Source organism: Bosea sp. (in: a-proteobacteria), assembly GCF_023953965.1.
Classification (GTDB): Bacteria; Pseudomonadota; Alphaproteobacteria; order Rhizobiales; family Beijerinckiaceae; genus Allobosea.
This window is the reverse complement of record NZ_JAMLIX010000001.1, coordinates 1,532,406-1,590,076: the sequence shown is the minus strand read 5'-3', so window position 1 is coordinate 1,590,076 and position 57,671 is coordinate 1,532,406. Positions and strand designations below refer to the sequence as shown.

Here is a 57,671-nt window from a genome sequence, read left to right as displayed (position 1 = left end):
CGGCGGAGGGTTGGACGCCGGTTACTTGACGAGCGCGCAGCCGGTCTCGGCCAGCGGCTGGAAGGCCTGCTCGGCCGGCAGGACAGAGATCTGCCTGTAGTAGTCCCACGGCCCCTTCGACTCGGAGGGCTTCTTGACCTCGTAGAGATACATGTCGTGCATCTTGCGGCCGTTGGGGCGGATCGAGCCCTTGCCGAACAGCGGATCGTCGGTCGGCATCTCCTTCATCTTGGCGACGACGGCGCCCGCATCCTTGCTCTTGGCCGCCTCGACCGCCTTCAGGTAATGCAGCAGCCCGGAATAGACGCCGGCATGGACCATGGTCGGCTTCTTGCCCCCGTTGAGCTTGGCGAAGCGCTCCGACCAGGCCCGCGTCTGGTCGTCCTTGTCCCAGTAGAACGATTCGGTCAGGACGAGCCCCTGCGCCGCCTGCAGGCCGAGCGCATGGACGTCGCTGATGAAGACGAGCAGCCCCGCGAGCTTCTGCCCGCCGGCGACGATGCCGAACTCGCCCGCCTGCTTGATCGCGTTGGTGGTGTCCGTGCCCGCATTGGCGAGCCCGATGACCTTGGCCTTGGAGGCCTGCGCCTGCAGCAGGAAGGAGGAGAAGTCGGTGCCGGGGAACGGCGTGCGCACCGCGCCCAGGACCTTGCCGCCCGCCTTGGTGACGGTGGCGCTGGCGTCGCGCTCCAGCGCATGGCCGAAGGCGTAGTCGGCGGTCAGGAAGAACCAGCTGTCGCCGCCGGCCTTCACCATGGCCCCGCCCGTGCCCTGCGCCAGCGCGTAGGTGTCGTAGGTCCAGTGGATGGTGTTGGCGTTGCAGGCCTTGCCGGTCAGGTCCGAGGAGCCGGCCCCGGAATTGATGTGGACCTTGTTCTTTTCCTTGCTGATCTGGCTGACGGCGAGCGCGACCGAGGAGGTCGGCACGTCGAGGATCAGGTCGACGCCGTCCTGGTCGTACCATTGCCGGGCGATGGTCGAGCCGACATCGGGCTTGTTCTGGTGGTCGGCCGAGACGATATCGACCTTGATGCCCTTTTCCGCCGCCTTGAAATCTTCCACCGCCAGGCGCGCGGCGATGACCGAGCCCTCGCCGGAAAGATCGGCATAGAGGCCCGAGCGGTCGTTGAGCACGCCGGCCTTGACCGAGATCTGCTGCGCCAGGGCGGGGCTCGCCATCAGGGCCGCGAGCGCGGTCGTCGCGAGGATGGTCTTCAGCTTCATGGTCGTTCTCCCTCTGTTGGATGCGGGCCGGGCCGGTGTTCTTCTCAGGATCTGCACGGCTTCAGACCCCGAGATAGCGCTGCAGCTTGTCGATATTGGCGTCGAGCTCGGCATTGGGGATCATGTCGACGACCTTGCCCTGCTCGACGACGTAGTGCCGGTCGGCGACCGTCTGGGCGAAGCGGAAGTTCTGCTCGACCAGGATGACGGTGAAGCCGTCCTGCTTCAGCTTCGCGATGGTCGCGCCGATCTGCTCGATGATGACGGGGGCGAGCCCCTCGGTCGGCTCGTCGAGCAGGAGCAGATGCGCGCCGGTGCGCAGGATGCGCGCGATCGCCAGCATCTGCTGCTCGCCGCCGGAGAGTTTCGTGCCCTGGCTCCTGAGCCGCTCCCGGATGTTGGGGAAGAGCGTGAAGATCGCCTCGAGCGAAAGTCCGCCGGGGCGCACCTGCGGCGGCAGCATCAAATTCTCCTCGACCGAGAGCGAGGAATAGATGCCGCGCTCCTCCGGCACGAAGCCGATGCCGAGCCGGGCGATCGCGCGCGAGGGCAGCTGAATCGTCTCCCTGCCCTCCATCACGACCGAGCCCTTGCGCTTGGCGATCACGCCCATGATCGATTTCAGCGTCGTGGTCTTGCCGGCGCCGTTGCGCCCGAGCAGCGTCACCACCTCGCCCGCGGGCACGTCGAAATCGATGCCGTGCAGCACATGGGATTCGCCGTACCAGGCTTCGAGCCCGCGCACCTCGAGCAGCGGGGCGGCGCCGGCGGCGGCGGCCGGCGTCCTCGGGGCCTCAGTGATGGCCATGGCCGCCTCCCGAGCCGATATAGGCTTCGACCACGCGCGGATCCTTCGAGACGGTGGCGTAGTCGCCCTCCGCCAGCACCTGGCCGCGCGCCAGTACGGTGATGCGGTCGCACAGCGACGCGACGACCGAGAGGTTGTGCTCGACCATCAGGATCGTGCGGTCCTTCGAGATCCTGCGGATCAGCGCCGCGATGCGATCGACGTCCTCGCGGCCCATCCCGGCCATCGGCTCGTCGAGCAGCAGCATCTCCGGATCGAGCGCCAGCGTCGTCGCGATCTCGAGCGCGCGCTTGCGCCCATAGGAGAGCTCGCCCGCGGTCAGGCCGAGGAAGGGGGTGAGGCCGACCGCCTCGACCAGGCTCTCGGCCTCGGCGTCGAGCGCCTTCAGCACCCGTTCGGAGCGCCAGAAATCGAAGGAGTCGCCGCGCTTGCGCCGTTGCAGGGCGATGCGGACATTGGTCTTGACCGGCAGCTGCGGGAACACCGCAGAGATCTGGAACGAGCGCACCAGCCCCAGCCTTGCGATCTCCGCCGGCTTCTCGCGGGTGATGTCGCGCCCGTTATAGACGATGGAACCCCGGGTCGGCGCCAGGAATTTCGTCAACAGGTTGAAGCAAGTCGTCTTGCCTGCGCCGTTCGGCCCGATCAGGGCATGAATAGTCCCGCGGCGCACGCTGAGATCGACGCCGCTCACAGCTGTAAAGCCGGCAAATTCCTTGGTCAAACCTGATGTTGAAAGAATAATATCCTCAGGCATTCCGGTTACCGGCTTTCATCAGCTTTATCGTTCTTGCTTGAACGGCTTCCCTTGCATGGCATGCTGCACCGCGCTTCGGACATAAGTCAACGCTCGACATGTTGAAAGCGGTCTTGGGCTACGCGCCATCATCCCTTCGTCTTATGTCTTTCGTTTCATGCTATTTTGGAGGATGCGCGTCCCGGCGCGGTCGCGCGAGGCTGCCGGAGGGCCTGCGACAGGCGGGTTTGAACCGGCGCCGCGGCTCGCGCGACCAAGAGATGTCCCAGTTTACCAGCGGGACATGTTGCGGTAAAAACAGGGGCTTGCTTTCGTCCCGTATGACCGCCTGTTTTTTTGATCTCGCGCTGCGCCGACCGTTGCGGGGTGCGGCCGATTGCTGAATTGGGGAGGTTGTCGTGAACTTCGCGTCTCTGGTTCCGGGGTTCCGTGCCCGACTGGCCGCCGCCTTTGCGCTGGTTCTCGGCGCCGTGGCGCTGGCGGCGCCGGGCTTGGCGGCCGTGCCCGCCGAGCGGCGGGTCGCGCTTGTCATCGGCAACAGCGCCTATACGGCTGTGCCGCCGCTCGCCAACCCGCGGCGTGACGCCGGCGGCGTCTCGGCCGCGCTGAAGCGGCTGGGCTTCGACGTCGTCGAGGGCTACGACCTCAAGATGGACGAGATGACGGGCATCGTGCGCGAATTCGCGCAGAAGCTCGACGGCGCCAAGGCGGGTCTGGTCTATTATGCCGGCCACGGCATCGCCGTCGGCGACGAGAACTATCTCATTCCCGTCGACGCCTCGCTGCGCTCGGAAGCCGATCTCGACTTCAGGGCGGTGAACGTCCAGCTCGTGCTGCGCCAGATGCAGCGCGACGAGCGCGTCAACATCGTCATCCTCGACGCCTGCCGCGACAATCCCTTCGCCAACCAGCTCGCGGCGAAGTCGCGCGCCGTCACCCGCGGCCTGACCGCGATCGAGACGCAGTCGGCCTCAGGCATCCTGATCGCCTTCGCCACCGATCCGCGCGCGACCGCGCTCGACGGCGAGCGCGACGGCAACAGCCCCTTCACCAGCGCGCTGCTCAAGCATATCGAGACGCCGGAGGTGTCGATCACCACCGTGATGGACCGCGTGCGCGCCGATGTCTGGGAAGCGACCGGCAAGAAGCAGAAGCCCTGGACCAACTCCTCGATCATCGGCGAGTTCAAGCTCAACCCGACGCTGAAGCTCGCCGCCGTCGATCCGAGCGCGACCGCGACCAAGGCCATCGACGCCGCCGTGCCCATGCCGGCGATGCCGGTCGTGCCCTCGGTCGACCGCACCGGGCTCGACGTGAAGACCTGGGAAGTGGCCGAGCGCGGCAATTCGGCCGCCGATTACCGCGCCTATCTCGACGCCTTCCCCTCGGGCCAGTTCGCCACCTTCGCCCGCAACCGTCTCGCCAGCCTCGAGGCGGCCAAGCCCGAGGCCGGCTTCCTGACGACGCCGCCCGGCGTCACCGAGGAGGCGCTGAAGAAGGAGATCGGCACGGCGCAGACGGAAACGGCGATGAAGCTTTCGGCCAATGACCGGCGCGAGCTCCAGACGCGCCTGCGCCTCAGCGGCTTCCAGCCGGGCAAGGCGGCGGCCAATTTCGGGCCGAGCCAGCGCAAGGCGATCCAGGACTGGCAGAAGTCGCGCGCCATCCCGGAGACGGGCTTCCTGACCGCGATGCAGGTGAGCGCGCTGCGTGCCCAGAGCGAGGCGGCCTATCAGGCGGTGCTTACCGCGGAGAAGGCCGCGGCCGAGAAGAAGGGCAAGACGGCCGAGCGCAAGGGCAACACCCGCAACGTCACCAGCTATGAAGGCGACGAGATGTACCGGCGCGACCTCGCCCGCGAGCGCGGCGAGACCTATCAGGGCTCGACCACGCCGCGCCGCGGCACCACCGCCAGCGGCTATCAGGGTCGGGTCCGGACGCAGGGCGGCGACGCCGGCAACAGCGCGGGCGCCGCGATCTTCGGCACCATCGTCGGCGGCGCGATCGGCGGCGTGATCGGCGGCGGCTTCCGCCGCTGAGCCGGACGGAGCTTGATCGCAGCGGCTTTGCGCCCACCGCCGTCATTCCGGGTTCTCCGGCTCACGCGAAGCCCCGGAATGACGGCGACGATGCTGTCCGGGGCACGCCCCCTACAAGGGAGCGGGCCGCGCGGTTCACGCGACGTCGTGACAATGGTTCGTGGCGCGCAGCTCGACATAGCGCCGGCGTGTCTCGGCCGTGTTCGGCAGCCCGGTCTCCTTGAGCCAGGCCAGAAATTCCGCCGGCTTGATCGTGACGATCTCCAGCGCCCGCCCCCGCGCGAGCCAGGCGTTCATCACCGCCACGGCATTGCTATGCCAGGTCTCGTAATCCGAGGGCATCTGCTCGCGGTCGTGTGCGAGCTCCCACAGCACGGTGAAATCATCGCGCTCGTACCACGGCATCGCAACCGTGTACGCTTCGACTGTCGGTTTCACCTTGAGCACCGATCATCCGCGCGCGGCGCGGAAATTGAGAACGCCACCCGCTCGAATGCGGCATAGTCGGATATCGAAGAGATAAGCCGTCGAGCCCGAAAGTCAATCGCAGGCGGCCGGCCCGCCGCGATCGCGGGCTGCCGGGGCAGCGCTCAGTCGAACGTCCCCTCCCGGTACAGGACCCTCAGGACGAGGTTGGCGACGAGCCGCCAGGGGCGCACCGGCTTGCCCGCGACGATGGCCGTCCCGATCACCGGATGCGTCTCGCGTGGCTCGGAAAGCGTGGCGATCTCGACGCGGTAGACCGGGATCTCGGGGATGATCTGCCGGTTCTCGTCCTGGCGGGCGGCGATCGCGCCGCCATGCGGCGAGGCGAGCTCCCGGTCGGGCAGGTTGCGCGTCGCCATCTCGTCGATCGCGGCGACGCGGATCGGCATCCGTTCCAGCGCAAGATCGGCCGGAACGAAGCTGCCCTCGGCTCCGGGCACGATCCGGCTCAGATGCGCTTCCTCGACATAGGCGTCGACCTTCACCGTCGCGGCATCGACGAGATAGGCCACGGCCTCCCCCGCCTTGAGCCATTCGCCGATGCTCAGCGGCTCGGCGAGCTCCATCACGGTGCCGGCGAAGGGCGCCCGGATCACCAGCCGCTCCGTTTCCTGGCGCAGCGCCGCGATCTCCGCGCGGGCGGCGGCGAGCCGCTGCACCAGGACCGCCGCCCGCGCCGGATCGCCCGCCCCCGGCTCCGCCGCCTGGAGCTGGGCTGCGAGGCTTGCCGCGTTGCGCCCGGCCTGGGCGAGCCTGAAGGCGAGATCCGGCGATTCGAAGCTGACGACCGGCTGCCCAGCCGCGACATCCTCGCCGACGCGGACATGGACGGCCTGCACCCGCGCCGCCGCCGGCAGATAGAGCTGCGTGCGCTCCCGCGCCGCGAGCACCGCCGGCAGGTGCAGCGAGGTCGGCCAGGGCAGGAACAGGGAGATGCCGAGCGCGGCGAGGACGGCGCAGGTGAAAAGCCCGCGCCGCGTCGGCTTCTCCCGGGTGAGGCGCCGGGCCCATTCCCCGAGTTCGAGCACGACCGGGCGCATGATGAAATACCAGATCTCGACGGCGAACAGCACGAGGCCGAGCGCCTTGAAGAACATGTGATAGACGAGAAGCGCGATGCCGAGGAACAGGACGAAGCGATAGGTCCAGGTTCCGATCGCATAGGCCACCAGGAAGACGCGCGTGCGCGGCGGCCAGTATTCGGGCGGCTCCTCGTCGAAGGCGAAGAGCAGGCGGCGGATCAGATAGCGCGTCAGGGCGAAGGCGCGTTCCTGCAGATTGGGGATCTCGACCAGATCGCAGAGCAGGTAATAGCCGTCGAAGCGCATGAAGGGCGAGATGTTGATGACGAGCGTGAGCAGCCAGGTCGTCGTCGCCCAGACATAGACGGCGCTGCGCAGCGCGCCGTCCGGCAGCACGGTCCAGAGCAGCAGCGCATAGGCGGCGAGAGCCAGCTCGAAGGCGACGCCGGCGGCCCCGATCGCCAACCGCCGCCGGCGCTCGCGCAGCGTCCAGGCCGCGCTGGTGTCGGTATAGAGCACCGGCGCCAGCACCAGGAAGGCGATGCCCATCGTCGGGACGCGGCAGCCATGGCGCACCGCGGTCAGCCCATGGCCGAGCTCGTGCAGCGCCTTGGAGCAGAACAGGGCAAGCCCCGCCAGCGCCGCCCCCTCCAGCGAGAAGAACCAGGGCAGCGCCGAGACGAAGCCGTCCCATTGCCGCATGACCAGGACGAGCCCCGTGACGCCCGCCGCCAGGGTGACGGCGAGGAAGGTCCAGCCATAAAGGAAGGATAAAGCCGGCAGCAGCGCCCTGAGCATGGGTTCGGGCCGCAGCAGCGGAATGCGCATGAACAGGTAGTGATGCAGGAGCCAGTTGAGCGGGCCCCGGCGCCCGGCTACGCGGCGGGCCGCGAGCTTGCCGGTGTCGGCCGGGCCGCTGCGGCGCAGAAGCTCGGCCCGGTCGAGGAAGGTCAGGAACGCCTCGACATCCTCCGGACTAATCGTCAGCGCCGTCTCGGCATTGACCCTGCGGACGATCTCCTGCGGGCGGCCGAGGCGCCAGCGGCAGAGGATCTCGAATTCCGTCCAGCCGATCCGGAAGAAGCGGTTGCGGGCCGGGTCGGAGAGCGTCCAGCTCGGCGCGCCGCCACTGAGCGTCGGGCCGGGGATGAGCTCGATCTCCTCGCGCAGCGGCGGCAGCGGCGTCTCCGGCGCGGGTGATCCGGGGACCGCCGGCGCCACCCCGGAGCCGAGCGGCAGCGGCAGGGCGGCCGCGCTCACAGCCCGGTCCATTGCCTGAGCGCGGCGAAGGGGCGGCGGAACAGCGCATAGGCCAGCGGCACATGCTCGCCATAGACCCGCGCCGTTCCCTTCAGGCCGATGCGCGGCACCTCGCCGCCGTCGAGCCGGGCTTTCAGGCGGTAGCTCAGGATGCCGTCCGGCCCCTGCGTCGCCTGATAGGAGGATTGGGTCAGCACCGCGTCGAGCGGCCGCTCGGGCGCGATGTTCAGGAAGAGCCGCAGCGGCGCGGAAGGCGCAAGCCGGATGGCGTCGGCGACCGAGAGCCTGGCCTGGACCTCGACATGGGCCGGGTCGGCGACGAGCATCACCTTCTCGCCGATGGCGACGGGACGCCCGAGCCACTCGTTGGGATCGTCGAGGACGACGACGCCGGCCCGCGGCGCGCGCACCTGGATGCGGGCGAGCTGCTGGCGCAGATAGGCGATCTCGGCCGCCTGCTGATCGTACTTGCCCTGGAGCAGCGGCAGGGTCGAGCGCACCTTCTGGTCGACGACGGCGAGCTGGCGCGCCTGCCTGAGCTCGAGCTCGGCCGCCTGGAGCGTGCCGCCGGCGACGTCGAGCTGGCTCCTCAGCCGGCGATCGTCGAGATTGAACAGGAGATCGCCCTCGGCGACCTGCTGGTTGGGCTTCACCGCGATCCGGTCGACCACCCCTTCGAGCGGGGCACGGACGAGAACGGGATCGCGCGGCACGATCTCCGCCGGCGCCAGCGCCGTCTGCGGGACCGGCAGGAAGGCGAGGAGCACGGCAAGCCCCGCAAGCCCGAGGCCGATCAGGCGCCGCCGGCCGAGCGCGAAGCGCAGCGCGCGGGCTCCCGCGCCGCGCCGCTCCTGCGCCGCCAGGGCATGCCCATAGGCATCGCAGAGGAAGCCGAGCAATTGCCGCTCGCCCTCTTCGATATCGTGCTCCCGCGCGAGGACGAGGACATCGCCGCCATGGCCGAGCGGCAGCCAGATCAGCCGCGCGGGCAGCCAGTCCGCCCAGCTTTCGCGAAGCGAAGCCGGAGCGTCCGCCACATCCAGCGTCCGGGCGCCGGCCTCGGCCGCGCGCGCGAAACCGGAAAACAGCGCATTGAGCCAGGTGATCATCGGCGCGTTGCGGTCGATCGCGGAGAGGCCGGAGACGGCCGTCACGCGCCGATGGGGAGCGCCGCGCCAGAGTAACGCCTGCCGGTAGGGCACGAGCGAAAAGGTCTCGTTGGCGATCAGGAAGGCGAGCTCGTCGCGCGTCGCCGCCCGCGCCCGCTTTTCGAGCTGGAGCAGCAGGGAGAGCCGAAGCAGCGGCGGGGGAGAGACCGGGGCGTTCATGGCGCGGCGGCGGGCGCCGCCAGACGGGCGACCCCGCTCATGCCTGCGACCAGCTCGGGATGCTCGCCGAGCGGGACGCCATAGAGCTTCACGGTCTGGCTGACCGGATCGATGCGCGGCACGATCCGGGTCACCCTGGCCGGATAATCGCGCTGAAGCTCCTCGATGCGCATGGTGAAGGGCGTCCCGGCGCTCAGCCAGGACACCCAGCGCGACGGCACCAGAAGCTCGACCTCCAGCTCGCGCTCGTCGAGGATATCGAGCAGCGGCTCGCCGGTGGTGACGTATTGATGGCGCTTCACCCGCAATTCGGCGATGCGCCCGCCAAACGGCGCGCGCAAGCTGCAGCGGCTGACGTCCTTGGCCGCGAGGTCCCGCTCGGCCTGGGAGGCGTCGAGCTCGATCGTCGCGAGGTCGAGATCGATCTTTCCCACCGCCTTGCGCTGGTCGAGCAGGCGCACGGCCTCCAGCTTGCGCTCGGCGGCGCTGGCCTTGGCGTCGGCGAGCCTGAGGCGGGCCTGATAGGAATCGCAGTCGAGCGCCACGATCTCCTGCCCCTCGACGAAAGCCTCGCCCTCGCGCAGCGGCAAGGCGGCGACCCTGCCGGCGATCTCGCTCGACAGGATGGTGGCGCGGCGCGCCGTGAGCTGGACGCGCACCTCCGGCGCGGCCTCGGTCGCGGCGGCTTCCGCGGCCAGCAGCAGGAGCGCGGCGCACGCCTGCGCGAGGAGGAGCGATGCCCGGCCTGTCCGTCCTCCCATGCCCGCTCCTTCCGTTTCCTGCGTGAAGGCTCCGCTCAAGGCGTGTTGGCCGCGACCTTCGTCGTCGCCGGGCGCGGCGTCTCGTCGAGGCGCGGGATCGCGACCCGGCCGGTGCGCCATTCCTCGTTGCGGCGGCTGATCTCGGCGGTCAGCGCGCCGAGATCCTGGCCGTAGGCCTCGGCGGGAACCGGATCGAGGCCGAGGCTGACGAGGATGCCGGCATGGGCGTTCTGCAGATCGGCATAGGCCCGCTGCCGGCGCAGCTCGGTCAGCGCGGCGGCGGCCTTCTCGCGGATGGCGTCGAGCTCGGGCGTGGTCTGCGCCTCCTGGCCGTCATGCGACAATTGCGCGATGCGCCGGTTGATCAGCGAGATCGAGCCCAGCCGCTCGTAGTTCTTGCGGGCGATCTGGTATTGCTGCGCCGAGACCTGCACCTGCGCCAGCACGGCCATGGTCGTGGCCAGGCGGCGCGTCTCCGAGATCTCGGACTGGACCTCGTTCAGCGCGGCGATCTTGGGATAGTTGGTGACGATGCGGATCAGGTTCGCCGCGATCCGCACGCCGCCTTCCTGCCAGTTGTTGTAGAGCAGGTAGCTGTTCGAATCGTAGTTCAGCGAGCCGAGCAGCGTCACGCCCGGCACCAGCCTGAGCAGGGCGCGGTGGCCTTCGGTCTGGACGATGCGGGCGTTGTACCCGTCCTCGCGCAGCTCCGAGCGGTTGACCAGCGCGACGCGCTCCATCTGGTCGAGGCTCAGCCCGAGATTGCCGAGCCGGGGCGGCGTCGCCGGGACGGCGAGCCTGAAGGGCGTGCCGGGCCTCAGGCCCATGAGCTGGGCAAGCTGCACCCTGGCGATGGCGAGCTGGTCGTCGACCGATTCCAGTTCCTGGATCAGCTCGAGCAGGTCGCGCTGATAGCGCAGCGCCTGCTCGGGCTTCTGCTCGCGCTCGGCCTCCATCTGGCGGGACGCCGCCTGGGCACGGCGCGCCTCGGCCATGACCCGGCGCAGCTCCGGCCGCATCCGGTCGGCGGCGACCGCGCTCCAATAGGCGTTGCGGACCTGCTGGAAGACGTTGGCGACGACGCGGCGGCGCTGTTCCTCGGCGATGTTGACCCGGTCGGCCTGCTGCTTGGCCTGGAGATAGCTCAAGCCGAAATCGATGACGTTCCAGGACAGGGTCAGGTCGGCGAAGCGGCGCTCGCGGTCGACCGAGGTTGTCTCGAAATTCGACGGCTGCACGATGCCGTTGCGGTAGCTCGCGCTCGAGGAGACGAGGCTCTTGTCGCGCCCGGCATAGCCGGCATTGGCGGTCAGGTTCGGCAGCATGTCGAGCTTGGTCAGGTCGAGCTGCTCGCGCTGCAGGGCCGAGTTGAACATCTGCAGCCGCGTATCGAGATTGTAGCTGATCGCCCGCGCCTGCGCCTCGGCCAGCGTGATCGGGCGGTTCGGCGGCAGGCCGTTCACATCGATGGCGGCGAGATCGGCGGCGGCGCGCGCCTCGTTCTCGGCCTGGGTGAAGGGCTCCGGCTGGATCGTGCAGGCCATGAGCCCGAGGCAGATGAGGACGCAGGCGAGGATCGGGCGCATTGGGGTCTCTGGTGCACGTTGGGTGCGGGGCAATCGGGTCATCGTCATGGTTTCGGCGCAGGCTCGGGCGTCAGGGCTTCCAGAAGCTTCGCCGCCTCGAGAAGCTGGCCGACGGCGCCGGCCTGGATCAGGGCCTGGGTGAGCGATTTCGCCGGGCGCGGCGCCTCCGGCGCGGAAGGCGCGGTGCCGCCGCCATCCGGCTCGGGCGCAACCTCGTCGGCGGGTGCCTCGCGCTGCGGCGGCGGATCGGCGGGAGGCAGCTCGATCGGCGCGGGGCCCATATCGGGCGAGGCGATGGCGGGAACGCTGCTGCGCAGCAGCCGCAGGCTTTCGGCGATATCGCGCAGCACCCGGAAGGACACCGACGATTCGGCGTAATTGCCGTTGGCGTCGCGGGCGATCACGCGCACGACATAGATTCCCGGCGGGACATCCGGCGTCGGACGGGCGGTGACGGTCTGCGTCGTCGGCTCGAAGCTGATCCAGGACGGCAGCGGCTGGCCGATGCCCAGCGTCGCCTCGTAGAGCAGGGGACCGGTCGTGCCGGCCCAGCTGCGGAACACCACCTGCTGCGAGACGGTTTGCAGGAAGGTGACGTAACGGTCGTAGGGCTGCCCTTCGAGATGGGAGATCACCCCGGTCTCGACATAGGCCGCGCTCGCCGGCCAGCCGCGCGGCCAGCCGGGCACGCCGGGAAAGATCTCCGTCTTGCCGGCGATGGTGATGGTCAGCGTCGCGGTCGATTGGTTGCCGTCCGCATCGGTGATCCGGTAGCTGAACACCTCCGTCAGCGTTTCCCCGTCCAGCAGGGCCTCGACCCGCGGATTGGCGTTGTCGAGGCGGTAGCTGTAGCTGCCGTCCGCGTTCAGCGTCAGCTCGCCGTAGCGGCCTGCGAGCGGGCTGCCCACCGTGCCCGTCTTCGTATCGAAGGCGACCCGCGTCACGCTCACGCCGTCCGCGCCGGGGCGGTCGGCGCCGGGGCCGGTGGTGACGACGTTGCCCGTCACCGTATCGGCGGGGCCGCCCCGGGTGATCGCGGCGGCATCGTCGCGCGCCTGCGGCGCGTCGTCGGCGATGAGGATGGTCAGCGTGCCCGTGCCCGTGCCGCCGCCCGCATCCGTCACCGTGAGCAGAATGGATTCGCTGACCTCGCCGCCGCCATGGTCCTGGGCGCCGGTCAGCGTGTAGCGGTATGCCAGCGTGCCGGAGGTCGGCACCCCGCCCACGATCGTGCCCGGCGTGAAGCCGGTGATCGTGAGCACGCCCATCGGCGTCTTCACCGTGACCGGTGTCGTATCCAGCTCCCGCAGCGAGTCCAGCGTGATCGTCGTGCCGCCGACCGTCACCGAGACGAGCCCGTCCGGCGCCGTCACCGTCACCGTCCCCGTCGTGGTCTCGCTGCCGTCGCCGGGATCGCCGAGGCCGCGTTCGCCCACCGTGTTCTCGCCGGTCGCCGAACCGTTCGCATCCACCGGCACGATCGTCGCCGCGCCGTCGGTCGTGCCGCGGATCGTGATCGTCAGCGTCGCTTCGGCGGTGCTGCCGTCGCTGTCGGTCACCTCGTAGCGGAAGACATCCGCCAGCGTCTGGGTGTCGTTCAGGGCGTTGACGGCGGCGTTGCCGTTGTCGAGCCGGTAGTCGTAGCTGCCGTCCGCATTCAGCTTCAGCGTGCCGTAGGCGCCGGCGAGCGTGCTCCCGACCGTCCCGACCCCGGGCGCGGTCTGCGACCAGACGCCCGTCACCGGTCCGCCGGCCGCCGGCCCGTCATTGCCGATATTGTCCGCGACGTCGCCGGCGCCCCCATTGGCGAAGACGTTGCCGCTCACCGTGTCGAGGGCCGCATCCTCCGTGATCGTCGCGGCATCATTGAGCGGGCGCGGCGCATCGTCGGTGATCAGGATGGTCAGCGTGCCCGCGCTGGTATCGCCCCCGGCATCCGTTACCCCGAGCAGGAAGGCGTCGCTGACCTCGCCGCCACTGTGATCCTGCGCCGTGGTCAGCGTGTAGCTGTAGCTCAGCGTGCCGGACGTCGGCACCCCGCCCACCGTCGTCCCCGGCGCGAAGGCGGTGAGCGTCAGCACGCCCTTCGGCGTCGTCACCGTGACCGGCGCGCCGCCGAGCGCGCCGAGCTGCGTCAGGTTCAGCGTCGTGCCGCCGACCGAGATCGAGGCGAGCCCGTCCGGCGCCGTCAGCGTGACCGTCCCGGCCGTGGTCTCGCTGGGATCGCCCGCGTCGTTCAGGCCGCGCTCGCTCACCGTGTTCTGGCCGGTCGCGCCGCCGTTCAGGTCCACCGGCCCGATCGCCGGCAAGCCGTCCTTGCGGCCCTCGATCGTGATCGTCAGCGTCGCCTCGGCTGTGCTGCCGTCCTTGTCGGCGATCCGGTAGGTGAACACCTCCGTCAGCGTCTGGCCGGTGCGCAGGGCGTTGACCCGGGGGTCGGCGTTGTCGAGCGCGTAGCTGTAGCTGCCGTTCGCGTTCAGCGTCAGCGCGCCGTAGGTTCCGTCGAGCGCGCTGCCGACCGTCCCGGCCGTCCCGCCGAATCTGACGCCGGTCACGGGCCCGCCGGCCGCCGGCCCGTCGCTGCCGATATCGTCGGCGGCATCGCCGGCCCCCCCGCCGCCGAAGACATTGCCGGTCGCAGCCGGCCCGTCCTCCTGGACGGAGGTCGCGTCGTTGCGCGCCTGCGGCGCGTCGTCGGCGATGAGGATGGTCAGCGTGCCCGTGCTCGTGCCGCCACCCGCATCCGTGACCCTGAGCGCGAAGGGATCGCTGACCTCGCCGCCACTGTGATCCTGCGCCGTGGTCAGCGTGTAGCTGTAGCTCAGCGTGCCGGTGGTCGGCACCCCGCCCACCGTCGTGCCGGGCGTGAAGCCGGTGAGCGTCAGCACGCCCTTCGGCGTCGTCACCGTGACCGGCGCGCCGCCGAGCGCGCCGAGCTGCGTCAGGTTGAGCGTCGTGCCGCCGACCGCGATCGAGGCGAGCCCGTCCAGCGCCGTCACCGTCACCGTCCCGCTGGTGGTCTCGCTGGCGTCGCCGGGATCGCCGAGACCGGCCTCGCTCACCGTGTTCTGGCCGGTCGCGCCGCCGTTCAGGTCCACCGGCCCGATCGCCGGCACGCCGTCCGTCCGGCCCTGGATGGTGATCCGCAGCGTGGCGTCGTCGGTCTTGTCGCCATCGCTCAGCGTGTAGGTGAACAGCTCGACGAGCTCGTCCCCGGCGCGCAGGGCATTGACCCGCGGATCGGTATTGTCGAGCAGGTAGACATAGCTGCCGTTCGCGTTCAGCGTCAGCCTGCCATAGGTTCCGTCGAGCGCGCTGCCGACCGCCCCGGCCGTGCCCCCGAAGGCGACGGCGCTGATGCGGAGATCCGCGACCCGCGTATCGGGGTCGCGGTCGAGCGCATTGGCCGGCGACGGCGACGGATCGGTGATGACGTTGCCCGCGACGGAGGCGGTGTCCTCGACGATCGTCCTTTCGTTGTTCTCCGCGATCGGCGGGTCGTTCGTCGCGACGATCGTGATCGCCCCCTGCAGCGGCGCCGAGGCCAGAGAGCCCGGACCGCCGGCGGTGTCGCCCTGCGCGTCGCGGTTGTCGCCGTCGCGGACGACGAGCGTGTAGCTGCGCGTCGTCCTGGCGCCGAAATCGGTCGGGTTGTCGCTGCTGCTGGCATAGGTGAGGTGCTCGATCACCGCGGTGACATCGGCGAGCGTCGTGCCGGCGGCGAGCCGGATCACCAGGGTCCCAGCGGAGCCGTTCCTGGCGGGATCGGGATCGATGGCGATGCCGGGGGGCAGGGTGAAGCCTGCGGCGATGCCGAGCCGGTCGCCCGTGAGATAAGTCGCGCCCAACGACAATTCGATCTCGCCGGCGCCGAAGACGCCGGCGCTCAGCCCGGGTGTCGTGGTCAGGTCGAGATCGGAGAGGGTGACCGTTCCAGTCTCGAACAGCAAGGTCGGCGGCAGGCTGCTGCCGGTGCCGGTTTCATTGTTCTCGGTAATGATCGGATCGGCCGCCGTGCCGGTGAGCACCGGCGCGTCGTTGCGCGGGAGGACCCGGGTATCCAGCGTCGTCGCGTCCGACCATTGCCCGGTCTGCCCCAAGGCGCCGGAGAGATCGACGCCGCCGGCGAAGCCCACCGTCGCGTCCGAGCCGCGCACCGTCAAACCGCCCGGCACGCCGTTGTAATCGGCGACCGGGACGAAGCGCAGCATCGCGCTCGTGGGCAGGAGCAGGGCGTTGCCGTCGCCGACATCGGTCGCGACATAGCTCCAGACCGTGCCATCCAGCGAATATTGCCAGCGTCCCTCAGTGGCGGGATTCGCCGCGTTCCCGGTGATGGCGATGCCTCCGAACGGCGTCTTGGCGTCGCCGCCGCCCGCAATGCCGCTGCGGTCGTCGGTCGCGTCCGAATAGAGCGCGCCGAACAGGACGGAGACGGTCTCGCCGGCCGGGTTGGCCTCATCCTCGTTGACCGCGGTGAGGTCGCCCGGGCCGAGGCCCGGCTTGTCGTTGACGTTGGCGACCGTCGTCTCGAGGACGACCGCGCCGGCGCTGTAGTGCGACGTCCCGCCCGTGGCGTTCGCCGCCGACAGGTTTCGCACGGCGCCCGTCGCCGGCGGGCTGGCCTGGGTTTCCGCCAGGCGGACGGTCAGCCTCTCCGGCGTGCCGTGGAAATCGGCGGCGGGCGCGAAACGGATCTGCGCGCCGGCGTCGAGATAAAGCGCGTTCGTCAGCGCGCGCGCGCCGATATCGACCCAGCTCGCGCCGTTATAATACTGCCAGCTCCCCTGGGCGGGGTTCGGGCTGAGCCCGACCACCATCACGCCGGCGAAGCTGTCGGCGCTCGATCCGCCGGGGATCGCGTCGCGCGAATCGTCGAAATAGGCCCCGAACAGGGTGGCGACGGTGCGCGCCGTGCCGCTGGTGTCCTCGGTCTCGCTCAGGCTGACGATGGTCGAGCCGCCGACGGGCACGACCACCGGCGCGTCGTTGACCGGAGCCACCGTGATGGTGAAGGTCCGGGTCGTGACCAGCTCGGCGCTGACCCCGTCGGCATAGGCGAAATCGCCCGGGTCGGCGGCGGGATCGTTGGTATCGTCCGTCAGGGATGGCGGCCTGCCGCCATGCTTGCCTTCGTCGGAAACGGTGACGGTGACGGTGAAGGAGCCGTTCCAGTCCGCACTATCCGGCGTTCCCGCGGTATCGGGGTACTGAACGATGATGCTGTTCGCGAAGGCGTTGATCTGGGCGAGCGTGCCGCTGATCGTCCTGGACGTGGCGTCGGTACCGACGAGGGTGCTGCCGGCGGGAAGCGTGTGGCCGGAGATGGCGACGTTCGGCGAAACCTCGATGCGGGCGGTGAGGAAATCCGCAGGCAGGGCGTCGGGATCGCTGATCGCGATCCCGCTCAGCCGCACTGTCGCGGCGCCCTCGGAAGGCATCGGCGCCGGCAGGGTGACGTGGATCTCGGGCGGGTCGTTGAGCGAGGTGGGGAAGATCGTCCTGGTCGCGCTGGCGACGTTCCGCGGCAGCCCGCCGGGAACCGCGAGATAGGGATCGACCTCGGCGCCCGGCACGGCCGTGACCCCGCCGGTGGCCTCGGCGTTGCCGCCGCCATTCGCAGCGGTGCCGACAAGCACGCCCGACCCCACGTCGCGCTGCCGGTCGTCAGCGACGATCTCGATGCGCAGGCCCTGATCCTGGTTCGCCAGAGCGCCTGACAGACCGACCCTCAGCCCGGCGAGATAGGCGTTGACCTCGGCGAGCGTGCCGCGGATGACCAGGGCCCTGTTCGTGCCGTCATAGGTATTGTCCACCTCGAAATCCGGGCCTTCCAGTGGGGCGGAGGACGAGGAGAAGACGACGTCGACATGGGCGGCCGCGCTCAGCGGCGTGGCGGTGTCGAGCGCGATCAGGCGGATCGTCACCTGGATGAAGTCGGCCTCGCCATCGGCGATCCCGCCGCCGTCGCCAGCGATGTCCCTGTCCGCGACGGAGATGCCGGTGACCGGGGTCTCCACGCTGACGACGAGGGTATCCGCAGGGGCGGAAACCGTCGGCGCATCGTTGACCGGGACGATGGTCAAGGCGATCGCGAGCGGGGGCGGATTGGCGGAGGCGCCGCCGCTGCCGATATTGGAGCCCGTATCGTCGAAGCTGACCGTCAGCGTCACGTCGCCGGGGTCTGCGCCGTTCATGTCGTGATTCTGGTCGCTCGCCGACTGGTAGCGCAGGGCCGCGTTGAGGCCGGCCCGGATATCGGCCGCGGTGCCGGTGACGACCATCGTGCCGGTGCCGGCGCCGGTCACGGTGAGGTTCAGCCCGTCCGGGACGGGATCGAGCGAAAGGGTGCCGAAGGGCACGCTCAACGTCACCGAGACCGGGGTCCCGAATGCCGCCGATTCGGCATCGGTGATGGTGAAGGCGATCTGCGGACCGATCAGGGTCGCCTGATCTTCATAGGTGGTGGCGGCGCCGGCGCCGGTCAGCACCGCCGGGTCGTTGACGCGCGAGGCGCGGATCAAGACATCCGCCGCGCCGATGTTGCCGACGAGCGCCGCGATCGCCGGGTTGACGTGCGAGGCGGTCGGGACGGGATGCAGATACCAGTCGAAGCCGTCGTAATCCGAGACGGATTGCGGCAGGCCGATATAGGGCACCGCCGGCTGGTTGAAGGTCCCGCCGCCATTGCCACCGACATTGTCGCCCGCCGCGACCGGATCGACATCGAGAAGGGCGCCCGCCTGATCGCGCAGGCGGTCGTCGGCGATCACCTGCACCCGGTAGATCTCGTTGCGGTCGGTGGCGAAGCCGACGGTCAGCGTCGCCAGCGCTGCGTTGAGCTGCGCCTGCGTGCCGCGCAGCACCAGGATGCGGCCGGCGCCGTGCGCGGTATCGTCGACGATGGCGCCGCTCGTCGTGACGTCGATCGTGCCGTCCAGGTCGAGGTCGTCGCCCGCGACGGCGATCGTGATGCCCATGTCGGTGTAGTTGGCGGCCGTCAGCGGCACGCCGTTTCTGTCGAGCAGCCGGACGGTGACCTGGAGGAAATCCGTCTCCTTGGCGCCCACCCCATCCGCGAGATCGGGATCGTGCAGGCTGAAGCCGGGAAGCGCGATCACCGTGTCGGTCGAATTGACCGGCCCCGCAGGCGCCGTGACGACCGGCGCGTCGTTGGTCGGCTGGACATAGATCCAGAACTCGCGCCCCCTCACCTCGGCGGAGCCGTCCGAGAGGGTGAAGACGAATTTGTCGTCCGGCGTGTCGGGATAGCTCGCGCCGCCCGGCTCGTCGCCGCCGTGCTGGTAGTAGATGAAGCCGGCGGCCACATCGGCTTGGGTGAAGGAGGAGCCCGACCCCAGCGAGGTGAAATGGATGCCGTCGGTCGAATAGGCGATGCGCCCGTGCTGCGGCGCCTGGGTGATCGAATACTGGACCTGCGTCGCCGAGCTGTCGGGATCGACCGCCTGGAGGAGAGCGGGCGTGATCTTCTGCCAGGAGCCCTCGTAGATCACCGTCAGCGGCTCGTTGACCGCCCCGTTCCCGCCGCCGCCCGGCCAGGGGCCGGGGGGATCGGGCTGCCTCGGATCGGGCGCGATATCCGGCGGATCGTTGACCGGCGTGATGACGAAGCCGACGCTGACGGCACCCGAAACCGCTCCCCGGCGGTCGACCGCATGGGCGCTGAAGACGTCCGCCAGGGTTTCGCTGCCGTCATGGACATAGCGCAGCCGCGACGTACCCGCGGAGGCCGTGAGCCAGTCCGCCTGGAGCAGCGTGGTCTCGTCGACGGTTTTCCAGCCGTTCGTCGCGGTGTCGAACCATTCGAGCCTGCCATGGAGCGGCAGGGTGTCGATGTAGAAGGCCAGCGGGTTCGCGGCGTCGTGGTTCAGCGCGTAGTTGGCGCCGCCCGCCAGCGTCGGGCTGGTCTCGTAATGCGTCTCGCTCACGGCATCGTCGGGATCGCTGAAATGCAGCATGCCGCTGGTGATCGCGACCGTATCGCCTTCCTTGATGACGTTTTCGGCGGAGCCGCCGCCCTCCGGCGCGTCGTTCACCGGCGTCGCATAGAAGTGGAAATCGCTGGTCCAGGCGTCCAATGTCAGCCCGCCGAGGCCGTCGCTGACGTAAAGCCCGGCGGAGGCGCGCAGCGTCACGCTGGAATCGAAGCCCTCCTCGCCGTCATGGACGAAGCGGATCAGCCCGGCGTCGAGATCGGCCTGGGTGAAGCTTCCCAAAAGGTCGATCGCGGTCCAGACGCCGCCGACGGACTTCTCCAGCGTGCCGTGCCAGCCCGCATCGGCGCTGCCGAACCCCATCACCGTGTAGATGATCTGCGCGGGCGCGACGCCGGGCACCTCGTAGGACAGGCCGGGGCGGCCCAGATCGTCGTCATAAAGCAGCACGGCGCCGCCCTCGGACAGGCTGCCCACGCTGACGCCGGCCGCGTTGGTGCCGGCATAGGTGCTGCTGTGGGAGGCCGGCACGGGCAGCGGATCATCCAGCATGCTTCCGCCATTGCCGGCCGGGGTGTCGCGCAGATTGATTGTGAAGGTGAAGTCGCGCAGCGCGCTGTCCTGGTCGCCCGGCGCCTCATAGATGCCGCTCGGGCGCTGATAGGGCTCGCCATCGGCGGTCCAATGCAGCGAGACGCCGTTGTCGACGACCCGGAAACCGAAGCTGTCGGTCTCGTTCGGCCCGGCGGCGCGTTGCTGGACGTAGGAGACCCGGCCGGCGATGACGTCCGCAAGCGTGAAGGTGCTGCCGACCGGCAGGGCGGCCGCAGGCCCGACATTGCCGGGAGGCGCCAGATAGAGCCGGCCCTGATCCATGTACTGCGCGGTGGTGATGACGAAGGACAGGCTGTCGTTCGCCGAATCCGGATCGGTCACGTTCAGCATGGCGGGCGTGAGAACGACCTGGTAGCCGGTATCGGGGACCGTCGCCGTGAGGGTGCTGAGCGGGTCGAATGCCGGCTCGTCGTTGACCGGCAGGACCCTGAGCGTGATCGTGGCGGATGTCTTCAGCGCCTTGTCGGCGCCGGCCCCGCCGCCGCCATCGGTCACCTCGACGCCGAAGCTGTCGAACGGATTCGGGCGCCCGTCCGGCTGGTCGTCGCCGTTATGGGAATAGGTCAGGTCGCGTCGATCGGCATAGGCGAAGCTGAAGCCGGCCAGGATGTCGGCGGCGGTGATCGCGCGGTCGATATCCTCCGCGACGTCGCCGATCATGGCCGTGCCCTTGAACCAGAGCTTCCCGTCCGCCGGCAGGGAGGTGAGACGGACGGTGAGGAGCGCATCGTCGCCCGGGTCCCCGCCGCCATTGGCGACGATGTAGTCGCCGACCCGCGCTGGATCGGTTCCCGGCCCCGAGGCATTCTGCGGCTGCCCCTCGTATACGGGGCCCGTTCCGGAGACGACCGGCGCCTGGTTGACCGGCCGAATGTTCAGCGTGACCGTCGTGACGGCGGATTTGGTGAGCGGGGTGGCGCCGTCATTGACGTGGACGACGAAGGAATCCGGCGTGTTCTGGTCCGCCCCCGTGACGGTATGGACGTAAGTGAGCCGCCCGGCCGCGACATCCGCCTGGGTGAAGGTCGAGCCCGTCCCGATGCGGACCCCGCCGAGGGCGAGATAGCCGTAGCTTGCCGTCGTATGGAGCGTATAGACGATCTGGCTCGCTTCCTGCGCCCCGATGGCGACTTCCGGATCGAGCGGCTGGATCATCGTGCCGTCGAGGACCGTGACGCTGGGGTTCCCGGCGGGGTCGACCTCGTCCACGTCGATCGCGACATCGGCGAGGACCGTCGGATCGTTCGAGGCGGTGACGCGGATCGACATCGTCCGGCTCGCCGTGACGGCGTCGTCCTCGTTCGTCACCGAAACCGTCACATCCGTCGCGGCGATGACATTGCCGCGCTCGGCATCGGCCGCCGTGAAGACGAGCCCCTTGAGCCAGGCGTCGGCCTGCTGCTTCGTGCCCGCGAAGCTCCAGGCGGAGCCCGCCGGCACGCCGCCGCCGGCGGTATCGGTGAAGGCGCCGATGTCGTCGTCCGCCACGGTGACGGTGACCGTGACGAGATCGGCGGCATCCGCCACGCCGAAGGCGAGCCCCCAGCCGACATCGCCCAGCCTGATCTGGCTGCTCGTCCCGAAATCCGGGTTGAGCACGCTGGGCTCGGCCATCTGGAGGCTGAGATCGCCGGTGATGACCGGCGGCGCGAGCAGATGGCTCCAGGCGGAAAGCGAGGCCACGGTGAACGGAACCGCGGTCTCGATCGCGCCGGTCTCGACCTCCAGCACCCAGTCGCCGCCGCGTTCCTCGGAGCCCGTCTTGCCGTCGGAGGCGGCGATATCCCCGCCGGTGAGCAGCGCCAGGCTGTCGAGCAGGGCCTGCCCGGCCGGCGCGGCGGCGACGTCGCAGCCCCAGATCATGATGTCGGCATCGGCGCTGAGCGCCGCGCTCCAGCCGGCGATCTCCGCCCCGCGCGCCGCGACCAGCGCCGCGTCCACCAGCGTCCGGCCGATCGAAAACCCCTCGCTCCCGCCATGGCCGACGAAATGCACCGCATCGATGCCGCTGCGCCCGGCCAGCGCCGCGTTCACCTGCTCGAGCCCGTCCCGCTCGGGATCCAGCACGACGATCTCGACACCCTCGGCCGGCGTGAGCTGCGCCAGCTCCGGCAGGCGCGCATCGACGAAGACGATCTCGTGGCGCTGCGCCTGCGAGGCCGAATCCGCCCGGATGAGTTGTGCTTCGGCCTTCGCGCCGAACGGACCGACATCGGCCACGGCGTCGGTCGCCAGCTTCTGGGCGGCCTCGGCGGCGTCGTGGCCGGTCGCCGCGTCCTTGCCGGCATCCGCCCCGGCGGCATGATCGGCGGTAAGCGCCACGGCCGTCGCCGGTGCCGCTGCGTCAAACATGAAGCGCGGCTCAAGGAAAAGCGCCAGGCTGGGAAGCGAAACCAGCCGAGACGTCCGCAATGAAGTCACCAAGGTCGACAATAAAAAGCGCTCCGAGGGCTATCCTCACGTTTTTTCGCGTTATCTGATTCGATCAATATTGGCCAGAATGGCGCCTGACGCTCCGTTCATCGAAGCTTTCGAGAATGGAAGTTGCGTTGATTAACTAAATTTAAATAGTTTTATCCAGAAAATATAGGAAATTTTAAGTATTGAAACGTAATCAATCCTAATCATAAAGATTCTCGTAATGCGTGCAGGTGAAAACTAAAGCACGTCACTGGCGAAATCGGCGCCGCTGCGACTCGCAAACACCCTCTCCGCGCCCGGAAAGGACATGAAGATCGCCAGCCATCGCCCGTAAAGCGCGGCTCGCCGTGGTGGGCCGGCGAGAGGAGACACCGGCCTTCCGGCCTCCTGTCGTGAAGCTTGCGGCGCGGCCGCATCGCAGCCAAGATCACCGGATCGACCCGGAGGATCACAGCGCCTTGCCTTCCCTTCCCCGACCGGCCTCCATCACGGGAGCCAATCCGCCCGTCTTCGGATCGCGGACGGACTGCGCGACCCGCTGAGCACCCCGGATGCGCATCGCCGTCCTCGCCGATATCCATGCCAACCGCGAGGCTCTCGACGCGGTGCGCGACGTCGTTGCGGCGCTGAAGCCGGACCGGATCGTCGTCGCCGGCGACATCGTCGGCTACGGGCCCGATCCGGCCTATGCGATCGAGGTCGTGGCGGGCTACGCGGCGAACGGCGCGCAGGTCGTTCTCGGCAACCATGACCGGGCGGTGCTGGACAACGACCACGGCATGACCGCGAGCGCCCATGAGGCGGTTCGCTGGACACGCGGGCAGCTTGCGGCGGAGCATCGTGCCTTCCTCGCCGCGCTGCCGCTGACGGTTGCGGAGGAGGATCGCCTCTATGTCCATGCCAGCGCCGACGAGCCCGGCCGCTGGCACTACATGCGCGACGCGCGGGCGGCCGCCCCCTCCTTCGCCGCGACCGATGCGCGGCTCATCATCTGCGGCCATACCCATGTCCCGATGATCTTCTACGCCCGCCCCGGCCATGCGCCGGTCACCTTCAGTCCGCTGGACGACACGCCTGCGCCGCTCGTCGCGACGCGCCGCCATCTCGTCGTCGCCGGCTCCGTCGGCCAGCCGCGCGACGGCAACCCGGCCGCCTGCTTCGCGCTCGTCGATCTGCAGCAGGGCTGCGTCACCATGCGCCGGGTGCCCTATGACAGCGCGGCGACCGCCGGCAAGATTCTGGCGGCGGGCCTGCCGCCAGCCCTGGCCGCGCGGCTCGCTTCGGGACGGTGAACGGCGATGCGCTTCCGGCAGGGGCAGGTGATCGACGGCTTCACGCTCGAGGAGGAGATGCCTTCGGGCGGCATGGCCTCGCTCTGGCGGGCGCGCCATCCGGATTTCGCTATCCCGATCGTGCTCAAGATCCCCTTCCTCGACCCCGGCCAGGACGTCTCGGTCGTGATCGGCTACGAGGTCGAGGCGCTGATCCTGAAGCGCCTTTCGGGGCCGCATGTCCCGCGCTACATCCGCTCCGGGGAGCTTTCGGAAACGCCCTATCTCGCGATGGAGTTCGTCGCGGGCGAGAGCCTGGCCAGGATCGCGAAGTCGGCGCCGCTTCCGCCCGCGGAGGTCGCCCGCATCGGCGCCGAACTCGCGGTGGCGCTGGCGAGCCTGCATGAGCAGCAGGTCGCGCATCTCGACCTGAAGCCGGAGAACGTGATCCTCGCCGAGCGGGGCGCGGTGCTGCTCGATTTCGGGCTCTCCCGCCATGCCGGGCTGCCGGACCTCCTGGCCGAGGAAAGCAACGTCCCGATGGGGTCGGCCGGCTATATCGCGCCCGAGCAGGTGCTCGGCGACCGCTCCGACCCGGCGAGCGACATCTTCGCGCTCGGCGCCATTCTCTATCTGCTCGCGGCCGGGGAATTGCCCTTCGACTGGCCCTCGACCACGGCGGGCATGAAGCGCAGGCTCTATCACGCTCCCAAGCCCCCCTCCGCGGTCAATCCGAAGGTGCCGGCCTGGCTCGAAACCGTGATCCGGACCTGCCTCGAGGTCGATCGCGGCCGCCGCTACACCGATGCGGCGCGCGTCGCCTTCGACCTGCGCAACCCGGAGCAGGTGGCGATCACCGCAGCGCAGCCGCCGCGCTCATGGTGGGATCGTTTCCTCTCGATCTTCCAGAAGCGCGAGGACCACCTCCTCACCGGCGCGCCCACGATCCGGCGCCGGCAGGCGGGCCCCGCCCTCATCCTCACGGCGGTCGACCTCGTCGGCGGCACCGATCCGCTCGCCGGCGCGGTCCTCGCCGAGACGGGCCGGCTTCTCGCGACCCGCCCGGATTCGCGCCTGGCCTGCCTTACCGTGCTGAAGACCGAGATCATCCGCGAGACCACGAAGACGGACGACGCCGGGCGCTCGCTCTACATCAAGCGCCTGGTGGCGCTGAAGGACTGGGCGCGCCCGCTCGGCCTTGCCGAGGAACGCATCAGCTATCACGTGATCGAGGCGGTGAGCGCCGCCGACGCGATCCTGCGCTATGCCGAGCACAACCGCATCGGCCACATCGTCATCGGCGCGCGCAGCGCTTCCGCGCTGCGCCGGCATCTCGGCAGCGTCTCCTCGAAGGTCGTCGCCGAGGCCGATTGCTCGGTCACGGTGGTGCGGCTCGGCACGGCCTGATCAGGGCCGCGCTTGCGCCTCAGCGCTGGCGGCGGGTCGCCTTCGCGCGGCCGGGGCGGGGCTGCGCCGGCGGCTCGGGCGTCGCGGTCTTGGCCCTGAGCGCCGGCATCCGGCCATCGGCATCGAGCCAGGAGACCTTGCGGCCGGTCGCCGACAGGCGCGGCGAGGCGCAGGCCGGCTGGCGCTTGAGCTCGCTGCGCGCGAAGGCCGAGCGCAGCGCGGGCTCGGCTCCCGCATTGGCGAGATCGAGCCGGTCGATCAGGCAGGCGAGCTGGCGCCGGTCGCTCGGCCTGGACCCGGCGCACCACCAGCCGCTCATCGCGAAGAGCGCCTCGCTCTCCATCGTCCGGAAGGCGAGGCAGCCGCGGCTCCGGGTGCCGTCGCCGAGGACGACATCGGCGGTTTCGAGGGCGCCGAAACGGGTTTCGAGCGCGGCCGGCGTGCCGGCGCGCGCGACGGCGAGGCCGCCGAGCGCCGCGGTGTGGACGAACGCGACCGTGAAGGAGCCGGCGCCTGCGGCGATGTCCTCCCCCGTCCGCAGCCGCAGCGCCAGATGGGCATCGGCGCCGGCGAAGGCACCGAAGCTCATCAGATCCTCGCGGCTGCGGCCATCCGGGCTGCGGCGCGCCCCGACCACGGGGGCGTCGCGGCCGAGCTCCGGCGCTTCGAGATTGAAGATCGCGATCGGGCGGGTGACGGACACCCAGTCCGCCTCCGCCACGGGCCGGGCCTTGTGCCCGGCGGCCGGGCTCGAGGATGTGGCGGCCGCCGCGGCGGATGCCAGGCCCGCGAGCTGCGGCGGGTCCTCGCTTTTCGCCGAGAGGCCGGTGACGAGGGCCGCCGTCAGGCTGACCCCGCAGAGCGCCGCGGCGATCCGCCAGGCGAGCGCGCCCGGCAGGCCGAGCCCGCCGCGCGGCGCGAGGCGGCGACCGAGGCGACAGGCGGCGCGAAAGCCCGCCTCGATCCGGTCGGCGCCGGTGATGAGACGGGAAACGATGTCGGCCCCGGCCGCGCGCGCCCGGGCATGGCGCCACAGTATCCGGGCACGGCGCGTTTCGCGCCGCAGCCGGGCCATCGTCTCGTCGCAACGCAAACGCAACACGCCTGAACTCCCGCGCGGCACGCCGGCCGCGCCATCCCGATCACGGCGCACAGGCTGAGGGTCGAGAGTCGCTACCCGGTTACCGGCGCCGGCCGATCGGCGGGCAGCGTGAACGGAGGGTCAACGGGCAGGGTTAACGGCGCGGGAGAGATTGACTTTTCGCCGCCGGAGGTGTTCTGACACAGGCGCGGTGCGCGGTTGCGCCGCCTTGCGAAGTCTTCAGCCCTTCGGGATCGGCTCTGTGACGCTCCGTCCGACGACGAAACGCACGACCAAGACGACGACCGGGAAAACCGGCCTGTCGCGCTGACGCTTCGCCTCGGTTCCGGGTCCGTCTCCCCCCGGCGGGGGCAGATCGTCGAACCCGCCCGATGCAGGACGGGCCGGCCCCCAAGGGAGATCCGAACCGTCTCAATTCCGCAAAGGATCAGATCATGAGCTTCAAGGTCGCAGTGGTCGGCGCAACCGGCAATGTGGGCCGCGAGATGCTGGACATCCTCGCCGAGCGCGCCTTCCCCGTCAGCGAGGTGGTGGCGCTCGCCTCCTCGCGCTCGGTCGGCACCGAGGTCTCCTTCGGCGACAGGACGCTGAAGGTGAAGGCGCTCGAGCATTACGACTTCTCCGACACCGACATCTGCCTGATGTCGGCGGGCGGCGAGATCTCCAAGACCTGGTCGCCGAAGATCGGTGCGCAGGGTGCCGTCGTCATCGACAATTCCTCCGCCTGGCGCACCCATCCCGACGTGCCGCTGATCGTGCCGGAGGTGAACGCGGCCGCCGCCGCCGGCTTCGGCAAGATGAACATCATCGCCAACCCGAACTGCTCGACCGCCCAGCTCGTCGTGGCGCTGAAGCCGCTGCACGACGCCTTCGGCGTCAAGCGCGTCGTGGTCTCGACCTATCAATCGGTCTCGGGCGCCGGCAAGGAGGGCATGGACGAGCTCTTCAACCAGACGCGCGCCGTGTTCTCGGCCGGCGAGGTCCAGACCAGGAAGTTCCCGAAGCGCATCTCCTTCAACCTCATTCCTCAGATCGACGTCTTCATGGAGGACGGCTTCACCAAGGAAGAGTGGAAGATGGTGGTCGAGACCAAGAAGATCCTCGACCCGAAGATCAAGCTGACCGCCACCTGCGTGCGCGTGCCGGTCTTCATCGGCCATTCGGAGGCGGTCAACATCGAGTGCGAGAAGCCGGTGACGGCGGAAGCCGCGCGCGAGGTGCTGCGCGCGGCGCCGGGAATCCTCGTCATCGACAAGCACGAGCCCGGCGGCTACATCACCCCGCATGAGGCGGCCGGCGAGGACGCGACCTATATCTCGCGCATCCGCGAGGACTCGACCGTCGAGAACGGCCTCGCCTTCTGGTGCGTCTCCGACAATCTGCGCAAGGGCGCGGCGCTGAACACGGTGCAGATCGCCGAGGTGCTGGTCAACCGCAAGCTGATCCAGCCGCGCAAGCAGGCGGCCTGAGCCGCGCTGCCGGAGCGAGGGCGGGCCGCAAGGTCCGCCTTTTTTCGATGCGGGGGGGCGCCGCGCCAACGCATGGAGCTCCCATGTTCTTTGCGCAGCGGATCGCCGGCCGAAGCGACTAGGATCGCCTGCGACGCAGCCGACACGCCCGCACGACTTCCGCCCCCAGCCGCCCCGAAGCCCTTGCCGCAACCTCCCGCTCCCCACCCCGGATCCGCGACGGATACCGCCGCCGCATCGCTCAGGCGTGACAACGGCCTGCTCGGTATCGGCATGATACTGACCGCCACGATCTTCCTCTCGGCCGGCGATGTGGCGACGAAATACCTCACCGCCAGCGTTCCGCCGCTCCACATCGTCTGGCTGCGCTATGCCGCCTCGACGCTGATCCTGCTGGCGATCGTCGGCATCAGGGGCGAATGGGCCTCGTTCCGGACGAGGCGGCCGGGCCTGCACCTGTTGCGCGGCTGCGGCACGATCGGCTCGTCCATATTGTTCGTCCTGGCGCTGAAGGTCCTGCCGATCGCGGATGCGACGGCGACCGGATTCGTCGCGCCGCTGTTCGTGACGGCGCTGTCGATCCCGATGCTGGGCGAGCGCGTCGGCTGGCGGCGCTGGGCGGCGACGCTCGCCGGACTGGTCGGCGTGCTGATCGTGGTCAGGCCGGGCGGGGCCGATTTTCAGCTCATCTCGCTGCTGCCGGCCGTCTCGGCCCTGCTCTGGGCGTTCGCGCTGATCGTGACGCGGATGATGAGCGGAACCGAAAACCCGCTCGCGACGGTCACCTATTCGACCAGCTTCGGGGCCCTGGTGATGGCGCTGCTGCTGCCGCTGCACTGGGTGACGCCGACCTGGGAGATCTTCTGGATCGGGCTGTTCATCGGCGCGGTCGCGACGGCCGGGCAATGGATGGTGATCGTGGCTTTCCGCTATGCCGGCGCCTCGCTCCTGGCGCCGTTCAGCTATTCCCAGCTTCTCTGGGTCTCGATTTTCGGCTTCATGCTGTTTTCGACCCTGCCCGACATCTGGACCCTGGTCGGCGCCGCAATCATTGCCGCCTCGGGGCTCTACACCGCCCATCGCGAGCGCCTCCGGGCGAAACTGGTCACGGGCTGACCGCCGCGCCGCTGCCCGATGTCGCAGGCGCGAAGAATTGACATTCGCTGGATGTTTTGCCAAATATGACAATAATATCAGTAGTTTAGACATTTTCTAAACTACGGGCCGGTTGTCCGGCATGGTGGAAGGCGTTATCGATGAGCGTTCTGGCGACCAAGGATCACGATCACAGCCCCGTGTCGGGCGATCACATCCCGTGGCCGCAGAAAAGCCCGACGAGCTGCCCGATCAGCGCCGTGAAGGCGCGGCTGCGCACGGCTGGCCTCAGGCCCACCCGCCAGCGCATGGCGCTGGGCTGGCTGCTCTTCGCCAAGGGCGACAGGCATGTCAGCGCCGAGATGCTCTATGAGGAAGCGCTGAGGGCGCGTGAGCCCTTGTCGCTCGCCACCGTCTACAACACGCTGCGCCAGTTCTCGGAGGCCGGCCTGCTGCGCCAGGTCTCCGTCTCCGGGCCGAAGACCTTCTTCGACACCAACGTCTCGGAGCACCACCATTTCTACAACGAGGACGACGAGACCGTCACCGACATCCCGGGCTCGATGATCCAGGTCGCAGGGCTCCCCGCGGCGCCGGAAGGCATGGTGATCGCCTCGGTCGAGGTCATCGTCCGCCTGCGCAACGCCGATGGCGAGGAGATCGAGGCCAGGCGCGCGGTGGGTCGTCACGCGTGATCGTCTGCTCCTGCAACGTCCTGTCCTGCGGCCAGATCAAGGGCACCGTCGCCGCCGATGGCAGCGGCCCGCGCACGGCCGGCGAGGTCTATGACTGCCTCGGATGCAGCCCCGATTGCGGCCGCTGCGCCCGCGAGGTCAGGGCGATCCTGGCCGAGGCCCGGGCGGTCTGCGTGACGCAATGCGGCAGTTGCGCCAGCCGCGAGATCGCCTGCGCGGTGCATGTCTCGGTCGGCCTGATGTTCGAAGGCATCGCGCGCGAAGAAGAGAGCGCGGCGGCTTGAGCGCCCGCGCGCGCTCCCCGCGAAAGTGCCGGCCCTCGTCTTTTTCCCTCTTTCCTTCTCCGGAAGCCGCGTCTACATTAGGATCATTCTAATGTGGATCGTGGAGTCTGCGCCATGAAGGGCGACAAGAAGGTCATCGAATATCTCAACAAGGGGCTGCGCTCCGAGCTCACGGCCATCAACCAGTACTGGCTGCATTACCGCATGCTGGACAACTGGGGCCTGAAGGAGATGGCCAAGACCTGGAAGAAGGAATCGATCGAGGAGATGGTCCATGCCGACCGCTTCGTCGACCGCATCCTCTTCCTCGAGGGCTTCCCGAACCTGCAGACGCTCGACCAGCTGCGCATCGGCGAGACCGTCAAGGAAGTGATCGAGTGCGATCTGAAGGCCGAGGTCGAGGCCCGCGCGCTCTATCAGGAAGCGGCGAAATATTGCCGCGAGGTCGGGGACTTCCCGTCCGAGGACCTGTTCAAGGCGCTGATGAAGGACGAGGAAGGCCATATCGACTTCCTCGAGACCCAGCTCGACCTGATCGCGCGCGTCGGCATCGAGCTCTACACCCAGAAGCACATCGGCGGCCTGGAAGGCGACGACCACGACGATTGAGCCGGGGGCTTCGCCATATGAGCCGTCATTGCGACAAGGCATAGCCGACGAAGCAATCCAACGGGGCGCAGAGCCCTGTCGCTCCTGGATTGCTTCGCTTCGCTCGCAATGACGGTCGATGAGAGCGGCAAATGAAAAAGGCCCGCCATTGGCGGGCCTTTTTCGCTCTCAGCACGGCCGTGCCGCGTCAGATGAAGCTGACATTGGCGGCTTCGGGGCCCTTGCGGCCGCTGCGGATCGAGAAGCGCACGCGCTGCCCGTCGGCAGGCGGCTGCAGGCCACTGCGGCTCAGCGACGAGACGTGCAGGAACACGTCCGGCCCGCCCTTGTCCGGGGCGATGAAGCCGAAGCCGCGATCCGCGTTGAAGAACTTCACGGCCCCGTCATAAGGGCCTTCGACCGGGCCTGAGTCGCGATCCTGGAAGCCGCCGCCACGCGGGCCGCGATCGCCGAAGCCGCCACGATCGCCGAAGCCGCCGCGATCACCGAAGCCGCCGCCGAAATCGTCGCGCGGCGGGCGTGGCGAGAAGCCACGCGGCGCGGGCGCCGTCTGGGTGGCGGTCGAGGCGTCGATCTCGTGCACGGCGACGACCTGCAGGCCGCGGCGGCCTTCGCCGAGATCCACGACGATGGTCGCGCCGGGCAGCAGGTCCTGCTGGTCGAGCGGGCCGAGCGCCGAAACATGCAGGAAGACATCACCCGAGCCATCGGAGGGCGATGCGAAACCGAACCCCTTCTCAGGGTCGAACCACTTGACCTTGGCTTCGATATTTTCGTGCGTGACGAAGGGTTGAGCAGCAGGAGGCTTGCGACGATCGAACATGGAGCTTCAGATATGAGTGACCGGGAGCACGCAACTTAGCTCATGCCGGGCGCGCCGTCATCGGGGTCAATGCGAATTTATCGCATGATGTTTCATCACGGTGTAGCATTTTTTTCGTGCAACCCCCAGCATATGGACTATCCGGCTCCGCACGGCATGCGGGCGCGGCCCGGCCAAGATGCCGCAGCCCGGCCCCTTGCAATCGACGCCCGCCGATCCGATCTTGGCTGTCGAGTCAGGGAAGACAACGCCTCCTGGTCGGCAGCGCCCGCATGCGCTGTTCAGGAGATGACGAATGATCCGTTCACGGCGACCCGGCAGCACAGCCGGCAAGGGCGTGATCCGCCGGCTGTGGCCGACGGAGCGCGATCTGTTCAGGGAGCATCTGCTCCGGCTCGACGCAGTCACCCGCCGTCAGCGTTTCGGCACGGCGGTCAACGACGCCTTTCTCGAGAATTACGCGACCGCGACGTTCGGCGTCGGCGGCCTGGTCTATGCCTATCTCGTCGACGGGCGGGTGCGCGGCGCAGCCGAGCTGCGCGGCCTCGACGACCTCGTCGCGCAGACCGGCGAGGCCGCCTTCAGCGTCGAGACGCGCTGGCGCCGCCGCGGCGTCGGCACGGAACTGTTCCGCCGCCTGATCACGGCGGCGCGCAACCGCGGCATCCGCACGCTGTATCTGACCTGCCTGCCCGAAAACGCGGCGATGCGCCGGCTCGCCACCAAGTTCGAGGCCGATCTGGTCGGCGGCTATGCCGATGTCGAGGGCGCGATCGCGACCGGCGGCCCGACACCCTTCACGATCCTCGACGAGGCACTCGACAATGCGCGCGGCTTCGCGGCGATGGCGCTGACCATCCAGGAGCGCTTCTGGCCGGCGGCGGTCTTCGCCCGGGCGCTGCGGGCCTGAGCCGCCGGTTCAACGATTTCAATGTCCATCCCTGTCATTCCGGGGCGCGCCGCAGGCGCGAACCCCCGGAATGACGGCTGGGGCTCCCATGATCCGGCCGTTGCCGATGAGATCTACCGGCTCATCGACAGCGAGGCGCCGGATTTCGTGACCGCGCCGTCGAGCGCGCCGGAACCGGAACTCCGCAGCCGGGCCGCGACCGTGCCGCCCTGCTGGTAGAGATAGACCTCGCCGTCCCGGAAATCCCAGGCCGAGATCTTCTGCAGGTCCTTGTTGGCGCAGCCGGAGGAGGAGGCGCGGTAGAGATCGAGCGCCGGCGTGCTCGACAGCTGCACGCGGCAGGAACCGCCGGTCGCCTCGCGGGCGGTCCAGCCGCCGACCATGTTGTCGCGGCTGGCAGGGCGCGGCGCCGTCGTCGGGCTCTGGCCGAGGGTGGCGATCTGACCGCCGCCGCCGCGCAGCTGCTCCGGCTGCTGGCCGGCTTGCGGCAGGGGCTGGCCTTGCGCCGCGCCGCCGACACTGGGATCGAAGAACGGATCCTCGGGGCCGGGCAGGGGCGCCCCCGCCGGCGGGGCGGAAGCGGCGGGATAGCCGCCGGGCGGCGGCAGCGGTTCCGAGGTGACCGGCGCCGAGCTGATCGGCGGGGCGGAGGGCAGCGCCGGCTGGCCGTAGGAAGGCTGGTTCGTCACCGGCCCCCCGCCGAAGCGCTGCGAGCCGGCGCAGGCGGCCAGCGCCAGCAGCGGGACGAGGGCGGCGGCACGGGCGAGGGTGGCGGTCGGTGCGGTCTTCATCGTCGTCATGCGGCGCGGGTTCCGATCTCGGTCAGCCGAACGTTGCGTCAGTATCAGAGGAACGCGATGAACGCGGCATGAGCATGGTCTAGAGCATCGGATGCGAAAAGTGGAATCCACTTTTCGGAAATCCGATGCTCCAGCAATGAGATAGATCGTCGTTACCGCGTCCGGTAGGACGCGCGATGATCTAGCGCAGGGCCGCTGCGTTGCAAACCCTCGATCTCGACTCCGGTTCCCGCCCGGCGGCTTCAGCCCGCCTTGCGCTTGTTCTGGCGGTTGGCGACGAGGTCGTCGACCACGGTGGGGTCGGCCAGCGTCGAGGTGTCGCCGAGCGCGCCATACTCGTCCTCGGCGATCTTGCGCAGGATGCGGCGCATGATCTTGCCGGAACGGGTCTTGGGCAGGCCCGGCGCGAACTGGATCAGGTCAGGCGAGGCGATCGGGCCGATCTCGTTGCGGACATAGGCGACGAGCTCCTTGCGCAGCGTGTCGCTCGGCTTCTCGCCCGTCATCAGCGTGACATAGGCGTAGATGCCCTGGCCCTTGATGTCGTGCGGATAGCCGACGACCGCCGCCTCCGACACCGACGGATGCGCGACCAGCGCCGATTCGACCTCCGCCGTGCCCATGCGGTGGCCGGAGACGTTGATCACGTCGTCGACGCGGCCGGTGATCCAGTAATAGCCGCTGGCGTCGCGCCGGCAGCCGTCACCGCTGAAATACTTGTTCGGATAGGCCGAGAAATAGGTTTCCTCGAAGCGCTTGTGGTCGCCATAGACCGTGCGCATCTGGCCGGGCCAGCTATCGGCCATGACGAGGTTGCCCTCGCAGGCGCCGGTCAGCACCTTGCCCTCGGCATCGACGATCTCGGGCTGCACGCCGAAGAAGGGCAGCGTCGCGGAGCCGGGCTTCAGCTTCATCGCGCCGGGCAGCGGCGAGATCATGATGCCGCCGGTCTCGGTCTGCCACCAGGTGTCGACGATCGGGCAGCGGCGCTCGCCGACGACGCGGTGATACCACTCCCAGGCTTCCGGGTTGATCGGCTCGCCGACCGAGCCGAGCAGGCGCAGCGACTTGCGCCTGGTCTTCTTCACCGGCTCCTCGCCGGCGCCCATCAGCGAGCGGATCGCGGTCGGCGCCGTGTAGAAGGTGTTGACCTTGTGCTTGTCGATGACCTCCCAGAAGCGCGAGATCGTCGGATAGGTCGGGATGCCCTCGAACATCAGCGTGGTCGCGCCGTTGGCGAGCGGGCCGTAGAGGATGTAGCTGTGGCCGGTCACCCAGCCGACATCGGCCGTGCACCAGTAGATGTCGCCGTCATGGTAGTCGAAGACGTATTGGTGCGTCATCGCGGTGAAGACGAGATAGCCGGCGGTGGTGTGCAGCACGCCCTTCGGCTTGCCGGTCGAGCCGGAGGTGTAGAGCAGGAAGAGCGGGTCCTCCGCCTTGACCTCGACGGGCGGGCAGTGGCCGGAGACCTTGGCGGCCTCCTCATGATACCAGAGGTCGCGGCCTTCCTTCATATTGACGTGGCCGCCGGTGCGCCGGACGACGATGACGGTGTCGATGCCGCCCTTCACCTTGTCGTCGGCGGTGTCGACGTTCTTCTTGAGCGGGACGGAGCGCCCGCCGCGCAGGCCCTCGTCGGCGGTGATCACGATCTTCGAATCGGAATCCTCGATGCGGCTCGCCAGCGAATCCGGCGAGAAGCCGCCGAACACCACCGAATGGACCGCGCCGATGCGGGCGCAGGCGAGCATCGCATAGGCCGCCTCGGGGATCATCGGCAGGTAGATGGTGACGCGGTCGCCCTTCTTGACGCCATGGGCCTTGAGGACGTTCGCGAACTTGCAGACCTCGGTATGGAGCTGGCCGTAGCTGATCTTCTTCGATTCGGAAGGATCGTCGCCCTCCCAGATGATCGCCGTCTGCTTGGCCCGCGTCGCCAGATGCCGGTCGACGCAGTTATAGGCGACGTTGGTGGTGCCGTCCTCATACCACTTGATCGAGACCTTGCCGGGCTTGTAGCTGGTGTTCTTGACCTTGGTAAAAGGCTTGAACCAGTCGATCCGCCGGCCCTGCTCGCCCCAGAACTTGTCCGGATCCTTGATCGAGGCCGTGTACATCTTCCTGTACTTGGCTTCGTTCAGCCAGGCCTTCTTGGCCCAGGCGGCTGGCACGTCGTAGATCGTCTCGGACATTCGGGCATCTCCCCAGACCTGAATCGTCTATGCCGCGTGGCACCTCCCGCAGGGGAAGCGGCCGTCGCGTTCTTCGATTTCGACGCATCATAGGATGCGCGCGGCGCGCGGCAAGCGCTTCGCGCTCGCACTTTCGTGTCACAGACTTTCGGCGATGGGTGCCGGCGCTCGAGCTTCCCGTCGGTTTTGCCGAGGCGCCGTCATTCCGGGGCGCGGCAAGTCAACGGCGGCTAAAGCCCGCCCATCCTGCAGACGATCCCCCACTCCTCCTCCGTCACCGGCTGGACCGAGAGGCGGAAGGAAGTGACGAGCGACATCTTCGCCAGCTTCGGCTGCGCCTTGACGGCGGCGAGCGTCACCGGCTGCGGCAGCGGCTTCACCGCCTTGAAATCGACCAGCACCCAGGGCTCGCCCGGAATCCAGTTGTAGGCTTCCCTGATGACCTCGACGATGCCGACGACCGCGAGCCCCTCGTTGGAATGATAGAAGAAGACCTGCTCGCCCTGCTTCATCGCCATCAGGTTGAGCTTGGCGGTGTGGTTCTTCACCCCGTCCCAATGCGTGCCCTTCGCGCCGGCCTTGACCTGGTCGTCCCAGGACCAGACCGAGGGTTCGGATTTGATCAGCCAGTGAGCCATCAGGCTTCGTCCTCCTTCAGCGGCACCGGCGGCTGCGAGGCCGCCTCGCCCTGCTCGTTCCAGAACCGCACCATCTCGCGGGTCAGCGCGGCGTAGTCCCTGGGGTCGAGCTCGACCCGGGCTTCGCCCTCGCCGAAAGGCAGGATCAGCACGAAGCGATGCGTGCCCTCGGCCCGGCGCCGGCGATGCTGGATGACGGGCGCGGCGATGCGCCCGGCCAGCGGCACGGGGCCGCTCTCGGCGACGAGCTCGGAGCCCGTCGTCTTCTTCACCTCGGCGATGCCGCGCGCCACGCGCTTCGTCAGGTCCGACCAGTCCTGAGCCATGCCGTCCTCCGTCATTCCGCCCGGATCGGCCGCGCCAGCAGCGCCGCCACTGCCTCGCGCACGCCGGCTTCCCCTGCGATGACGCCTGCGACCGCCGCCGCGATCGGGGTCTCGATCCGCTTCGCCCGCGCCATCGCGGCGAGGATGGGCGCGGTGAAGGCGCCTTCCGCCAGCCTGCCGCCGGCGGCCTCGGCCGGGCTTGAACCCTGGCCCAGCGCCAGACCGTAGGCGAAGTTGCGCGATTGCGCCGAGGCGCAGCTCAGCACGACGTCGCCGAGCCCCGACAGGCCCATCAGCGTCTCAGGCTCGCCGCCATAGGCCTCGCCGAAGCGGCGCAACTCGGCGAAGCCGCGCGCCACCAGCGCGGCCCGCGCGCTCTCGCCGAAGCCGAGCCCGATCGTGATGCCGGCGGCGATGGCGAGCACGTTCTTGGCCGCGCCGCCGATTTCGACGCCGCGCGGATCGGCGGAATGATAGATCCGGAAGGCCGGCGAGCTCAGCGCCTCGGCGAGCGCCTGCGCCAGCGCTGCGTCGCTGGCCGCGAGCGTGACCGCGGTCGGCAGCCCGCGCCCGATATCGGCGGCGAAGCTCGGGCCGGAGAGGATCGCCGGCGTGGCGCCCGGCCAGGCCTCCGCGATGATCCCGGTCGCGAAGCGGCCGCTCGCCTGCTCGATGCCCTTGGCGGCGGAGATCACCGGCACGCGCGGCGGCAGGCTTGCAGCCAGCGCCTCGCAAATCCCGCGCAGCGCCTGCGTCGGCACGGCGACGATCAGGGCGTCGCAGCGGGCGAGGTTGTCGAGCGAACCGGTCGCGCGGATGGCCTCGGGCAGGTCGATGCCGGGCAGGCGCGGCGCCTGCCGCGTCCGCCCGATCGCCGCGACGGTTCCCGCATCGCGCGCCCAGAGCCGGACATCGCAGCCGGCGCGGGCGGCGGCGAGCGCGAGCGCCGTGCCATAGGCGCCGGCACCGACGACGCCGATCTCGCGATAGGCCCGCGGGCTCATGCGACGGCCGGCGGCGGGGCCGGGAGTTCGGTGAGCGGCCAGCGCGGGCGGGCGACCGCGCCCATGTCGTCGACGAGGCCGAGCCTCAGCCGCTCCAGCCCGGCCCAGGCGATCATCGCGCCATTGTCGCCGCAGAGATCCAGCGGCGGGGCGACCATCGGCAGGCCGGCCTCGGTCGCGAGCCGGGAAAGGCCGGCGCGGATCGCCTGGTTGGCGGCGACGCCGCCGGCGACGACCAGTGTCGAAGGGGTGATGCCGGCCTCGCGGCAGGCCCTGAGGCCGGCGCGGGTGCGGTCGACCATGACGTCGACGATCGCCGCCTGGAAGGAGGCGCTAAGATCGGCGACGTCCCGGTCCGAGAGCGGCGCGATCCGCTCGGCGACGAGGCGCACGGCGGTCTTGAGGCCGGAGAGCGAGAAATCCGGGTTCGGCCGGCCCTGCATCGGACGCGGGAAGTCGAAGCGCTCGGGATCGCCCTTGGCCGCCTCGCGCTCGACCGAAGGACCGCCGGGATAGGGCAGCGCCAGCATCTTGGCGATCTTGTCGAAGGCTTCGCCGACGGCGTCGTCGATGGTGCCGCCGAGCCTGAGATAGTCGCCGACGCCGCACACGGCGAGAAGCTGGGTATGGCCGCCGGAGACGAGCAGCAGGACATAGGGAAAGGCGAGATCGTCGGTGAGGCGGGCGGTCAGCGCATGCGCCTCGAGATGGTTGACCGCGATGAAGGGCTTTCCCGTCACGAGCGCGATCGCCTTGCCGGCGGTGAGGCCGACCATGACGCCGCCGACGAGGCCCGGCCCCGCCGCCGCCGCGACGGCGTCGATCTCGTCGGGCTTCAGGCCGGCATGGGCGAAGGCGCGCGCGATGATGCGGTCGATCGCCTCGACATGGGCGCGCGCCGCGATCTCTGGCACCACGCCGCCATAGGCGGCATGCGCCGCGATCTGGCTCAAGACCTCGTTCGACAGGATCTTCGTCTCGCCGGAGCGCTCGACGCAGACGATCGCGGCCGCCGTTTCGTCGCAGGTCGTCTCTATCCCCAGAACACGCATGATCGGTCGACTTGTCTTCCGGAATGAGGAATCAGGAACACGGGATGGCGCAGGGCGGTTTCGTGCCGGCAATTCCTTCGTATAGTGCGCGCGAGGGTAGAAGGCCAAGAGGCGCTCCATGTCGGGCGCGTCGGCGGCGGGCGCGGGAACGGAAAAGGAGAGGGCATGGGCTGGATCATTGTTCCGCCTCAATGCGGAACGACCGCGGCATGCTGCATGTTTCGTGGATCGTCCCGCTGTAGCCGCCGGTTTTGCCAGGAGCTGTGAATGCGCGTCTTCGTCTTTCGCCCGCGCCCCGACGCCGAACGGACGGCCCGCGCCATCGCCGGGCACGGCTTCGAGCCGGTGGTCGCGCCGCTCTTCGAGGTGATCCGCCTGCCGGGCGAGGCGCCTGCGGGCTCTTTCGACGCGATCGTGGTGACCAGCGGCAACGCCGTGCCGGCACTGGCGCAGGGGCCGGCCGCCTGGCGCGACCTGCCCGTCTTCACGGTCGGCAGCCGCACCGCCGCGAAGGTGCGCGAGGCCGGGCTTGACGACACCCGCAGCGCCGACGGCGACCGCAACGACCTGATCGCTCTGATCCGGCGGACGCTGCCGGCGCCGGCGCGCCTGCTGATGATCGTCGCGCGCGACCGCAAGGAGGACGTGGCGGAGCGGCTGCGCGAGGCCGGCTACGAGGTTGCGCTCTGGATCGCCTATGCGGCCGAGGCGATCGCCGCCCTGCCCGAGGAGACGCAAGCCGCGCTGCGGCAGGGCGAGGGCGCGGCGCTGCATTATTCCCCGCGCGGGGCGCAGACCTTCATCGCCCTGACGCAGGCGGCCGGCATCGCCGAAAAGGCGCTCGAGCTCACCCATGTCGCGCTCTCTGCCAATGTCGCCGCGCCGCTCATCGCGGCCGGAGCCAGCACCGTCCTGGTCGCGGAGCATCCCGAAGAAGCGGCGTTGCTGGCGGCGCTGGAGCAGGTCTCGGCGCGCCAGCACCCCGCCGATCCAGCCGGGCCCGGGCGGGAGCCGGAGGTCGAAGACGCTCCGCGGGAGGCGCCTCCGGCCGATGCCGTCAAGCCTTCACCGGAAGCGGTGGCGCCGACCGAGGCGCTGCCACGGGAATTCAGGCCGCCCCCGGTCGAGCCGAAGCCGCCGCAGGTCGAACGCGAGCCGGCCCGCACGCCCTGGATAGCCGTTGCGGCGGCCGGTCTCGTTGCGGGCGCGCTCGGCGGAGCCCTCGTCGGCTATGTCCTGCCCAAGGCGGCACCTCCCCCCGCAGCGCCCTCGGGGGATGCTGCGGCGATCGCCGCGCTGCAAACCCGGCTGGAGAGCGTGCAGGCGGCGCTGACGGCGGCCGACCGCAGGGCGGCCTCGGCCTCCGATGCGGCAGCGAAGACCGGTTCGGAGCTTCAGGCCGTCACCGCGAGGCTCGCCGCACTCGGCAATGCGCCGGCGCCCGATACCAGCGCCTTCAGCGCTCAGGTCCAGCGGGCGGAAGCGGCGGCGGCGGCCACCGGCCAGCGCCTCGACCAGTTCGCCGGGCGGCTCGGCGCGGTCGAGACCCGGGTGAAGGCGGCGTCGGGCGCCAGCCCCGAGGCGATGGCGGCGGCGCGGATCGTGCTCGCCGAACGGGTGCGGCAGGCGCTGGCGGGCGGGCGCCCCTTCTCGAGCGATGTCGCGGCGCTGACGCGAAGCGGCGTGGCGCCGGCCGATCTGGCCGCGCTCGCCGCCGTGGCCGGGACCGGCGCGCCGACGCGCGAGGCGCTGCTGGCCGGGTTCCGCAAGCACGGCGCGACGTTCCAGCGCGAGGTGATGCCGGCTTCCGCGAGCTGGACCGACAAGCTCATCGCCCTGGCGAGCCGGGTGGTCACGGTCCGCCCGGTCGGCGAGAGCGCCTCGACCGATCCCGCGACGCTGCCGATCCGGCTCGAAGGCGCCATCGCCGCCGGCGACGCGGCCAAGGCTGCGGCGCTGTGGGGAGAGTTGCCGGAACCGGCGCGCCGTGCCAGTGCGGAGTTCGGCGCCGATCTCGGCAAGCGCGCCGCGGCGGATGCGGCGATCGCCAAAATCGCGCAGGATGCGGTCGCCGCGCTCGGCACGGCCGGCTGACGGGGGGTTGAGAAGTCCATGGTTCGCGTTCTCATCTACCTCGCCGTCTTCGCCTGCCTCGCCTTCGGCGCCGTCTGGCTCGCCGACCGGCCGGGCGAGGTCTCCGTGCTCTGGCAGGGCTACCGGATCGAGACCAGCGTCGCGCTGGCGGCGATCGGCGTCGTCGCGCTCGCTTTCCTGGTGCTGGTGGTCTGGGCCGTGCTGCGCTTCGTCCTCGGGCTGCCCTCGGCCTTCAGCCTGTCCTCGCGGGCGCGGCGCCGGGCGCGCGGCTTCGAGGCCGTCTCGCGCGGCATGGTCGCGATCGGCGCGGGCGATCCCGTCGCCGCCGGCCGCTATACCGGCGAGGCGCGCCGCTTCGTTCCCGGCGAGCCGCTGACCCTGTTGCTCGAGGCGCAGACCGCGCAGCTCAGGGGCGACCGGGCCCAGGCCGAGGCCGCCTTCAAGGCGATGCTGGAGAAATCCGAGACGCGGGTGCTCGGCCTGCGCGGGCTTTTCGTCGAGGCCAAGCGCCGCGGCGACGCCGCCGCGGCGCGCGCCTTCGCCGACGATGCGGTGCGCCGCTCGCCCTCGCTCGCCTGGGCCAACGATGCGCTGCTCGATTTCCACACCCAGGCCGGCGACTGGCAGGCGGCCCGCACCGCGGTCGAGCGCCGCGCGGCGCTGAGGCTCGTCGACAAGGCCGAGGCACGCCGCCAGCGCGCGGTGCTGCTGGCGGCCGAGGCGTTGCAGGCGCGCGAGCACGAGCCCGAGAAGGCGCTCGCCGCCGCGCTCGAGGCGGTCAAGCTCTCGCCGTCGCTGACGCCGGCCGCAGCGCTCGCCGGGCGGATGCTGGCGGCGCGCGGCGATGTCCGCAAGGCCTCGAAGCTCCTGGAGACGGCCTGGAAGGAGGCGCCCCACCCCGAGATCGCCGCCGCCTATCTCGATGCCCGGTCCGGCGACAGCACGCATGACCGCCTCAAACGCGCGATCGCCCTGTCGAGGCTGCGCCCGGCCGACCCCGAAAGCGTGCTGGCGCTCGCCGGAGCCGCGATCCAGGCCCGCGAGTTCAAGGAGGCGCGCGAGGCGCTGAAGCCGCTTCTGGCCGGCGGCGCCTCGGTGCGTGCCTGCCTGCTGATGGCGGAGCTCGAGGACGCCGAGCACGGCGCCGCCGGCCGCGTGCGCGAATGGCTGGCCCGGGCGACGCGGGCGCCGCGCGATGCCGCCTGGGTGGCGGACGGGCTGGTCTCGGACCGCTGGATGCCGGTCTCGCCGATCACCGGCCGGCTCGATGCCTTCGTCTGGACGGTGCCGCCGGCGACGCTCGGCAGCCCGGCGCAGGCGATCGACGACGTCCTGGCCGATCTCGACGATTCGACCCGGCTGATCGAGGCCAGGGCGGAAAGCGCCACCACGATCGAGCCTGCCGCGGTGGCCCCGCCCCCTCCCCCGCCGCCGCAGGAGGAGCCCAGGCCCGAGCCGGCTGCTCCGCACGAGGAGCCGAAGCCGGTCGTGGAAGCGGTCGCGGAACCCGCCGGGGCGAAGCCGGCTGAGGCCGAGCCGGCGCAGATCAACCCCGCCGCCGCGCGCGAGAGCGTGCCACCGAAGCCGGTGATCTTTCCGGTCTCGCATGCGCCGGATGATCCGGGGCCGGGCGAGGAGCCGCCGCCGGAGCCGAAGAAGAGCGGTTTCAGGCTGTTCGGCTGAGGGGCGTCATCTCTCTCTCCCGTCGCCGGCATCCCGGGTGGCCGCAGGGAGACCCACGATGACGGCGGAGGGTGTGCGATGAGTGCGGAAAAGGCGTGCGGCCGCAACCTTTGCGCCTTATAGCGGCGCGATGACCTCCGTTCCCGCCCCCAATGCCGCCGTCACCCTGACGGTCGGCCCCGATGCGGCCGGCCAGCGCCTGGACAAGGCGCTGGCCTCCCTCGCCGGCGAGATTTCACGCGCGCGGCTGCAACAGGTCATCAAGGAAGGCGGGGTCAGCCTCAACGGCGCCATCGCCCGCGATGGCAGCCGCAAGGTGGCCGAAGGCGATCACGTCACCCTCGTCATGCCGGCGGCGAAGCCGGCCGAGCCGGTCGGCCAGGATATCCCGCTCGATGTCGTCTACGAGGACGAGCATCTGATCGTCATCGACAAGCCCGCGGGGCTCGTCGTCCATCCGGCCGGCGGGCACGAGGACGGCACGCTGGTCAACGCCCTGATCGCCCATTGCGGGATGAGCCTCTCCGGCATCGGCGGGGTGAGGCGGCCGGGCATCGTGCACCGGCTCGACAAGGATACCAGCGGCCTGCTCGTCGTCGCCAAGACCGACCGGGCGCATCAGAAGCTCGCCAGGCAGTTCGCCGATCACGGCCGCACCGGGCCGTTGCAGCGCGCCTATCTCGCCATCGCCTGGGGCGCGCCGCGCCTGCGCGAGGGTACGATCGATGCGCCGATCGAGCGCTCGACCCGCAACCGCGAGAAGATGGCGGTGGTCAAGGAAGGGCGCGGCCGCGAGGCGATCACCCATATCGCGCTGATCGAGCGCTACCCGCCGCTGCGGAAGGGGCTCGACGAAACCGAGCCGCTGGCGAGCCTCATCGAATGTCGGCTGGAAACCGGGCGCACCCACCAGATCCGCGTGCATATGAGCCATATCGGCCATCCGCTGCTCGGCGACCGGCTCTACGGCTCGGGCTTCGCCACCAAGGCGGCCAGGCTGCCGGAGGAGGCGCAAGCCGCGCTCGCCGCGCTTGGCCGGCAGGCGCTGCATGCCGCGATCCTCGGCTTCGAGCATCCGGCGAGCGGCGAGACCATGCTGTTCGAATCCGAGCCGCCGGAGGATTTTGCGAATCTGCAAGCGGCTCTCGCGAAGCTTTGAGCAAATTCGGCGCCGCCGCCACCTTTCCGCCAGAGTAGGTTCCCATATACTGGGGTTGTTCGGATGCGGAGGGCCAAAGGGGCGCCGCGCGCGAACGCTCCAGCCGAACCGATGACAGGTTCCTGCGTTGGATCGTTTTGCTTAAACATCCGAAGCCTGCGCGAAGGTTGATCGCGCGGAGGGTCCGCCGCGAAGCGGGGGCCTCGATGAGGAGAACGAGCATGGCGAGTGCATCCCTGCCCGTCCTGTCCGCCGAAGGCGGGCTGTCACGTTATCTCGATGAGATCCGCAAGTTCCCGATGCTGGAACCGAGCGAGGAATACATGCTGGCCAAGCGCTGGCGCGAGCATGGCGACCGCGACGCGGCGCACAAGCTCGTCACCTCGCATCTGCGGCTCGTCGCCAAGATCGCCATGGGTTATCGCGGCTACGGACTGCCGATCGGCGAGGTCGTCTCGGAAGGCAATGTCGGCCTGATGCAGGCGGTGAAGCGCTTCGAGCCCGACAAGGGCTTTCGGCTGGCCACCTATGCGATGTGGTGGATCAAGGCCTCGATCCAGGAATACATCCTGCGTTCCTGGTCGCTGGTGAAGATGGGCACCACCGCCAACCAGAAGAAGCTGTTCTTCAACCTGCGCAAGGCCAAGAGCAAGATCTCGGCGCTGGGCGACGGCGATCTGCGCCCCGACCAGGTCCAGCAGATCGCGACCAAGCTCGGCGTCAACGAGCAGGACGTGATCGACATGAACCGCCGCCTCGGCGGCGACGCCTCGCTCAACACGCCGCTGCGCGAGGACGGCGACGGCGAATGGCAGGACTGGCTGGTCGACGATTCCGAGAGCCAGGAGCGCCGGCTCGCCGATTCGGAGGAGGCGGACAACCGCCATGCGGCGCTGCGCGAGGCGCTGGACGTGCTGAACCCGCGCGAGCGGCGCATCTTCGAGGCCCGCCGCCTCGCCGAGGACCCGATCACGCTGGAACAGCTCTCCGAGGAGTTCGGCGTGTCGCGCGAGCGCGTGCGGCAGATCGAGGTCCGCGCCTTCGAGAAGGTGCAGGAAGCGGTGAAGAAGGCGATCACCCGCATCGAATCGCCGCGGGCGGCCCTGCCGGCGGTGTGAACCGCATTTGACCGGAAGCCTGGAAGGGCGCCGCGAGGCGCCCTTTTTCATGCGCGTCTCAGTACAGCGGCGCCAGCGGCTGGAGCGGCAGGCGGATCGGGCCGAGGAAGACCCGGCCCTCGCGCAGCGAAACCGGCGGCAGCGGGGTCAGGCCCGGCGTCGTGCCGTTATCGCCGCCGCGTCCCCCGAGAAAGCCGCCGAGGCCGCCGAGCAGGTTGCCGACGCGCAGGCCGCCGATCTGCTCGATGCCGGCCGCCGCCAGCCTGAGTTCGCCGGCGACGCGATGCTGCGGGTCGAGCCCGACCCGCCCGCTGCCGTCGATGCGCGCCTTGCCCTTGGTCGCGGCGAGCCGGGTCAATTCCAGGCCGCCCTCGCCGGCGCGCCAGCTTTCGAGCGCATCGGGGTTGAAGCCCTTGCGGAAGCTCTCGGCCTGGGTCAGCGTCGCCTGCAGGTCGATCTCGCCGGCATCGGTGTTGCCGAGCAGGGCGTCCATCGGCGGCAGCATCGTGCCCTTGGCCGAAACGGCGATGTCCACCGCCTGATCGCTCGCGGGGCGCGTCGGATTGCGGCGCAAGTGCGCTTCGAGCGTGGCGGCGCCCCAGCTCTCGGGCGCGAGGTCGGGGCCGCTCAGCACGCCGCGGGGCTCGGCTGCGACCAGCGCGAAACGTTCGGGCGTGCGCCAGACGAGGCTGGCGTCGAGGTTCTTCCAGGTGAGGTCGAGCCTGCGCCCTTCCGGCAGGGAGACTTTCGCGGGGGCCGACAGCTCGACGATGACGAGACCCGGCGAATAGATCTGGCCGACGGCGACGGCGGGGCCCGTCTCGACGCGCACCGCCTCGCCCCAGCGCGTCGAGGTCAGCGTGAGCGCCTTGCAGCGCAGCTCGATCCGGAAGGGATAGCCGGCGATGGAGCGATCGGCGCAGGTCCAGCTGCGGCCGCGCTCGGCCTCGCGCACAAGCGCGGCGTCGACCTCGGCCGCGACGCGCCCACGCGCATGGAACCAGAAGGCGGACCAGCCCGCGACCAGCAGGGCGAGCAGCATGACGGGGCCGTAGAGCCAGAAGCGGCTGCTGCGTCGCGTCGGGAAGGGATCGGTCATGCGGCGGGTGTTCCTTGCGGACAGGCGGGCGGCGGCGATTCGCCTTCTTGTTATCGCATCGGACCGAAAGGTGGATTCCCCTTTTCGGCCCGTTGCTTTAGCAAGCAGGCCGGCACGGCCAAATTATGGGACGGCGATGACGGGCGAATGCGGTACGGCGGATCTCTGGGTCTTCGGCTACGGCTCGCTGATCTGGCGGCCGGGCTTTCCCTTTGCGGAAAGCGTGCAGGCGCGCCTGCACGGCTATCACCGCTCGCTGTGCGTGTTTTCGCATGTGCATCGCGGCACGCCCGAGCGGCCGGGGCTGGTGCTGGGGCTGGACCGCGGCGGGGTCTGCCGCGGCCTCGCCTTCCGCGTCAGGGCCGCGCAGGCGCAGGCGACCGTGGCCTATCTCCGGGAACGCGAGCAGGCGACGATGGTTTATCGCGAGCGCCATGTGGCCTTGCGGCTCGATGACGGCCGGCAGGTGCGCGGGCTCGTCTATGTCGCCGACCGCAAGCATCTGCAATATGCCGGCAAGCTGCCGCCGGCGCGATTGCTCCAGATCGTCCGGGAAGGCAGGGGCCAGTCCGGCGAGAACCCGGATTACGTGCTCCAGACGCATGAGCATCTGCGCCAGATGGGGATCTTCGATCCCGTCCTGGCGGGGCTCGCGCAGGAGCTGGCGCCGGGGCTCGCTGCGCCGCATCCGCCGCTCGCGGGCTGATCAGCCCTCCGGGCTCGCCTCCGGCATCAGGTCGAGCAGGGCGGCGCGGCGGCTCATCCCGTCCTCGGCGAGGAGATGGACATGGATCTCGCTGGCGCCGGCGGCCATCACCGCGCGCTGCCAGCGGCCGAGCGCCGCCTCGATGCCGAAGGGACCGGAATCGCGCGCGGCGACGATGCGCCGCTCAGGCGAGACGGCGACGAGCACCGCATCGGTGAAGCTGAGCGCATGGCTGTCCTCGGCGGCGAAGACCGAAGCGACATAGCGCCGGCCGGAGCGGCCGCGCCAGGCCGTGAAGCGGCGCTCGCCGAGCGCGGCGGCGCTGCGCAGCGGCATCTCGCGCGCCACGGGCGGCTCGTCGAAGAGATCGGGGGTGTAGCGATAGGCGAGAGCGGCCATGTCCGTTCCTCCGGTACTGGAGCATTTCCGCGTTTCTCCAAATCGCGGAAATGCTCCAGCTCCCTGTTCTGTCGCATTTTCTTCACGCGAACCGGTGCCCACTTCGCTCGAAAATGCTCTTGGAACAAAATGGGAACGACCTGGGGATAAGTCAAAGGGTCCGCGGCCGCCGGAGCCGTCCCTGCCGGGGCTGCTGCTGTCAGCGCGTGTCAGGAGTTGGCGAGCGGATCGATGCCGCGCGCGGAAAGCTCGGCCCGGCCCTGCGCCAAGAGCCGGTCGCTCGCGCTCTCGATCCGCTCCTGGAGCAGCTCCTGGAAGGCGACCTTGTCGAGCCCGGGCGCGATCGGCGGCAGGATCGCGATGCGGACCGTGCCGGGGCGGCGCAGGAACTTGCGGCGGGGCCAGAAGAGGCCGGAGTTCAGCGCGACCGGCAGGCAGGGCACGCCGAGCTCGGCATAGAGATGGGCGACGCCGAACTTGTAGGCGGGCGGGGCGCCCGGCGCCCGGCGGGTGCCCTCGGGGAAGATCAGGAGCTGGCGGCCGTTCTGGCCGAGCTCGACCTTGGCGCGGCGGGTGACGTCGGCGAGCGCGCGGGCACGCGCGCCGCGATCGACCGGAATCATGCCGAGCTTGGTCAGGCCCCAGCCGAACAGTGGAATCCAGGTCAGCTCGCGCTTCAGGATGAAGACCGGGTTCCGGAAGACCGTGACCAGCGCGAAGGTCTCCAGGAAGGACTGGTGCTTGGCGGCGACCATCAGGCCGCCTTCCGGGATGTTCTCGACGCCCGTGATCTCGCAGCGCGTGCCGGCGACGACGCGCAGCAGCCACAGCGAGGAGTGCGACCAGGCGATCGCCACCGCGAGCAGCACCCGCTTCGGCAGGATGAGGGAGGGCAGGACCGCCAGGATCAGCCAGAGGACGAGATTGGCATAGAACAGGACGTTGAAAGCAAGCGAGCGCAGGACGAGCATGCTGCGCAATGAGCCCGAGACGCGGCCCCGGTCAAGCGCCTCCCCTCGGTTTCGACATCAACCTTCGCGGGGATGCTGCCCGATCAGGCGCGAGCGCTTCTCGGCGGCGGGGCCGAGCGTGTCGGCCGGCTTCGGCGAAACCGGCTTGCGGCCGCCGATGATCACCGAGAGCCGCGAGGTTTCGGGATCGCTTTCGACGAGGCTGCGCAGGCGCGCGACCAGGTATTTCGCATATTCCGGCACGAGCACCTTGACGACCGGCCAGCGGTTCCACCAGCCGGCGGCGTCGATATGGTCGGTCACGACCGGATGGGCGACGAGCCTGACCTCCGGCATCGCATGCGAGAGCTCGGCCAGCGTGCGCGGCATATGGTAGTTGGAGGTCACGACGAGCAGCGAGCGGAAGCCGTGGCGGCGCACCCAGCGCCGGGTCTCGATGGCGTTGCCGATGGTGTTGCGGGCACGGTAGTCGAGATCGACGCAGCAGGCGAGCAGGTTGCGCGCGGCCGGGTTCAGCTTGACGAGCTCCTCGCGGCCGGTCTTCTCGTTGACGCCGCTGATCAGCAGGCGCTCCCCCCGCTCGGCCCCGAGCAGGCCGATGGCATCGCCGACGCGCTGGGCGCCGCCGGTGACGACGACGATCGCATCGGTGCGCGGCGTCTGCACCGGCTCGCTCGCGTCGATCATCGTGGCGAAGCGGATATAGCCGATGCCGAAGAGCACGAGGCCGGTGGCGAGGGCAGCCGTAGCCGTCCAGCCGAGCATCCGGCGCAGGCGAGCCGGCCGGGAGGGCTTGCCGCCCGCGGGCGTGGAAGCGGAAGGCGCCATCGCGAGATGGTCGTTCGTGCTGCCGATCATGGCCATGACGCCGCCGTCCTAGCGTGGCAATCGGGCATAACGGCGGCAGCGCCGCGGCGGAGGGCGGCGCGCGTCATGCCAGCATCCGCAGATGCCGCCGCACGGTGACGCGCGAGACGAGGCCCGCGATGCCCGCGACCACGAGCGCGACGAGGACGACCGCGCCATAGCCCGTCCAGCCGATCTCGAAGGCGCCGAACAGGGCCTGGAGCTGTTCGGCCTCGGGCGTGGCGCTCCAGCGCGAGGCGAGGAAGCCGACAAGGGCGATCGCGACGATGGCGGCGAGGCCGCCGAAGAGCCCTCCCCTCAGGCCGAGCCGGATGAAGCGGCTCTGGAACTCGCGGGCGATGAAATCGTCGTCCGCGCCGACGAAATGCAGGACCTCGACGCTGTCGCGGCTGCCCGCCATGGCGCCGCGCGTGGCGAAGCCGACCGCGAGCGCGGCCGCCGTCAGCACGAGCAGGACGATGGCGAAGCCAGAGGCGATGATGGTGCCGGCCATGGCCGAGAGGCGCCGGACCCAGAGGCGGTGGTCGTCGAGCGTCGCGGTCGGGACCTCGCGGCGCAGCTCGGCGCCGAAGCCGGCGAGGTCGGAGCCCGCCCCGCCCTTCAGCCTGAGCACGATCAGGCGCGGCACCGGCAGCTCGACGAGGTCGAGCCCGGTGCCGAGCCAGGGCTCGAGCAGCTTGTCGGATTCCGCCTTCGGCACGGCCCGCACGCTCTCGACCTCCTTCAGCCCGCTGGCGAGCATGACGGCGCGCGCCACGTCCTCATCGATCTTGCGGCGCGAATCGGGGCGGACCTGGATGGTCATCTCGTTGGAGACGGCGCCGCGCCACTGGTCGGAGGCGCGCGCGGCCATGACCGCGGCGCCGGCGCTGAGCGCGGCCAGGAAGGTGAGGATCGCGATCACGGCCATCAGCGCCCGGCCGGCGACGCTGTCGACCGGCACGAGCGGCTGGTCGCGCCGGAGATTGGAGGGCAGCGCCGGCTCCTTGCGCAGCGGTTCCGGATCGTGGGGCTCAGGCGTCGACATGCAGGTGCCCATCCGCCAGCACGAGGCGCGGCGCGTCGTAGATCTCCATCAGGTTGAGGTCGTGGGTGGCGATGACGACGGCGGTGCCGAGCGTCTGCAGCTCCATGAACAGGCGCAGCAGGCGCCGGCCGAGCCCCGGATCGACATTGCCCGTCGGCTCGTCGGCGAGCAGGAGCTCGGGCCGGCCGATCAGGGCGCGCGCGATCGCCGCGCGCTGCTTCTCGCCGCCCGAGAGCACCGGCGGCACCGCATGCATGCGCTCGCCGAGCCCGACCCAGCGCAGGAGCTCGACGACCTCGGCGCGATAGCTCGCCTCCTCCTTGCCGAGGACGCGCAGCGGCAGCGCGACGTTCTCGTAGACGGTGAGATGGTCGAGCAGGCGGAAATCCTGGAAGACGACGCCCATGCGGCGGCGGAAGGCGGTGAGCGTTTCGGGATCGAGGCGCGAGACGTCTTGGCCGAACAGGTTGACGAGGCCGCGCGTCGGCTTCAGCGCCATCAGGATGAGGCGCATCAATGTCGTCTTGCCGGCGCCGGAGGGGCCGGTGAGATACTGGAACGAGCGCGGCGCGATGCTGAAGGTGATGTCCTTCAGCACCTCCGGGCCCATGCCATATCTGAGGCCGACATTCTCGAACCGAACCAAACGGCCCTCCTCGCTGGAGCGATCCTACACCGCAAGCCGCCGCGCGCGGCAAGCCCTCGTGCGCGGAAAGAAACGTGCTGCGCGAGCTTGCGCCAGAGAGTCTTCACGGGACGTTAACCATAAATTGCGCCAATGGCGGCGGCCGTCGCGCGACGGCCGCGCCCCGAAGGAATTGGCCCGCACCCATGCAGATCGTCTGCCCATCCTGCGCCAGCCGGTATGAGATCGACGCGATGAAGCTCGGGCCGGAGGGGCGAAAGGTGCGCTGCGCCGGCTGCAGGACCTCCTGGCATGTCGACCCCGCGAGCGTCCTTCCGGAACCGCCGAGCGAGGACGAGACCCGGGCGCTGCTCGCCGAGGAGCTGGAGCGCGCCGCCGCGATCGACGCCGAGATCACCGCCCTTGCCGCCGAAGCGTCCGAGGTCGACGAACCGCCCGCCGAGGTCGCGCCGGCCGAGGCGCCACCGGCCGCCGCGCCACGCCGCCGGAGGTCCCCGGCCAAGCCGCGGCGATCCGCCGGCCTCATCCGCCGCAGGGGCGCCGGATTGCCGGCCGCCGCGGCCCTGGCGGGGCTTGCGCTGCTCAGCCTCATCGCCTGGCAGCGCGACGCGGCGGTGAGGGCCGCCCCGCAACTCGCGGGCCTGTTCGATGCGATCGGCATGCCGGTGAACCTGCGCGGCTTGAGCCTCAGCGCCGTCGAGAGCGGGCTCGTCGAGGACGGGCAGAACCGTTTCCTCGTCGTCGAGGGCGACGTCACCAACATCACCAGGGCCAGGGCGGCGGTGCCGCTGATCGAGGTCGCCGTCAAGGATGCCGGCGGCACGACGCTGTACAGCTGGACGACCGAGCCGCCGCGTGCGAGCCTGGAGCCGGCCGAGCTCGTGCGCTTCAGGGCGCGGCTCGCCTCCCCGCCGGAGCAGGGGCAATCGGTCAGGGTGCGCTTCGCCTCGGCCGATCGCGCCGGCACACGCTGAGACGTTATCAACCATCGAAGCGTTTTTGATCTCGTCAAATCGCGTCATTGGTTGATAACTGCCTTCGAGGTGGCGCCGGATCGCCGGCCGCCTGCATCCGGCCTTCCGCGCGGGGCCGCCGCGGCCGGATATCGCAACGGAGTCGTCATGCCGGAACGGCGCATCAGGGTTCTCTACGACGAAGCCGCGATCGCGCGGCGCAATGCCGAGATGGCGGAAGCGATCGCCGCCAGCGGGCCGAAGGATCTGCTCGTCGTCGCGGTCCTGAAGGGCTCCTTCATGTTCGCCGCCGACCTGATCCGGGCGATGCACCGCATCGGGCTTTCCCCCCAGGTCGAGTTCATCCACCTGTCGAGCTATCGCGCCGGCACCACCTCCTCGGGCCAGGTCGAGATCCTGCGCGACGTGCAGAGCGAGGTGCGCGGCCGCGACGTGCTGCTCGTCGACGACATCCTCGAATCGGGCCGCACGCTCGCCTTCGCCAAGGACCTGCTGACGGCGCGCGGGGCGGCCAAAGTCTCCACCGCCGTGCTGCTGGAGAAGCCGCACAAGCGCGCGGTCAACATCCAGGCCGACTATGTCGGCTTCGAATGCCCGGACTATTTCGTGGTAGGCTACGGCATGGACGTCGCCCATTCCTACCGGCAGCTACCCTTCGTCGGCGTGGTCGAGACCGAGGACCAGGCCGGCCTGCCGGGTATCTGAGGAACCGCCATGTCACGCATCCTGGTCGTCGACGACGAGGAGCCGTTGCGCACCCTCGTCGCGCGGGGCCTCACCCTCGACGGGCATAGCTGCCTCACCGCCGCCGACGGGGCCGAGGCGCTCGACATCCTTGTCGCCGAGCAGGGCCGCTTCGACCTGCTTCTGACCGATATCCGCATGCCGCTGATGGACGGCATCGCGCTCGCTCTCGCGGCCAAGCAGCAATTCCCCGAGCTGACGATCATGCTGATGACCGGCTATGCCGAGCAGCGCGAGCGGGCCAGGAGCCTGGAGGCGATCGTCGCCGAGGTGATGGCCAAGCCCTTCTCCATCGCCGAGCTGCGCGCGACCGTGCTCAAGGTGATCGAGCGCTCGATCGGTTGAATGGCCATGCAGAAAACCGTTGGAGCGAAGATGAGCACGAAGAGCTGGAGCCCGCGCAGCCTCGCCGCGCAGGCGATGGGCAAGGTCGATCCGCTGACCAGGGCCGTGGTGCCGCCGATCCATGTCTCGACCACCTATATCCGCGACGAGGACACCGGCTATTCCTCCGGCTTCGTCTATGGCCGGCCCGACAACGAGACGGTGCACGAGGCGCAGGCCGTGCTCGCCATGCTCGAGGAGGCGAAGGCCGGCGCGCTGCTGTTCGGCTCGGGGATGGCGGCGGCGACGGCGGTGTTCCAGGCGCTTTCGCCCGGCGATCACGTCGTCGCCTCGAAGGTGATGTACTGGGCGCTGCGCGCCTGGCTGATGAACGAGGCGACGCGCTGGGGGCTTTCCGTCGATTTCGTCGAGACCGACGACCTCGCGGCCCTGAAGGCGGCGGTGAAGCCGGGCGCGACCAGGCTCGTCTGGGTCGAGACGCCCTCGAACCCGCTCTGGACCATCACCGACATCGCTGCCGCCGCTGAGATCGCGCATGCGGCCGGCGCGAAGCTCGCGGTCGATTCGACCTGCGCCTCGCCGGTCCACACCCGCCCGCTGGCGCTTAACGCCGACATCGTCATGCATGCGGCGACGAAGGTGCTGAACGGGCATTCCGACGTCGTCGCCGGCGCGCTCTGCGCGCGCGAGGACGACGCGTTCTGGAACCGGATCAAGGCCGTCCGCAAGGGACAGGGCGGGATTCTCGGCCCGTTCGAGGCCTATCTGCTGATGCGCGGCATGCGCACGCTGCATCTGCGGCAGGAGCGCCAGTCGGCCTCGGCGATGGAGCTGGCGCGGCGGCTTTGCGCCCATCCGCTGGTGGCGCGCGTGCTTTATCCCGGCCTGCCGCAGCATCCCGGCCACGATATCGCCGCCCGGCAGATGGAGAACGGCTTCGGCTACATGCTCTCGATCCAGGTCACCGGCGGCGAGGCGGCGGCGATCGGGACCGCGGCCCATGTCGGGCTCTACAAGCGGGCGACCTCGCTCGGCGGCGTCGAGAGCCTGATCGAGCATCGCGCCTCGATCGAGGGCGCGGGCTCGCCCTGCCCGACCGACCTCTTGCGCCTCTCGACCGGGATCGAGGACGTCGAGGACCTCCATGCCGACCTCGACCAGGCGCTGAAGGCCGGGCACGCATAGGGCTCGCATTTCCTATCGCGCGCTTTCGGCACTCCTACAGCCAGATCTCCTTCGCCTTCGCGAGGTAGCGCGTCCGCTCGGCAAGCCCGTTGCGGCCGCCATTGATCAGCCTGGTCACGCCCGCGATGTCGTCGCGGTCGGCGGCGGCATTGCAGGCGCGCTCGCGCCAATAGGCGAAGGCGACCATGAGCGAGGTCTCAGGCTCCTTCGCCCGCTCCGGCCGGGCTTCGAGATCGATGCCGATGATCTGGCCGAAGCGGCGGTAATTCGACCGGCCGGTGAGCTGGAAGATGCCGCGGCCGTGATAGCGGGCGCCGTCGCCGGCCTCGCTATTGCCGAGGTCGCGCCGGCCCTCGTAGCGGGCGAAATAGGCCGGGCCGCCATATTCCTCGAGCGTCCGGAAGCCATCGGTTTCATGGGCGGCCTGCGCGAGGAAATGGCAGACGCGCAGAGGCGTCGCGACATCGTGGTCGCCGGCGACGGCGTCGAAGCGCCCGGCGAGGCCGGCGACGATCGCAGCCTTCGCGCCGGGCACCAGGCGCAGCAGCCTTTCGCGGCTGACGGCCGGAGCGGGATCGGCCGCGGTGCCGGCTTCGATCCAGGCTCTGACGGCGCGCATCGACATGGAATGCCCTCCTGAGAAGGGGGCATCATCGCCGCTGCCGCGCGGCCGGGGATAAGATCGGCGGCGAACGAAAAAGGGAGCGGCGAACCGCTCCCTTCCTCCCCCCAACCGAACCATCAGGTGCGATCGGATATGACGGGTGCCGCCCGCGACGCTTCGACGGTCGCGGCCCATGACGCCATGAACGCCGATTTCGCGCGACGTACATTGACATGAATCAAACAGGGGAGATGCCGGCGGCCGGGCGGCTCAGTCCTTGGCGACCTTCTGGTAGTCCTTCACGTCGGAGAAGCGGATGCCAGGCGCGCGCTCGGCATCGTATTTCAGCGTGAACTGGGACGAGGCCATGAAGACCGGATCGCCATCGAGATCATCGGCCATGGCCGATGGTTTCTGGCCGACGAATTTCGCCAGCGCCGCCTTGTCGTCCGAGGAGACCCAGCGGGCGATGGAAAACTGGCAGGGCTCGAAGTCGATCGGCAGCGAGTATTCGGCTTCCATGCGCTCCTTCAGCACGTCGAGCTGGAGCGCGCCGACGACACCGACGATGGCCGGCGCGCCGTCATGCGGCAGGAAGAGCTGGACCACGCCCTCCTCGGCCATCTGCTGCAGGGCCTCGCGCAGCTTCTTGGCCTTCATCGCGTCCTTGAGCTTGACGCGGCGCAGGATCTCGGGCGCGAAGCTCGGCACGCCCTTGAAGACGATGTCCTCGCCTTCGGTCAGCGTGTCGCCGATGCGCAGGGTTCCGTGGTTGGGCAGGCCGACGATGTCGCCGGAATAGGCCTCTTCCGCGATCGAGCGGTCGCGGGCGAAGAAGAACTGCGGCGCGTTGAGCGGCATCGACTTTCCGGTGCGCACGAGCTTCGCCTTCATGCCGCGCGTCAGCTTGCCCGAGCAGACGCGCATGAAGGCGATGCGGTCGCGGTGGTTCGGGTCCATGTTCGCCTGGATCTTGAAGACGAAGCCGGTCATCTTCGGCTCGCCCGCCTCGACCTTGCGCTTGTCGGAAGCTTGCGCGCGCGGGCTCGGCGCGTAGCGGCCGAGAGCATCGATCAGGTCGCGCACGCCGTAGTCGCGCAGCGCCGCGCCCCAGTAGAGCGGCGTGAGGTGCCCCTCGCGGAAGGCTTGCAGGTCGAAGGGCTTCAAGCCTTCGCTGGCGAGGAAGATCTCCTCGCGCCAGGCTTCGGCGGCGCCGTTCGGCAGGAGCGTGTCGAAGAGCGGGTCGTCCCAGCCCGAGACGCGCTGGTCCTGCGCCCTCTCGTCGCCCTTCTGGTTGCGGCGGAAGGTATTGGCCTTCAGGTCATAGGTTCCGGTGAATTCGCGGCCACGGCCGACCGGCCAGGTCATCGGCGCGACGTCGAGGGCGAGCGTCGTCTCGATCTCGTTGATCAGGTCGAAGGGATCGCGCGTCTCGCGGTCGACCTTGTTGATGAAGGTGACGATCGGGATGTCGCGCAAGCGGCAGACCTCGAACAGCTTCCTGGTGCGGTCCTCGATGCCCTTGGCGGCGTCGATCACCATCACCGCGCTGTCGACCGCCGTCAGCGTGCGATAGGTGTCCTCCGAGAAGTCCTCGTGGCCGGGCGTGTCGAGCAGGTTGAAGACGTGGCCACCATATTCGAAGGTCATCACCGAGGTGACGACCGAGATGCCACGCTGGCGCTCGATCTTCATCCAGTCCGACGAGGTCTGGCGGCGGCCCTGCTTGGCGCGCACCTCGCCGGCGAGCTGGATGGCGCCGCCGAAATAGAGCAGCTTCTCGGTCAGCGTCGTCTTGCCCGCGTCCGGGTGCGAGATGATGGCGAAGGTGCGCCGGCGCGCATGCGGCGCGGCGTCGGCCGCGGGCGCTTCGAGGGTCGAAGGATCGGTCATGGCGCGCATGAAGACGGAAGGGGGATGGAAGTCAATCGGTTGGCGCTGTCCCGCTCGTCATTCCGGGGCTTCGCGTCAGCGAAGAACCCGGAACCCACGACTTGGCGCGCGTTCGCGGTTTTCAGACCGGCAAGTCCGACAGAGAACCATGAGGTCTCACCCGGTCGTGGGTTCCGGGTTCGGCCCTCCGGGCCGCCCCGGAATGACAGAGGGCGGCGGCTCAGTTCTTCAGCCGGTAGCCCGTCCTGAAGATCCAGCCGATCACGGCGATGCAGGCGCACAGGAAGAGCAGCGTCATGCCGAGGCTCACGCCGAGGCTGACATCGGCGAGCCCGAAGAAGCTCCAGCGGAAGCCGCTGATCAGATAGACTACCGGATTGAACAGCGTCACCGTCTGCCAGAAGGGCGGCAGCATCGCAATCGAGTAGAAGGAGCCGCCGAGGAAGGCGAGCGGGGTGACGATCAAGAGCGGGATGACCTGCAATTTCTCGAAGCCGTCCGCCCAGATGCCGACGATGAAGCCAAACAGGCTGAAGGTCGTCGCCGTCAGCACCAGGAAGATGAGCATCAGCACGGGGTGCTCGATCCTGAGCGGGACGAAGAAGGTCGCCGTGGCGAGGATGATCAGGCCGAGCAGGATCGATTTCGTCGCCGCCGCGCCGACATAGGCGATCACCGCCTCCCACCAGGCGACGGGCGCCGAGAGCAGCTCGTAGATCGTGCCGGTGAATTTCGGGAAATAGATCGCGAAGGAGGCGTTGGCGATGCTCTGCGTGAGCAGCGAGAGCATGATCAGCCCGGGCACGATGAAGGCGCCATAGGGCACGCCCTCGACCGACTGCATGCGCGAGCCGATCGCGCTGCCGAAGACGATGAAATAGAGCGAGGTCGAGAGCACCGGCGAGACGATGCTCTGCAGCGGCGTGCGCAGGGTGCGCGCCATCTCGAAGCGGTAGATCGCGGAAATCGCGTGCAGGTTGAAGCCGGTCATCAGCGGCGCTCCCTGACCAGGTTCACGAAGATGTCTTCGAGCGAGCTCTGGCTGGTGCTGAGGTCGCGGAAGCGGATATCGGCCTCGGCCAGCCCCTGAAGCAGGGCGGTGATGCCGGTGCGCTCTCCTTGCGTATCGTAGCTGTAGACGAGCTCGCCGCCCCCCGCCGAAAGCGTCAGGCCGAAGCCTGCGAGGCTCTCCGGAACGGCGGCGATCGGCTCATGGAGCTGGAGCGTGAGCTGCTTGCGGCCGAGCTTGCGCATCAGCTCGGCCTTCTCCTCGACCAGGATGATCTCGCCCTTCGAGATGACGCCGACACGGTCGGCCATCTCCTCGGCCTCCTCGATGTAGTGCGTGGTCAGGATGATGGTGACGCCCTCGTCCCGCAGCCGGCGCACCATCCGCCACATGTCCTGCCGGAGCTCGACATCGACGCCGGCGGTGGGCTCGTCGAGGAAGAGGATGCGCGGCTCGTGGGAGAGCGCCTTGGCGATCATCACCCGCCGCTTCATGCCACCCGAGAGCGCGCGGATCTGGCTGTCCTTCTTCTCCCAGAGCGAGAGGTCACGCAGGATGCGCTCGATCAGAGCCGGGTCCTTCGGCTTGCCGAACAGGCCGCGGCTGAAGCTGACCGTGTTCCAGACCGATTCGAAGGCGTCGGTGGTGAGTTCCTGCGGCACGAGGCCGATGGCGGAGCGGGCGGCCCGGTAATCGTGCAGGATGTCGTGGCCGTCGGCGGTGACGCTGCCGCTGCCCGGGCGGACCAGCCCGCAGATGATGCTGATGAGCGTCGTCTTGCCGGCGCCGTTGGGGCCGAGCAGGGCGAAAATCTCGCCGCGCCTGATGGCGAGGTCGACCGATTTCAGCGCGCTCAAGCCGGAGGCGTAGGTCTTGGAAAGGCCGGTGACCGTGATGATCGGCGTCGTTGAGTCGGACATGGGCGGCATATAGAGCAGCCGGAGCTGCATTGCGATGGCGGGGCCATGCCGAAGAAGCATGCTCCCTGCCGATCGGCGGCAGGAGACGCCGCCATGACGAAGAGGCCGGGCGCTGGCGCCCGGCCTCCACGCAACGCAACCGAACGCTACTTCATGAAGAACCAGAGCAGGATGATGATCGGGATCGGAACCCCGACGAGCCACAGAATGATCGAACGCATTGTCAGCCCCCAATAAGGTTTGAAGATGCTGCGGCAACGCGGGCCGGCGGCGGAAAGTTCCTGCT

Annotated in this window: 45 protein-coding genes; 18 read left to right on the top strand and 27 right to left on the bottom strand. The window is 69.5% G+C overall.

The window, feature by feature from the left end:
- Positions 1-21 precede the first annotated feature (21 nt).
- From M9917_RS07380 to M9917_RS07370, 3 genes are all read right to left on the bottom strand, one after another.
- Complete coding sequence (locus tag M9917_RS07380; protein ID WP_297252296.1) at positions 22-1,224, bottom strand: ABC transporter substrate-binding protein; 1,203 nt, start codon at positions 1,222-1,224, stop codon at positions 22-24.
- 61 nt (positions 1,225-1,285) lie between these two features.
- Positions 1,286-2,032, bottom strand: coding sequence for an ABC transporter ATP-binding protein (locus M9917_RS07375; protein ID WP_297252294.1), 747 nt, complete (start codon positions 2,030-2,032; stop codon positions 1,286-1,288).
- The gene (locus M9917_RS07370; RefSeq protein ID WP_297252292.1) at positions 2,019-2,789 is read right to left on the bottom strand and encodes an ABC transporter ATP-binding protein; all 771 of its coding nucleotides are present in this window, start codon (positions 2,787-2,789) and stop codon (positions 2,019-2,021) included. The genes M9917_RS07375 and M9917_RS07370 overlap by 14 nt, the downstream gene beginning before the upstream one ends.
- 398 nt (positions 2,790-3,187) lie before the next feature.
- Here M9917_RS07370 and M9917_RS07365 point away from each other — a divergent pair, with 398 nt between their 5' ends.
- Positions 3,188-4,828 carry a caspase family protein gene (locus M9917_RS07365; protein WP_297252290.1) on the top strand — a complete coding sequence of 547 codons (1,641 nt, stop codon included), beginning with the start codon at positions 3,188-3,190 and terminating at the stop codon, positions 4,826-4,828.
- A gap of 135 nt (positions 4,829-4,963) precedes the next feature.
- On the opposite strand, the gene M9917_RS07360 is transcribed toward M9917_RS07365, so the two are convergent.
- The 6 genes from M9917_RS07360 to M9917_RS07335 form a co-directional block, all read right to left on the bottom strand.
- Entirely contained in the window at positions 4,964-5,266 is a 303-nt protein-coding gene (locus M9917_RS07360; protein WP_297252288.1) for a hypothetical protein, read from the bottom strand.
- Positions 5,267-5,418: 152 nt separating this feature from the next.
- Complete coding sequence (locus tag M9917_RS07355) at positions 5,419-7,596, bottom strand: site-2 protease family protein (protein WP_297252286.1); 2,178 nt, start codon at positions 7,594-7,596, stop codon at positions 5,419-5,421.
- Entirely contained in the window at positions 7,593-8,924 is a 1,332-nt protein-coding gene (locus M9917_RS07350; protein ID WP_297252284.1) for an efflux RND transporter periplasmic adaptor subunit, read from the bottom strand. The genes M9917_RS07355 and M9917_RS07350 overlap by 4 nt, the downstream gene beginning before the upstream one ends.
- Positions 8,921-9,685 (bottom strand): efflux RND transporter periplasmic adaptor subunit, encoded by a 765-nt coding sequence (locus M9917_RS07345; protein ID WP_297252282.1) that lies wholly within the window; start codon positions 9,683-9,685, stop codon positions 8,921-8,923. The genes M9917_RS07350 and M9917_RS07345 overlap by 4 nt, the downstream gene beginning before the upstream one ends.
- 35 nt (positions 9,686-9,720) lie before the next feature.
- Positions 9,721-11,271 (bottom strand): TolC family protein, encoded by a 1,551-nt coding sequence (locus M9917_RS07340; protein WP_297252280.1) that lies wholly within the window; start codon positions 11,269-11,271, stop codon positions 9,721-9,723.
- 44 nt (positions 11,272-11,315) lie between these two features.
- Entirely contained in the window at positions 11,316-22,193 is a 10,878-nt protein-coding gene (locus tag M9917_RS07335) for a cadherin-like domain-containing protein (protein ID WP_297252278.1), read from the bottom strand.
- 620 nt (positions 22,194-22,813) lie between these two features.
- Between M9917_RS07335 and M9917_RS07330 the strand changes: the two genes are divergently transcribed.
- Both M9917_RS07330 and M9917_RS07325 read left to right on the top strand, forming a co-directional pair.
- Complete coding sequence (locus tag M9917_RS07330) at positions 22,814-23,554, top strand: metallophosphoesterase family protein (protein WP_297252276.1); 741 nt, start codon at positions 22,814-22,816, stop codon at positions 23,552-23,554.
- 6 nt (positions 23,555-23,560) lie between these two features.
- Entirely contained in the window at positions 23,561-24,940 is a 1,380-nt protein-coding gene (locus tag M9917_RS07325) for a bifunctional serine/threonine-protein kinase/universal stress protein (RefSeq protein ID WP_297252274.1), read from the top strand.
- A 19-nt stretch (positions 24,941-24,959) separates the two neighbouring features.
- Here the strand turns inward: M9917_RS07325 and M9917_RS07320 are convergent, their stop codons facing one another.
- Positions 24,960-26,042 (bottom strand): hypothetical protein, encoded by a 1,083-nt coding sequence (locus tag M9917_RS07320; protein WP_297252272.1) that lies wholly within the window; start codon positions 26,040-26,042, stop codon positions 24,960-24,962.
- A gap of 434 nt (positions 26,043-26,476) precedes the next feature.
- On the opposite strand from M9917_RS07320, the gene M9917_RS07315 reads away from it, so the two are divergent.
- The 5 genes from M9917_RS07315 (at position 26,477) to bfr (ending at position 30,194) form a co-directional block, all read left to right on the top strand.
- The gene (locus M9917_RS07315) at positions 26,477-27,511 is read left to right on the top strand and encodes an aspartate-semialdehyde dehydrogenase (RefSeq protein WP_297252270.1); all 1,035 of its coding nucleotides are present in this window, start codon (positions 26,477-26,479) and stop codon (positions 27,509-27,511) included.
- A 273-nt stretch (positions 27,512-27,784) separates the two neighbouring features.
- Positions 27,785-28,627: a DMT family transporter gene (locus M9917_RS07310; protein ID WP_297252268.1), complete on the top strand. Its 843-nt coding sequence runs from the start codon at positions 27,785-27,787 to the stop codon at positions 28,625-28,627.
- 140 nt (positions 28,628-28,767) lie between these two features.
- Positions 28,768-29,301 carry an iron response transcriptional regulator IrrA gene (gene irrA / locus M9917_RS07305; RefSeq protein WP_297252267.1) on the top strand — a complete coding sequence of 178 codons (534 nt, stop codon included), beginning with the start codon at positions 28,768-28,770 and terminating at the stop codon, positions 29,299-29,301.
- The gene (locus M9917_RS07300; RefSeq protein ID WP_297252265.1) at positions 29,298-29,585 is read left to right on the top strand and encodes a (2Fe-2S)-binding protein; all 288 of its coding nucleotides are present in this window, start codon (positions 29,298-29,300) and stop codon (positions 29,583-29,585) included. Before irrA ends, M9917_RS07300 begins: the two co-directional genes overlap by 4 nt.
- Positions 29,586-29,699: 114 nt before the next feature.
- Positions 29,700-30,194, top strand: coding sequence for a bacterioferritin (gene bfr, locus M9917_RS07295; RefSeq protein ID WP_297252263.1), 495 nt, complete (start codon positions 29,700-29,702; stop codon positions 30,192-30,194).
- A gap of 187 nt (positions 30,195-30,381) precedes the next feature.
- Here bfr and M9917_RS07290 read toward each other — a convergent pair whose 3' ends face one another.
- A complete protein-coding gene (locus M9917_RS07290; protein WP_297252262.1) occupies positions 30,382-31,017 on the bottom strand; it encodes a cold-shock protein in 636 nt (211 codons plus the stop codon).
- 295 nt (positions 31,018-31,312) lie between these two features.
- Here M9917_RS07290 and M9917_RS07285 point away from each other — a divergent pair, with 295 nt between their 5' ends.
- Positions 31,313-31,927, top strand: coding sequence for a GNAT family N-acetyltransferase (locus M9917_RS07285; protein ID WP_297252260.1), 615 nt, complete (start codon positions 31,313-31,315; stop codon positions 31,925-31,927).
- A gap of 113 nt (positions 31,928-32,040) precedes the next feature.
- Here M9917_RS07285 and M9917_RS07280 read toward each other — a convergent pair whose 3' ends face one another.
- The 6 genes from M9917_RS07280 to tsaD form a co-directional block, all read right to left on the bottom strand.
- Positions 32,041-32,727, bottom strand: coding sequence for an AprI/Inh family metalloprotease inhibitor (locus tag M9917_RS07280; RefSeq protein WP_465246338.1), 687 nt, complete (start codon positions 32,725-32,727; stop codon positions 32,041-32,043).
- A 242-nt stretch (positions 32,728-32,969) separates the two neighbouring features.
- Positions 32,970-34,922: an acetate--CoA ligase gene (gene acs, locus M9917_RS07275; RefSeq protein ID WP_297252258.1), complete on the bottom strand. Its 1,953-nt coding sequence runs from the start codon at positions 34,920-34,922 to the stop codon at positions 32,970-32,972.
- A gap of 230 nt (positions 34,923-35,152) precedes the next feature.
- Positions 35,153-35,560 carry an EVE domain-containing protein gene (locus tag M9917_RS07270; protein WP_297252257.1) on the bottom strand — a complete coding sequence of 136 codons (408 nt, stop codon included), beginning with the start codon at positions 35,558-35,560 and terminating at the stop codon, positions 35,153-35,155.
- A complete protein-coding gene (locus M9917_RS07265; RefSeq protein ID WP_297252256.1) occupies positions 35,560-35,886 on the bottom strand; it encodes a hypothetical protein in 327 nt (108 codons plus the stop codon). The genes M9917_RS07270 and M9917_RS07265 overlap by 1 nt, the downstream gene beginning before the upstream one ends.
- 11 nt (positions 35,887-35,897) lie before the next feature.
- Positions 35,898-36,890 (bottom strand): NAD(P)H-dependent glycerol-3-phosphate dehydrogenase, encoded by a 993-nt coding sequence (locus tag M9917_RS07260; protein WP_297252254.1) that lies wholly within the window; start codon positions 36,888-36,890, stop codon positions 35,898-35,900.
- The gene (gene tsaD / locus M9917_RS07255) at positions 36,887-37,942 is read right to left on the bottom strand and encodes a tRNA (adenosine(37)-N6)-threonylcarbamoyltransferase complex transferase subunit TsaD (RefSeq protein WP_297252253.1); all 1,056 of its coding nucleotides are present in this window, start codon (positions 37,940-37,942) and stop codon (positions 36,887-36,889) included. Before tsaD ends, M9917_RS07260 begins: the two co-directional genes overlap by 4 nt.
- A 267-nt stretch (positions 37,943-38,209) precedes the next feature.
- On the opposite strand from tsaD, the gene M9917_RS07250 reads away from it, so the two are divergent.
- From M9917_RS07250 to rpoH, 4 genes are all read left to right on the top strand, one after another.
- Complete coding sequence (locus M9917_RS07250) at positions 38,210-40,036, top strand: uroporphyrinogen-III synthase (protein WP_297252251.1); 1,827 nt, start codon at positions 38,210-38,212, stop codon at positions 40,034-40,036.
- 18 nt (positions 40,037-40,054) lie between these two features.
- Positions 40,055-41,719: a heme biosynthesis protein HemY gene (locus M9917_RS07245; RefSeq protein ID WP_297252249.1), complete on the top strand. Its 1,665-nt coding sequence runs from the start codon at positions 40,055-40,057 to the stop codon at positions 41,717-41,719.
- 130 nt (positions 41,720-41,849) lie between these two features.
- Complete coding sequence (locus M9917_RS07240) at positions 41,850-42,878, top strand: RluA family pseudouridine synthase (RefSeq protein WP_297252247.1); 1,029 nt, start codon at positions 41,850-41,852, stop codon at positions 42,876-42,878.
- Positions 42,879-43,099: 221 nt separating this feature from the next.
- Positions 43,100-43,996, top strand: a complete 897-nt coding sequence (gene rpoH / locus M9917_RS07235) for an RNA polymerase sigma factor RpoH (protein WP_297252245.1) — start codon at positions 43,100-43,102, stop codon at positions 43,994-43,996.
- 58 nt (positions 43,997-44,054) lie between these two features.
- Here the strand turns inward: rpoH and M9917_RS07230 are convergent, their stop codons facing one another.
- Positions 44,055-45,095, bottom strand: coding sequence for a DUF2125 domain-containing protein (locus M9917_RS07230; protein WP_297252243.1), 1,041 nt, complete (start codon positions 45,093-45,095; stop codon positions 44,055-44,057).
- 136 nt (positions 45,096-45,231) lie between these two features.
- On the opposite strand from M9917_RS07230, the gene M9917_RS07225 reads away from it, so the two are divergent.
- Positions 45,232-45,801 carry a gamma-glutamylcyclotransferase gene (locus tag M9917_RS07225; protein WP_297252241.1) on the top strand — a complete coding sequence of 190 codons (570 nt, stop codon included), beginning with the start codon at positions 45,232-45,234 and terminating at the stop codon, positions 45,799-45,801.
- Here M9917_RS07225 and M9917_RS07220 read toward each other — a convergent pair whose 3' ends face one another.
- From M9917_RS07220 to ftsE, 5 genes are all read right to left on the bottom strand, one after another.
- A complete protein-coding gene (locus M9917_RS07220; protein WP_297252239.1) occupies positions 45,802-46,200 on the bottom strand; it encodes a hypothetical protein in 399 nt (132 codons plus the stop codon).
- Between the two features lie 209 nt (positions 46,201-46,409).
- A complete protein-coding gene (locus M9917_RS07215) occupies positions 46,410-47,171 on the bottom strand; it encodes a lysophospholipid acyltransferase family protein (RefSeq protein ID WP_297252237.1) in 762 nt (253 codons plus the stop codon).
- 57 nt (positions 47,172-47,228) lie between these two features.
- Positions 47,229-48,035 (bottom strand): YdcF family protein, encoded by an 807-nt coding sequence (locus tag M9917_RS07210; protein ID WP_297252235.1) that lies wholly within the window; start codon positions 48,033-48,035, stop codon positions 47,229-47,231.
- A gap of 67 nt (positions 48,036-48,102) precedes the next feature.
- A complete protein-coding gene (locus M9917_RS07205) occupies positions 48,103-49,065 on the bottom strand; it encodes a cell division protein FtsX (RefSeq protein WP_297252234.1) in 963 nt (320 codons plus the stop codon).
- A complete protein-coding gene (gene ftsE / locus M9917_RS07200) occupies positions 49,052-49,675 on the bottom strand; it encodes a cell division ATP-binding protein FtsE (RefSeq protein ID WP_465246369.1) in 624 nt (207 codons plus the stop codon). Before ftsE ends, M9917_RS07205 begins: the two co-directional genes overlap by 14 nt.
- A gap of 221 nt (positions 49,676-49,896) precedes the next feature.
- Here ftsE and M9917_RS07195 point away from each other — a divergent pair, with 221 nt between their 5' ends.
- From M9917_RS07195 to M9917_RS07180, 4 genes are all read left to right on the top strand, one after another.
- A complete protein-coding gene (locus tag M9917_RS07195; RefSeq protein ID WP_297252231.1) occupies positions 49,897-50,685 on the top strand; it encodes a zinc-ribbon domain-containing protein in 789 nt (262 codons plus the stop codon).
- 147 nt (positions 50,686-50,832) lie between these two features.
- A complete protein-coding gene (hpt, locus tag M9917_RS07190) occupies positions 50,833-51,390 on the top strand; it encodes a hypoxanthine phosphoribosyltransferase (protein WP_297252229.1) in 558 nt (185 codons plus the stop codon).
- Between the two features lie 9 nt (positions 51,391-51,399).
- Entirely contained in the window at positions 51,400-51,774 is a 375-nt protein-coding gene (locus M9917_RS07185; RefSeq protein ID WP_297252226.1) for a response regulator, read from the top strand.
- Between the two features lie 30 nt (positions 51,775-51,804).
- Entirely contained in the window at positions 51,805-52,959 is a 1,155-nt protein-coding gene (locus M9917_RS07180) for a trans-sulfuration enzyme family protein (protein WP_297252224.1), read from the top strand.
- Positions 52,960-52,993: 34 nt separating this feature from the next.
- Here M9917_RS07180 and M9917_RS07175 read toward each other — a convergent pair whose 3' ends face one another.
- The 4 genes from M9917_RS07175 to M9917_RS07160 all read right to left on the bottom strand — a co-directional run bounded on the left by M9917_RS07175 (position 52,994) and on the right by M9917_RS07160 (position 57,385).
- Entirely contained in the window at positions 52,994-53,584 is a 591-nt protein-coding gene (locus tag M9917_RS07175) for a glycoside hydrolase family 19 protein (RefSeq protein ID WP_297252222.1), read from the bottom strand.
- 249 nt (positions 53,585-53,833) lie between these two features.
- Positions 53,834-55,465 (bottom strand): peptide chain release factor 3, encoded by a 1,632-nt coding sequence (locus M9917_RS07170; RefSeq protein ID WP_297252221.1) that lies wholly within the window; start codon positions 55,463-55,465, stop codon positions 53,834-53,836.
- Between the two features lie 211 nt (positions 55,466-55,676).
- The gene (locus M9917_RS07165) at positions 55,677-56,447 is read right to left on the bottom strand and encodes an ABC transporter permease (protein WP_297252219.1); all 771 of its coding nucleotides are present in this window, start codon (positions 56,445-56,447) and stop codon (positions 55,677-55,679) included.
- A complete protein-coding gene (locus tag M9917_RS07160; RefSeq protein WP_297252217.1) occupies positions 56,447-57,385 on the bottom strand; it encodes an ABC transporter ATP-binding protein in 939 nt (312 codons plus the stop codon). The genes M9917_RS07165 and M9917_RS07160 overlap by 1 nt, the downstream gene beginning before the upstream one ends.
- Positions 57,386-57,671: the final 286 nt, after the last annotated feature.

Excerpts from the sequence above, each read along its gene's own strand:
- M9917_RS07380 (WP_297252296.1), bottom strand. The coding sequence starts at position 1,224 with ATGAAGCTGAAGACCATCCTCGCGACGACCGCGCTCGCGGCCCTGATG.
- M9917_RS07375 (WP_297252294.1), bottom strand. The coding sequence starts at position 2,032 with ATGGCCATCACTGAGGCCCCGAGGACGCCGGCCGCCGCCGCCGGCGCC.
- M9917_RS07370 (WP_297252292.1), bottom strand. The coding sequence starts at position 2,789 with ATGCCTGAGGATATTATTCTTTCAACATCAGGTTTGACCAAGGAATTT.
- M9917_RS07350 (WP_297252284.1), bottom strand. The coding sequence starts at position 8,924 with ATGAACGCCCCGGTCTCTCCCCCGCCGCTGCTTCGGCTCTCCCTGCTG.
- M9917_RS07345 (WP_297252282.1), bottom strand. The coding sequence starts at position 9,685 with ATGGGAGGACGGACAGGCCGGGCATCGCTCCTCCTCGCGCAGGCGTGC.
- M9917_RS07340 (WP_297252280.1), bottom strand. The coding sequence starts at position 11,271 with ATGCGCCCGATCCTCGCCTGCGTCCTCATCTGCCTCGGGCTCATGGCC.
- M9917_RS07335 (WP_297252278.1), bottom strand. The coding sequence starts at position 22,193 with ATGTTTGACGCAGCGGCACCGGCGACGGCCGTGGCGCTTACCGCCGAT.
- M9917_RS07330 (WP_297252276.1), top strand. The coding sequence starts at position 22,814 with ATGCGCATCGCCGTCCTCGCCGATATCCATGCCAACCGCGAGGCTCTC.
- M9917_RS07325 (WP_297252274.1), top strand. The coding sequence starts at position 23,561 with ATGCGCTTCCGGCAGGGGCAGGTGATCGACGGCTTCACGCTCGAGGAG.
- M9917_RS07315 (WP_297252270.1), top strand. The coding sequence starts at position 26,477 with ATGAGCTTCAAGGTCGCAGTGGTCGGCGCAACCGGCAATGTGGGCCGC.
- M9917_RS07310 (WP_297252268.1), top strand. The coding sequence starts at position 27,785 with ATGATACTGACCGCCACGATCTTCCTCTCGGCCGGCGATGTGGCGACG.
- irrA (WP_297252267.1), top strand. The coding sequence starts at position 28,768 with ATGAGCGTTCTGGCGACCAAGGATCACGATCACAGCCCCGTGTCGGGC.
- bfr (WP_297252263.1), top strand. The coding sequence starts at position 29,700 with ATGAAGGGCGACAAGAAGGTCATCGAATATCTCAACAAGGGGCTGCGC.
- M9917_RS07290 (WP_297252262.1), bottom strand. The coding sequence starts at position 31,017 with ATGTTCGATCGTCGCAAGCCTCCTGCTGCTCAACCCTTCGTCACGCAC.
- M9917_RS07285 (WP_297252260.1), top strand. The coding sequence starts at position 31,313 with ATGATCCGTTCACGGCGACCCGGCAGCACAGCCGGCAAGGGCGTGATC.
- M9917_RS07280 (WP_465246338.1), bottom strand. The coding sequence starts at position 32,727 with ATGACGACGATGAAGACCGCACCGACCGCCACCCTCGCCCGTGCCGCC.
- acs (WP_297252258.1), bottom strand. The coding sequence starts at position 34,922 with ATGTCCGAGACGATCTACGACGTGCCAGCCGCCTGGGCCAAGAAGGCC.
- M9917_RS07270 (WP_297252257.1), bottom strand. The coding sequence starts at position 35,560 with ATGGCTCACTGGCTGATCAAATCCGAACCCTCGGTCTGGTCCTGGGAC.
- M9917_RS07265 (WP_297252256.1), bottom strand. The coding sequence starts at position 35,886 with ATGGCTCAGGACTGGTCGGACCTGACGAAGCGCGTGGCGCGCGGCATC.
- M9917_RS07260 (WP_297252254.1), bottom strand. The coding sequence starts at position 36,890 with ATGAGCCCGCGGGCCTATCGCGAGATCGGCGTCGTCGGTGCCGGCGCC.
- tsaD (WP_297252253.1), bottom strand. The coding sequence starts at position 37,942 with ATGCGTGTTCTGGGGATAGAGACGACCTGCGACGAAACGGCGGCCGCG.
- M9917_RS07250 (WP_297252251.1), top strand. The coding sequence starts at position 38,210 with ATGCGCGTCTTCGTCTTTCGCCCGCGCCCCGACGCCGAACGGACGGCC.
- M9917_RS07245 (WP_297252249.1), top strand. The coding sequence starts at position 40,055 with ATGGTTCGCGTTCTCATCTACCTCGCCGTCTTCGCCTGCCTCGCCTTC.
- M9917_RS07240 (WP_297252247.1), top strand. The coding sequence starts at position 41,850 with ATGACCTCCGTTCCCGCCCCCAATGCCGCCGTCACCCTGACGGTCGGC.
- rpoH (WP_297252245.1), top strand. The coding sequence starts at position 43,100 with ATGGCGAGTGCATCCCTGCCCGTCCTGTCCGCCGAAGGCGGGCTGTCA.
- M9917_RS07230 (WP_297252243.1), bottom strand. The coding sequence starts at position 45,095 with ATGACCGATCCCTTCCCGACGCGACGCAGCAGCCGCTTCTGGCTCTAC.
- M9917_RS07225 (WP_297252241.1), top strand. The coding sequence starts at position 45,232 with ATGACGGGCGAATGCGGTACGGCGGATCTCTGGGTCTTCGGCTACGGC.
- M9917_RS07220 (WP_297252239.1), bottom strand. The coding sequence starts at position 46,200 with ATGGCCGCTCTCGCCTATCGCTACACCCCCGATCTCTTCGACGAGCCG.
- M9917_RS07215 (WP_297252237.1), bottom strand. The coding sequence starts at position 47,171 with ATGCTCGTCCTGCGCTCGCTTGCTTTCAACGTCCTGTTCTATGCCAAT.
- M9917_RS07210 (WP_297252235.1), bottom strand. The coding sequence starts at position 48,035 with ATGGCCATGATCGGCAGCACGAACGACCATCTCGCGATGGCGCCTTCC.
- M9917_RS07205 (WP_297252234.1), bottom strand. The coding sequence starts at position 49,065 with ATGTCGACGCCTGAGCCCCACGATCCGGAACCGCTGCGCAAGGAGCCG.
- ftsE (WP_465246369.1), bottom strand. The coding sequence starts at position 49,675 with ATGGGCCCGGAGGTGCTGAAGGACATCACCTTCAGCATCGCGCCGCGC.
- M9917_RS07195 (WP_297252231.1), top strand. The coding sequence starts at position 49,897 with ATGCAGATCGTCTGCCCATCCTGCGCCAGCCGGTATGAGATCGACGCG.
- hpt (WP_297252229.1), top strand. The coding sequence starts at position 50,833 with ATGCCGGAACGGCGCATCAGGGTTCTCTACGACGAAGCCGCGATCGCG.
- M9917_RS07185 (WP_297252226.1), top strand. The coding sequence starts at position 51,400 with ATGTCACGCATCCTGGTCGTCGACGACGAGGAGCCGTTGCGCACCCTC.
- M9917_RS07180 (WP_297252224.1), top strand. The coding sequence starts at position 51,805 with ATGAGCACGAAGAGCTGGAGCCCGCGCAGCCTCGCCGCGCAGGCGATG.
- M9917_RS07175 (WP_297252222.1), bottom strand. The coding sequence starts at position 53,584 with ATGTCGATGCGCGCCGTCAGAGCCTGGATCGAAGCCGGCACCGCGGCC.
- M9917_RS07170 (WP_297252221.1), bottom strand. The coding sequence starts at position 55,465 with ATGCGCGCCATGACCGATCCTTCGACCCTCGAAGCGCCCGCGGCCGAC.
- M9917_RS07165 (WP_297252219.1), bottom strand. The coding sequence starts at position 56,447 with ATGACCGGCTTCAACCTGCACGCGATTTCCGCGATCTACCGCTTCGAG.
- M9917_RS07160 (WP_297252217.1), bottom strand. The coding sequence starts at position 57,385 with ATGTCCGACTCAACGACGCCGATCATCACGGTCACCGGCCTTTCCAAG.